The sequence below is a fragment of the Serratia sp. TSA_130.1 genome, from assembly GCF_052691795.1.
The window spans coordinates 1-54,751 of record NZ_JBQZFS010000011.1 but is presented as its reverse complement, the minus strand read 5'-3'; the positions used below and the strand labels follow the sequence as shown (position 1 = coordinate 54,751).

Here is a 54,751-nt window from a genome sequence, read left to right as displayed (position 1 = left end):
AAGATAGTCGTCGACGGATCACAACCTGCTATGTCGCCCTGGACAGCACGGGGGAGATTGTCGGGTTTTATACCCTGGCGGCGGCCAACGTCATGTTGCCCACAATCCCCGAAAAGCAACAAAGGAAACTGCCGCGATATCCCGCCATTCCGGTGATCCGCCTGGGCCGCCTGGCTGTCGATCTGCGTTATTCCGGTCAGGGTATTGGCGGCGCACTGCTGGCAGACGCCCTGATAAGAGCTGCAAACGTCGATATTGGCGCTTACGCGTTAACGGTAGATGCCAAAGATACACAGGCAGCCAATTTTTACCTGCACCATGGGTTCATTCCGCTAATCGACGCTCCTTTACAGTTATTTTATCCCCTTTCCGGGATACCTCAGAGCTGAGAAGCTTCTCGCTGCTTTAATTCTCGGTGCAATTTTCTGAGTAATAACCCACCGTTTACTCAAAGGATAAAAGCTTTTTATTAATTACCACCTGACCGCCCATTAAACCACGCGAAAAAATGTTTTATTAAATTCAGCGATTGCCACACACCGATAAAGCAGAAAATGCTTAACAACAAATCGTAGTAATTTCTCGATTCGCCAATAACTATCGTCGTGGAATGTCGCACAATAAAAACGGTGAGTATCCAGCTGATGGCGGGGAATAGCTGTTTGACATTCATATCTCATTCATCCCTGAAAGCGGCCCTGCCAACCGGGCCGACGTGTATTTACAAGATATTGGCAATCGACTTGGCCAACTGGTCTTCGAGCACCGGTTTAGCTTCCTCGAACTTAAGATTGACCTTGTTGGCGTTGGACACCACCCGGGTCTGGTACTTATGCTGGTTACCCTGCTGCGTGCTGGTCTGTACCTTGGCGCCGGATGTGCCCTGACGCAGTGCCGCGACGCTGTCGGTGCGCACGCTGGCGGTGGTGCGCTCGGCGATTTGCACATCGGTCACCATGGTGTAGTTGGTGTCTTCAACCAGGGCGTCGGCGGCAGCACCGAGCAGGCCGGCGGCCAGACCGACACCCAGGGTGGCACCGGCGGAATTGGAGTTGTAGGCGGTGATCCCCGCGCCGAGCGCCGCGCCGGCCACGCCGCCCTCATAGCCCTGACTCAGGAAGCCCTGCGCCTCGCGCAGATCCATCTTGTCCGCCTTGAGTACGTTCGCCTGTACCCAGTAGTAGGCCGAGGCGGGGTTGCTGACCACAACATAGCCCTTGGCCTTGACGGCATCGGCGATTTTCGCCTGCAGCGCGCTCATGTCCTTGTCAGAGGTGTTCTTGATCTGCAGGTACACGGTCCGCTCGCTGGCCGGTTCGAGCCAGATGGTCTAGCTCATCTGAGTCTTGACCTCGAGGTTACGCTTTTTGATGGCGGTGCTCATGGCGCCGCACCCAGAAAGAGCCAGCGTACTGCTGACCAGAGCTACCATCATTATTTTTTGAGTAGATTTCATCGTTCTTCCTTGTTTACACCATTGAGAAACTCTTGCAACTCTTTGTTTTTTAACTCGTCCTTCGCTGCATCGACTAACCCTGCCAGGCTGGGGAGGTTGAATCGCCCCAGATCAAAGAGGAGAACAAACACGGTTATAAAAAATAACGGTATTTGTACTAATGGAAGTAATGAAGCCATTCCATCCGGTAAGCAATAGGCTGATACGGTTAGCAATATGCCAAAATGGAAATAAGCATAGTGAGAGACTTTTTCTCTTAACATGGCCAACAGACGAGATTTTCTCCTTGTTTCTTCCGGGATCATCAAGTACTGCATATGATACGAATAGATAAGCGAACCAAACCCCAAATTAAATAAAACCGAGAAGAAATACATACTGCAGTAAAAATTACTGTCTATGCGCCTCTCAAAAAGCACCATAGGAATCATTCCAACAAGCATTATCAAATGAACAAGGCAAAAATAAATAAGAGACGGGCGCATGCCTTCTGAAAAAGATGGCACCTCAACATCACTTTCCTTGATCGCCTTGACGATCATCGCGACTTCTTCACGAACCTCACTTTGTTTCATCTTTACCGCCTTTTTGTTTATTCAGCAGTTCTTTCGCTTGCTCCAAATAATCAGCATTTTTATCATCACGGGGATCAGTAAACTTCGCCTGATGTAATTCCGCCGCCTGATGCTTTATAGTATAATCTTTATTCTGTTGGTTAAAGTTTGTTTTATTATTATTCAGACCTTTTTCCACATCGCCTTTATCATAATTAACCAGATCTTCATTATCATTCATGCGTTGCGTGGTGTTTTCCATCATATTACCGACCTGCACCTTCACGTCCTTTTTGATGTGCGCATCGGCAACCCTGGCATCAATATCTCCCATTGCCGCACCGTATGCCCCGCCTTGCGCTTTCGCCGCGTTACCAGGCGCGTGGATACCGTCGCCGACATGGCTGGCCGCCCGGTCATAGTGCGTGTCCAGTCGTCCGCGCAGTTTGTCCTCGACGAACGCCTCCGCCAGGTCTTCCCGGCGCATGCGCACCGCCTCGCTGTTGGTGTTGGTCAGCACCTCGCGCGCCTCATCATCAGACAGCTTGCCGTGCACATACCCCACAAACTCCTGCGTGTAGTTGCTTCGTGCCTGCGCGCTGAGCGTATCTGTGTTCGATGCCATCTGCTGGAACTCGTGCGTGCGGGTCTGGCTGTCGGTGAACTGCTGGTAGTGGCTGTCGCTGGTTGTCAGTCCGGCAGAGATTTGTTGCATCAGGCCGGCTGCAGCATTGTCGACCCGCTGGCCGATGTAGTTGACGCTGTAATTGCGCATCACGTCCAGCCCCTCACTGAAGGTCTTGGCATCACTGGCGGAGATATCGTGACCTGCATCCGTGGTGTTGCGCCCACCCTGCGAGGTTTGGGCCGAGCTACCTGAACTGCCGGTGCCTTCAATACCAGCATGAAGATCTCCCCTGACGGACCCTCCAAACGCTAGTGACGCTACTTTCCCAAGCGCCGCTTTTTCGCTATCAACGACAAACGCCGCTTTGGCCCCCGCATTTACGTTGAGAGACCTGGCCTTGGTTTCAAGTTCGGTGAAGCCCTGATCGAAGGAGATATGATTGCGCTTCGCGTGCGCCTCTACGACCGCAATCGCCTTGTTCATGCGCTGCGCATCGACGGTCGACATGCCGGTCTGCGCCGCCAGCGTGGTGCTGTCGCTGTTGCCGAACTGGTCGTGGAACTGGCGCAGCTTGCCGCCGGTTTCAGTAACCGAGTGATTGTAGCCTTCCAGCGCCGTCTGGGTCTGCACCTCGCTCTCCCGCGTCAGCTTTTGGGCGGCCGAGGCGCGATGGTGGTCGAAGTTGATGTCGACCGGCAGTTTCGACATCGCCTCCCCGGTCTGATACACATGCTGGCCATCTGCAGTACGGGTTTCGGTGGCGCCGTTGCCCAGCTGCGTAGTGGTCTGACCGCTGCGCCAGACGCGGTTCAGGTCGGTCTTGAAGCCGTTGACGTTGTCGACCGACTGGTTATTGATGCTGTAGTTGCCGCTCGCCACATTCCCGGCATCGCCCGCCGTGGCGCTCATCAGCGCGTTGCCCACGTACGAACCGGCGCTGGCCACCCCCTGCCCGATGCGGGTGAACAGGTAGTTAGAGAGGAACGGCACCGTCAGCGTCAGCCAGCCGGCAACGCCCGCCAGGGTGGTGGCATCAGACATCACCTGGTTCTCGTTGGACAGCGTCGGGCCGGCGCCCTTGAGCATATAGGCACTGGTGAAGTTGACGATGAAGTTCAGGATGGAGAACATCAGTGGCCACATCATCAGGCTGGCGAACCACCCGAGGTAGCTTTTCACCACCGGCCAGGTCATCTCGCGCACAAACAGCAACAGCAACATCAACGGGAACAGGCAAACGAACATCACCATGAATACCGTATGCAGCAGCGGCATCACCTGGCTTGCCATCTGGTAGCCGCTGTGGTGGGTGAGTTTGAGCTTCATCAGCGACATTTCCGAGTTCATGTCGACCAGCGACCCCATGTCACCCATCGAGCGACTGTAGCTGTTAAGGCCGCGCTTGATGCCGGCAATCATCACGTTTTGCTTGAGGATGTCGCTCGACGACTTGCCTGCCTCAAAGAAGTAGTTGTATGACCCTTCCAGGTACTGCGGCAGTACCGTGGTATTGTTGCGCAGCCCCGGCAGCATGCGTCGCACCAGTCGCAGGAAGCTGCCGCCGTTTTGTCCGCTTTCCGCCGCTATCTGACTGCGGATGGTAGGGGTGACCTCGATGCACGATTTGTAAACCGTGTCCGTGCCGGTGTTGAACATGATGCCGCGCAGCGGGCTGGGCTTTTTGAATATCAGGGCATCGATGTCCCTGGACTGCATCAGCTGGCTGACCGTGTATTTGTGATTGAGCTGCACATCGGGGATGATGCAGTTCTTCACGTATTCGTTGAAGTTCTCCGCCAGCACCTCATTCTTGAGTCTGACGACGAACGATTCCTGCATCAGGCGCGTGCCGAACATCATGCCGGTTTGCGAGTAGGCCCGCTCTGCCGGCAGGTGCAGGATATCCTCAAACCCGGTCGACAGGGTGATGGAGGTTGTCGTCAACAGCCACATAGGCACCGCCAGCCCCATCGGGACGTTGTCGACCCGCCCTGTCTCCTGCGGCCGGTTAAGGTCGTTGACCACTACCGTGGTGCGCGGCGAGAGCAAGGCAGAGGTGACAATGACGAACGTCAGCCCCCAGCCAAACATCACTTTCGCATCATGCGTGCGCACAAAGGCAATCAGGCAGGTCAGCACGCCCAGCGTCTCGGCCAGCCACAGGATGCTGCGCCAGCCGGCGGTATTGACCATCGTCGCCACAAAGTTCAGGCCCATGGTGATGATGCTGCCGTTGCCCGTCACCCAGATATCCATCCGTCAGCCTCCAAACTCGTAGTTGCTCAGGGTCTTGTCGGTCAGGCTGCTGGAGAGCTGCTGGCGCATGTACGCGAGATTCTGCTCGAGCTCCATCACGCCGTTTTGCTGCACCTGGATGCGCTGCACGCGCTGGCCCAGCTGATTGCGTACCGACAGCAGGTTCTCGCGGAACCGCGCGTTTTCGTCTTCGGTATTGAGGGTGCCCGACGCCGCCGTCTCGGCCACATCCAGCAGGCCGTTGATGTAGGTCATCACCATATCGGCGGCGATATATTCCGAGAGCGAGGTCACCACCGTCGCATCCAGCCCCAGCGATGCCGAGTCAATGGTGTAACGCAGCACCTTGACGCGCGTACTGGCCACCAGAGCCTTTTCTTCATTGGTCAGGCTGGCGTCACTGCGGCTTTTACGAAACACCTCCTGAATGATGTTGCGCACGCGTGACGTCATGCCTTTGTCAGTTGCGAGCGTAAACTCGCTGGCCGAGGGTTTGAGGCACTCGCTGTTGTCGTTGCAGCGATAGATTTTGGCGGTGCCGCCGTTCAGCAGGGTATTGAACAGCGCCTCGCTGCCGCCCCTGGGTGCCAGGAACGTGGGGTTACCCTTTTCGTCGTATATCACCGTGCCCACCATCGACATGACGAGTTCCTTCAGTTCCCTGTCGTCGCTGATGAACTGATTGATTTTCTCGAAGGTGGACCAGGTCAGGTTGCGACTGCGGGGAATGCGTTTTTTCTCTTCCGGCGTCGCCTTGCTGAACACCTTGTCGGTCTCGTCACCCACGCCGCACCCCTGCCGCGAGGCCGCCCAGTCCGAGAACATGTCGTGCTGGCCGCCGATGTCCTGGCAGATTTTCTTCGAGGCTTCCTGGGTTTTCGGCCACAGGCCGCCGACAATCGACTGTGCGGCCTGGCAGGTCGAGATGTTCATGTTGTTGATGGAGGTGAGCATGTTCTGCAGATTGTCCTTGATGGCCTTGCACTGCGGGCACACGGTTTCCAGCCCCAGGTCGAACGCGTACCCCACGGCGTTGCTGAGGATTTGCTTGCCCATCATCTTGAGCTGGTCGGTATTGATGAAAGAGAATGACCCCAGATAGGCATCAATGCCGCCGCAGCCGGATTTGATGTCGGGCAGCGTCACGGAAATCAGCTGGATGTTACGCACCGGCATGCGCATGAATAGGTTGCCCCCGGTCAGGTAACCCGCCGACTGCCCCTGCCAGGCCGCCGCCTGCGTCACGTTGGCGCCGCCGTCGCCCATCTGGTCAAAGAATTTGTTGAGGTCACCCTGAATGCCGGCGTGCGACGGCTGCGCGCTGCAGGCAAGCAAGACACCTGCAGCCAGCAGGCCGTAGAGGTTATTTTTTCTCATTTCTGCGTCTCCCACTCGCCCCGAATTTGTTAAGCAGCCGCCGCGCGCTGCGGAAAATTGCAAGCAACAGCTGCACGTAAAACACCACCGTTGCCAACAGCGCCAGCCCCATGGCCGCCCAGATAAGCACCTTTATCACCCCGTCCCAGCGGAGCACCGGCAGCGCTGTGGCGGCCAGCCATTCCAGCCCCGGCAGGTACAGCGACAGCCGCACCATGTCGGCACACCATCCCCGAAGCCCCATTGCCGCCAGTACCAGCAAGGCCGCATAGCCTATCTGGCGATACGGCTGCGCGATAAATGCCCTCACAGCACCCCCATACGCAGCGCCATGGCAAAGCTCTCGTCAATACGCTGCTTCAGCACCTCGTCGCTGATGGCGCCCTGCGACAGCGGAATGGCAACCAGCGTTTCGCGGTTGACCAGAAAGTCGGTGGGCGTGGTCTTTGGCAGTTCGGCAAAGAAGTCGTTAATCACGGTGTCATTGGCCGGCAACACGTCGGGGAAAGTGGCATCGCCCTTGCCGTCGAAGCTGTAGACAAACACCGGCAGGTTCAGCTGCGCGCTTACCGCCCGGAGCACCGGATTGAACTGGTGGCAGTACGGGCAGTCCGAGCGAATGAAATGCACCACCTGCCACTGCGCGATATTGATGCTGCGACCGTCGCGCAGCCGGTAGTCAACCCGTCCGCGCCTGGGCGCGGCAGCCGTCTTATCTTTCCCCTGCACGCCCGCTGCCGGCGAAACGCGCCCGGCATCACCGAGAGACAAAGCATCCGGCTTTCCCTGCTCCAGCGCCTGCAGTTCGTCGCGCAGCCCGGCGTGCGCGCCGGACGCCACGACCAGCAGCACTGCGGCCAGCACGCTCCAGCGTTTACGTGTCGTCATACGCCCAGCTCCTGCAGCCACGCTGGGGCAGTGGCAAGAAACTCGTTCGGACGACACACGCGCCAACAGGGAATGCCAGCCGTCTTCAAAACATCATCAAAGATGGCATCACGCCGGCGCCGGTCCGGACGATGGTGCGAAAGGTCGTCAAGTTCGATAACGGCCAGCACGGTAAAATCGTCATGACGCACCAACACGAAGTCACAGTGCCACTGCGATATCTGACGAAACAGGGCGTTATACTCCCGGCTCCCGGGCTTGTACCGCGCCGAAACGGTGACGATGTCGCAGAGGCGAACCTGCGGACATACCCGCAAACCCGGCGGCAAAGCATGCACCTCAAGCGCGCGGAGAAACTGTCGCTCACTGTCCGTCATGAATGGCTTGCGCTGCCAGGCATCGCCCTGCGCCTGCAGCCGGGCAGATATCACTTTGCCAGGCGCTGTCTTGGCACCTTTTCCGTCTGCTTTCTTGATGAATGCCAACAGAAAGATAAAAAGCACGAAAAGAAAAAAAGCTGCACCAATAAGGGCACCAGAGGGAGACAAGGACGTCGTCCAGTTCACTTATCACCTCCCCGCCCGGACAGCTTCGGCAAGGCCAATTTCCACACCTCGTGTGCACCTGCCATCGCCGCCGCCGTCAGAGCGGCGATCAGGTCATAGGCTGCAAACACGGCGGCAGCGGTCACCAGGCTCGCGACCAGCAACGCGGCAATCAAAGCGACGGCAATCAGCACCAGCACAAGCTGAGACGCCGGACTCCCCGCGGAAACAGCCTGTGACGCCATGCCATACGCGAACAACGTAGACTCGGACGAGACTGCTTTGATGGCGGCCACGCCGTATTTTTCTGCGTACACCATGACTGACAGCAGCGTTATCAATACAAATGTGAGTTTTCTCATTGGTATTCCTCTATTTATGGATTACAGATCAACCCGCTCAATCCCATCACGCCATCGGGACGCCGTCGGACGCAGCCAGATACACACGGGGCCATCGTCTTGATCGTGCAGCGAGCCCAGGAACCAGCCATCACCGGCCGGCGGTCGCGGCATCCAGCCGCATGCATCCCAATCCTCGTCATCAAAGCCAGCCAGGAACAGCACGGGGTCTTCATCGCGCATCAGCATGACCCACGCTTCCAGATCCTGCTCGCGCAACCAGCCCGAGAAGTCAGCGGCGGTTTCCAGATCAACCGCGCGCATCGCCGGGTGCGTCCAGCACCCCTGCGCATCTCGCTCAACCTCTGCGGCGGTAATATGTCGTTTTGTCATGTCATGCTCCTTTTTTTCGTTCAGTCCCGGGGTTTGAAATCGGTGACGATATTCAGCACGCGCCGTGCCAGGTCATCCTGCGTGATAAAACCGTAGGCCAGCGGCTTGTAGGTCCCCGTCCCCGGCTCCACCAGGTAGATGGCCGGAAAATGCCTGATACCCATTTTTTTGACCTGACCGGTATCCCTTCGGCTGTCCGGCAGATCCGCGCTGATGCGGCCATCGATACTCACCGGCACCAGGTGCAACCCATACTGCGCGGCAAACTCCTTCACCACGCTGCCCAGCTTGTTATCCAGCGGCTCCTGGCCGCGATAGAATAAAAACACCCCGTAGCGCTGGTTGACCTGGTCGATAGCGCGCGCCTGCGCCTGGCGCTCTTTGGCGTATTCGATAGGCGCTGCCCCGTTGTAGAAGGGGTGCTTGAGGTTGTAGTCCAGCTCCGGGTAATCCAGCAGCACCTTCTGCCAGGTGGCGCTGAATGCGCTGGCCTTGTTGACCAGAAAATCCTGCACCACCTTGTAGCGCCGTATGTTTTCCGGCTGCGGATCGAGCACTGCCGTGATAAGCAGCTCCTTGCGTATTTTCTCGATACGCGCCAGCCGTTCGGTGGGTGATGCGGGCGGCGGTGCTGGTGCAGGCGCCGGCGGCGCGTTCTTCGGCGGTTTGTTCTTCTTGTCGTACCAGTACCAGCCCTTGACGGGCTTATCGACATACCCCGCCGGCTCGTCGTCCTGCGCTGCCGCCGCCATAAGCGCAGGCAGCATCAACGCCAGACACAACGTGCGTTCCATCAGCTTCATCACGGGCTCCCCTTCTGGATGTTGCGACTGATTTGCTCACGGATACGCGCAGAGAGCGCATCCTGGTCGGGCAGCTTCACTTTGCCCTGCAGCTCGTCGTAAAAATCGCTGAAATCAATGCGGTCAAACTTGAGCCGTTCGAACTCACCCATCACCATGCCGCGGCAGTCCGGGTTTTTGCTGCTGCCAAAACCGATACCCAGCTGGCCCTGGCGGCCCTGCTCCTGCACGATGCGCGCCAGCAGGCTGTCGTAGACGCAATAGCTGTGTCTTTTCTGCAGGCAGGCGCCCAATACCTTTTTCGAGCAATACTCCCCGACATCGATAACCAGCTTGCGTTCCTTGGCCTTGCCGATGGCCTTTTCCTCATCGTTGCAGTGCGCCAGCCCGACATCGTGCCCCCAACCGCCGCCCTTGCAGCAGTTGCTGAACCCGATGGCGGTTTTGCGGCACGACATGGGCTTGCCGGTAAAGAAGCGAATACGTTCCGGATCAAGCCCGGCCACATCCTTGCCGGCCGCCGCCAGCGCAGCCAGCTGAGACACGGCCGCCTTGAAGTCGTTGTTCTTCTCGTCCTTGATGGACGCGCAGCTGCCGTCATCGCAATAGAATTTGTCGCCGCACAGCCAGCCTTCGCCGCTGACGGTGTGCTGGCACTGGTAGCTCAGCGATTCGCGTACGCAAAAGTCGCCGACTTTCTGCAGGCAGCGGCGGGTGCCGACCGTGCAGTTCCTGTCGCTCTCCCAGCGCCCGCAGCTGTTGTCATCACTCTCATAGAGCTGCCAGTCTTGCGTGGTCTGCCAGCAGTCCTGATAGACCGGATACGCCACGCCGTTATCCCAGACCGTGCGGGTTTCCGCGCCCTGGGAACAATATTCCCGAAGCATGACGGCATTTTCCTTGTCTACGCCGCAGCTGGGCGTCCATTCGACGCGTGTCGTAAACACGCGCGTGTCGACCTCGAGATCAAAGTGGAGGGTGGCCGGGATAGGAGACTGGTGGCGAATACGCGCACCGCCAGAGCCGTGAACATACTGCATGTCGCCATGCGTGGCTTCAAAAGCCTGGCCGGCAACGAGTTCCGTTTGCGCCGGCCAAAAGTCGGCGCCGGCCTGCTCGGTCCATCCGTGGTAATACAATGCCGTTCCCAGCAGGCTGATATCCGTGCGCTGATTGCCGGCCACCCTGGGATATCGGTAGGATGCATGCACAATCCGCCCGCTCATGGGGGGTGTCACGGTGATGTGCACCGCGTCCCCGTAAATCTGGTAAGGCAAATCCGACAAGGTGACTTCAAATGATTTTGTCTCCTTGCCGCCCGTGACGCTGCCGACAATGTTGGCCGTGTTGTGGCATTGCGCGGTCACCGATTGCGCCTTCTCACACGCATGCGAGGTATAGCTGACCTTGTTGATCACCTGCTTGACACATTGGGGCCCGACGCCGGCGGCGATGACGTCTGCGTCTTTGCGGATGTCGTCACTGCGTTTAATCATGTCGGAGCCGTAATCAATCTTGTCGGCGGGGTTGTTGATAAAGGACTTGCGCATCTCCTTGCCGAGCTCGGTCTGTGCCAGCGCCTGTTGACCTTTGGCGCCGATATCGGTATCCGTCTGCGTTCCGCCCTGGTAATAGCCGCTTTCCGGCGGGTTATCGGTGTAACGGTCAAAATACTGCTCCGGCTTCACCTGTCCGGCCCCCTGCTGTGCACCGCTGAGCGCAGCCGAGGCTGCAGCTTCTCCCTCTCTCATGTCGTTGCCGCCGGCAATGGCCGGGGTGGCCGCACAGGCCGCCAGCAGACTGCCGAGCAGTGTGCGAGATAACGCGTTTCGTATTGTCATATCACCTCCGTGCCGCCCTGCCGGTTCTCTGTCGTGGGGTTTCCCTGGTGTTGAAAACCCCGGTATTGGTCCTGCTCTTTTTATTGTGGTTGTTGGGTGCTGCGCGTTTTGGCGCACTCGCCGCGCGCATTGATAAGCTCCAGCCCGTCGCGCACGGCCAGATTGCCGTACACCACGTCAAACTTCTCGCCGCAGCGCCTGACCAATGCCGGCACGCTCGCAATGCCGTAGTGAGCGAACCGCAGCGGGTCGATATTGACGCTGCCCACGTCATACTTGTTCTCCAACCGGTAGACCGCCTGCGCGGTGGCTTTCATGTCGTCATTAACCAGCCCGCGCAGGTAAACCGGCACCTTCTCGCGCTTTGCGCCACGCAGCAGCGCAACCAGGCTTTTCTCAGGGATGGAGAATGAGACGAAATAGGCGACCTCGTCCGGCGTCTGGTCAAGCGGACGGCTGCGTTCCTCCGCCTGCGCCCCCAGGGCAAGCATCAACGCCACCGGCATCAGAGCACGACGCAATTTCGTTTTTTCCATATCAGGTACCCGTAGTTCTTTTTGGTGGTTGGCTTCTCTTTGCCCAGCTGCCAGCGCATCACGCTGCGCCCCAGCGGATGGCACGCATTGGCGTCGGGCACCGTGTTGACCATCTGATAGCGGTAGCGGCTTTTGGGCATAATGACGGTCGGATACTCGTGGCAGACCGCCCGGTTGGCGCCGATGGTGTCCCAGATCATCCCCTGCCGGTGCAGTTTGAAATTCATGCGCTCGGTCAGCAAAATGCCGCTGTTGAGGCCGCTGCTCTCGTTGACCAGGTTGCCGGAAAACGGATACATCGAGCCGTGGCCGCCGGCACACCAGAACAGCGCATCCAGCGGCTTGCGCACCTCGGCGGCGATAGCATCGGCTGCGCAGGCCATTTGCGCCACCGGATTGGCGAACAAGATCGCCTCCGGACTGATAAACAGCGCCAGCGAGTCGTCTTTCCACATCGGATCAAGCTCCGACATGTAGGCGATGTCGTATTCACCGCCTTGCATGCAGCCGACGGAGGTGATGATGTTGAGCCAGCTGATGAGCGGGTACTTGTACCAGTGAACGTGATAGAAGGTGCCGGGATTATTCACGCCCAACTTGGTTCCCGTACCGGTACCCACTTTCGGGATGGGAATGGAAAACCCGCCCATATTGACCATGCAGCCGGGCGCGCGCGTGACGTCACTGATGGCGAACGGCTCCCAGAACCCGATGGCGATGCCGGGTCGCTGAAAAAGCGGCGGCGGCGCCGGACAAAGCTGTATCGGCGAGCTGGGGTTACTGGTATCCGGCAGGTCACCTTTGGACAGTTCGGTCTTGCCGATGGTCATCGGGAACAGGCACTTCCAGCAGATATCCGTGATGGGGTTCATCCAGCGGCCGTCGCAGGTCGGATCTTTCGCCTGTGCAACACCGCTGCCCAGGGCCAGGGCAAGCGCCAGTCCCACACTGGCAACGCCCGCGCGTTTCATTTGTCCGCCTTGCCCGCGGTCTTGCCGCGCGCTTTTGCAATGGCCGCCTGCAGCGTGGGCGCGTCCACCGCGCCGTACATCACCGACGTGTTATCGGCGTTGGCATTTTCCGTTGGCATGACGATAAACGCCGGCGTGCCGCTGATACCCAACTGCGAAGCCAGTGCAATGTTGCTGGCCAAATCGACCGTCGCCGCATTCTTCTGCTTTGACGCCGTCTCGCTAACGATGGCTGCTCCACCTGCAGCCTCACGCGCCAGATTGATGTCCTTTTGCGTCAACTGGCCTTCCGCATGGCCTGTTTTGAACAGGGCGGCGTGGTAGCGCCCGTAGGCATCAGCCCCTTTCTCGCGCCAGATTGCGAGGCCCTGCTGCGCTGCCTCACGCGAAAGCGGCCAGCGTTCACCAAAAATCGGATATTCCCGGAAGGCCACACGCAACGCGGCGTCCTTGTCCATCACCGCTTCCACCACCGGCGCCATGCGCGAACACCAGATGCACTGATAGTCGAAAAACTGGATCAGGGTGACGTCGCCGTCAGGGCGCACGGTCGGCGCTGCATCGCCGTTAAGCAGCATGTGTTTGTTTGCCAGCACCGCATCCAACGCCTGGTGCTGTTCGGCGGCGTTTTCGCGCTGCTGCAGCTTCTCGCTCATCTCGACCAGCAGATCGGGATGGTCACGCAGGTAGTCCGCGGCAATCTGGCCAATCGCCGCTTGCTGCTCCGGGGTAAAGGTTACCGCGCCTGGCGAAGCGTATGCCGGCAACTGCGAATACAGCGCTGCAGCGACGCTGACCACGACAGCCTGTGCAGTCGTCTTGATCTTCATGATTTGGGTCCTTTTTGGATTTCCTGGCCGTCATCGGCCACGGCCACTTCGGTGATGCGCAGCAGTTTTTTCCCCGGCATCTGGTCAACGATGGCCGGCACACGGCGAATGCCGAACTTGTTGACCAGCACGCCGCCCTGGTCAAAATAGACGCGCACGTCCAGCGCGTCGCTGCTGTCCTTGATGTTCCCGCCAACCAGGATGAGCTTGTCCATGACGCCCGGACGCGGACGCTGCCTGAACCAAGAGAGCTGCGCAGCATCGCGTCCGTCGATAAACACCAGCGTCTGGTTGAAGGTCGGCAGCACGTCGAACGGCGACACCCGCTGCCCCTTGCGGGCAAACACGTTCCCCTTGTCGTCGGCAATATCTTTTTGCACGACGAACGCCGGATCGAACGTCCGCACCACCCTGACCTCGGCACGCCGCACCCCCTCGATGGGGGCGGGGTTCAACACGCTATCCGTGACGCGGTCACGCAGTTCCTGCTGGATACGTTCCTGCGTTTTCCCGGCGAAATGCTCACCGAGCCGCTCACGAATAATGCTCAAAAGGTCATGCTCCCGGATGGGCCAGATATCGCCCACCGTGCCGAGGTTGGCCGCCTGAGTCAGCGAAGGCAGCGCCAAACAAAGGGCAACCAGTACGCGGCGCATCACTGTCCTCCTTGCATGGCGGCAGCGAGGTCCTTGCGTATCTGCGGCGTCACATCGGGCAGGCCGGCCACCACGGCGGCGCTGACCACAATCACCTCATGCTGCGATGCGGCCCGCGCCGTCAACACCTGATTGAGCTTCTGGTTATAGCGCTGCAGCAGCGCGGTGCGCTCTTCATCGCTGAGTTTGAGACGCGCGCTTTGCAGCAAGAAGCGATCGGTTGTGCCCTTCATGTCGAAGGTCACCAGTTTGGGCGGCTGCAACAGCAGCAGCCAGAGTGCTGCCGTCACCAGCACGGCGCACACCACCGAGACAAACCCGGTCAGCCAGAATTCGCGGGGGGCGACGTTCATCGCGGACCTCCTAAACAATTACAGTGGTGAGGGCTGAGCGCCCAGCGCAAACGCAGTGTCGCTGTCATAACGGCATCGCCAGCAGCGCCTCCAGCTCACGCCGCTTTTCCGTATCCCGCTCGACCATCTCGAACAGGATGTCCTTGATATCCGCGCCCTCTGCCAGCCGCTTTTCGCGGTAGGTGAAATCCTGCCCCTTGGACGAGAACAGCTTGTCGCTCAGCGGATCGAGCAGCAGGCGATGGAAGCTGCTGGAGCCACCTATTTTGACCAGCAGCGCGCTGTATTTGGCCAGCTTGGCCGCCGGGAACTTCTTCACCAGCTCCCATTCTTGTTCAGAGAAGGCGTTCGGTTCTTCTTTCTCGAACATGCTGAACGACTGGAACTCCTGCATGGCGGTGAATTTGAACGAGCTGTTTTCGTAGGCTGCCAGCGAGGCGGTGCTGAGGTTTTTATCGCGAATGGACTGCGTCACCGTACCGCAGGAGCCGCCATGACGGCGTGCGGTGCGATACCCTTCCTCGATGAACTGACGGATTTTGTCGCTGGAGCCGCCCAGCAGCTTCCAGCCCTCATCAATGATGTTCATCTTGCGCAGGTCGCGCGGCGTGCTGTACATCAGGTTCTCTGACCAGATCATCAGCGTGAACAACACCGCCGACAGCAGATCGCCGCGGTTGCGCAGATCGCCAAGTTCGGTGACCACAAAGCGCATGTCCATCTTCAGCGTGGGTTCGTCGCTGTTGAAGAATTTGCCGTAAATGCCTTTGGTGGTGTATTTGTTGAGCAGCGTCACCATCTCATCGATACGCCCGGCGATCTGCGCACCACTTTTCAGTGCCACGTCCCCCTGGCGCTTTTTGAGGTAGTCCACTACATGGTCGATGCGCATGCCCTGCTCATAGGTCGGCCACTGTTCGGTGATGGCTTCCATCATCAGGGATTCGTGTACCTCATCAAGCAAGCCGCGCGGGCTGGCCAGAATACACAGCTGGTCGCGTATGCGTTCCGCCGCCAGTTTGATATCGGTCACGTTGGCGAACGGATTGAACCGCAGGTTTTCACCGTTGATATAGGCGCCGCCGATACTGCTGCAGAACGCCTTGTACGAGTCGCCGATATCGGTAATGGAGACATAGCCCTCGCGGTCAATAACCTGACGCGCCAGCGCCTGGGCGAATACTGATTTACCGGCTCCGGAGGTGCCGGAGAGAAACCAGTTGAAGTTGGTGTTCGGCAGGTCTTCATCAAACACGTCAAGGAAGGCGACCTGGTTGCGGTAGCTCGGCAGTAAAATGCCGGCGCTGGACAGCTTGTTGTCGCCGATAACCGGCATCAGGTTGGCCGCATGGAAGCTCTCCGCGCGCTGGGTGGCACCGGTACGGTTGAGATCGCGCCACAATTTCGGGTCGGCCATGGTGAACGGCAACATCGCCAGCAGGTTGCGCACCTGCATGTAATCGGCGCGCACCATCTTGATCGCCTGGCGGGCAAAGGCTTTCTTTGTGTTTTCCACATAGCGGGACATGGCCTCGTCATCATCTTCACAAAAGAAGGTCAGCCCGTAAAAGTATCGCGTCAGCGCCGTGCGCCCCGCGTCCAGCTCGGTCACCAGCCCCTTCCATTCAGCATGCTGGCGCACCGTGCCGGGGATAAACTTGGCGTAGGGCGTGTTGACGCGCGAATCCAGCCCAAGGAAACGGTTCTTGGCTTCCCCCTGGCTTTTCATTTGCTCGTCGGTGACCAGCACCATGCTGAACAGGAACGGACACGCGATGCTGCTGGTCGGTGATGCCAGGTCGGCGATGATGTTGCCGTTCTGCCACAGGTAGTGCTCATGCGGATTGCGGTCGAGGTTCATGCTGACCATGCGGCTGGAGAAGTCCCGTGCCTTTGCATCACTGCCCGATATCCGGATATAGCCGGGCTTCACCAGCCACGAGGTGCTGTTATCGACCATCTGCGCCGTCAGGTCAGACTGTGGGTCGTAGAGCTTTTCATAGCTCGCCAGGCGCGACACGTCATGGTTACAGAGTTCGCGTATGACGCCGATGATGTCATCCGCACTGGCGTGGCGGGTAAAAATATCCGCGGCGGTAAGCGCATTGCTGATGGCCCGCCGGACGTCGCGCACATGAATGAGATCGGTTTCTGTCACGCGGCGTGTTTTGTGCGCCCAGGTGAAAAACAACCGATAGTCGCGCAGCGTCAGCGGATGTCCGAGCCCATTGGGGAAACCGTGGCGGGCGCCATGCAGCGCGAAACGCCGGTTGATGTCGTTGCACTCGTCCGCGCGGTAGCCCGTCCAGCCAAAGTCCTTGAGGCCATAGTCAATCTGCTCCTGCAGCGCCCCACTGCTGACCATCAGCACCTGCAGGGGCGTGCCGCGCGGTACGGACTCCTGCAGCAGGGCTTCCAGGCTGTTGACCACCTGTTCGTTGCCACCGATAAGGGGTTGCGACTCCAGAACGAACCCGACGGAATCTTTGTTGATAAAAAGCTTTTCTTCGCTCATGTAGTCGGCGAACGGCAGCAGGTCACGAATATGGGGATAATCCATATCGTCCAGCATCCTTTGGGTCTGCCGCACGGTCTCCTTGTCGCCGAGAATGCTGGCGACATCGTCGATAATATTAAGCGGGTTGAACTTCAATCCGGAAAGGTCGAACTTCATGCCTCAGACCTCACAACACGCCGTGCCAGTTGGCAGGCTTGGCGACGGTATAAACGACCTCGCCCATATGGACGTTGTCATCGGGGGAAACGTAGGGGGCTATCCAGATGCGGGCCACGCCATCGGGCCGGCGAAACGCCGACACGGGTTCGGGATAGCAGCGCGGGCTGTTGCATGAGACGCCGGTGGCGGCGGGAACAGCCACACCGGAACGGGCCTGCGACGTTGACGTAAACACCGATGAACCCGCGCCTGCGCGCGCAGGCGCGGCAACGCCCCCTGCCAGTGCCGGCTGAACATCCAGCCGCACATGCCCGGTATCTATCAGCCGATAGCCGCCGAGGTTGAGGCCCTTGCCACCGACGTTACCGGGCTTGCCAGCGGATGCAGAGGTCATTTCGTCAGCCTGAGACATCCAGACGCCGGTATCCCGCGCCGGCTTGTCGAACTCGAACTCGGAATTCATGCCGGCGCAGCCGGTCAGGAGCAAGGGAAGAAACACCAGAGACTTACGCATCGTTCCGGCCCTCCTGCGCCGCCTGCTGACGTGCGCGCAATACGCGAAGACGCGCAGTGGGTTTGCGGCTAAGGTCGTAGTCGAACACGCTGTCGTAGCCAAGTTCGGCGGCGAAGTAATAGTCGTGGGAGAACTTCACCATCAGGCAGTAAATGCCAAAGCACAACGCCGCCAGGGTGAAGGTTCGAAACCCTGACGCCAGCGCTTCAGGAGGCAAGTGGTCAGCAAAGAGCGTATCGGCACCATGGAGAACCGGTTGAGCGACCATTAACACGCCCATCAGCGCCATGACGATTAGAAAAGTGATCAATATCGCCAGCGATACCTGCTCAATAATGCGCAGCGCCAGAGCGCCACGATGATGCGTCCAGTCGCTCGCAAACAGCAGGCGAGATTTGGGACTGGTTGTAATACCGAGAATATTCATGGTGTAACTCCCGTTGATGGCGTCCGGGCCTAGAGGCCCGATAAATAGAGAATATTGAGTCTGCGCCAACCTACAGCGCGGAATTTTCAGCAGCAGCGTCAGCGACACGCAGCGATTGGCCAGGCTGGATCACCCATCGGCGCTGCATATCACAATCGACGTTCAATGCACCCGTCAGAGTGGTCTGACCGTCTCCGCATTCGCTAAAGATTGCCGTATTGCGACCGCCATCCGAATCAGGAAGCAGGAAATGGCCATCGCGGCTTGGGGTATCTGACTTACTCATGTTTCTCGCCTCCTGCGGGCTTAACTGATGCCGCTGTTTCACAGGTTGCGGACATCACCTGCAGCCGGCTCAGCATGACCTTGGTCTCTGCCCAGCTGCTCACGCATGACGTCCAGTTGCTCCTGCAAAATTGACTGTGTTTCTGAGTTGGAAACGGTCTGCACCTTACGCACTATTTCGCTGGACGCCGGCACGGCGCTCATTCAGTAGGGTTTCCGTTTGTTGCGTAGCCTTGGCAGCGTCATTTGCTGCTTTGCTTACGCCAGCGGTATAGCCAACCCAGACCAGACAGACCGCAACAATGACGGCCGTGAAGATACCGGTTGCAATATTCATCGGTGAACGCATCAACTCCCTCCTGATGACGGCTTGGTGCCTTGCGGCCCCGTCGGTGTGATAAAATCATTGATTTGCAGAGACTCGGCGTCACCGAGTTTGCCGATAAGCTCCGGCGGCAAGTCGCTGTTCCCCTGCGCAGCGGTGGTCGTATCTGCAGTGTGGGTTGCCGCGCCTTTTTGCGCCGCCTGTTCGCTCGCTTCCAGGTCTTCGATAAACGACGCCCTGAAACCTTCGGTAAACACGATTTCCACGCGGTTGGCGGCGCCAATCGGGATAATCGGGTGGTACTGCTCGGCACGCTGGATGTAGTAGTCGGCCAGCTTGGTGGCCGCCGTACTGGCGCCGCCCCCCAGACCGGCGCGAGCCACGTCGCCGCCGGATATGGTTGAGGTTGCCCCCACGCCGGCAACGGTTTGCCCCACCTGCTGAACGCTCTGGCCAATGCCTGACAATGCGCCGGCCCCAAAGGCCAAGCCGAGGATTTTGCCGTTGCGCATCACGGGCACTCCCTTGATGCCAGCCTTGCCGTAGAACACTGCGTGCCCCTTCACCTCCATATCGATATGCTTGTCACCGACCACGCAGGAGAGCGATTTGACACGCACCTCTGCACGTTCACTGGAGACGTCACCGAAAGCGCCGGCGGTCACAAAGCAGTTGTCGAGCTTGCCCAGGCGCTTGTTGTTGGGCAGGTGCGCCATGCCGGTCAGCTTGAACTGCATCGGCTTAAGGTGATCTTCCCCGGAAACGGACGCGTTGACGTCGGCGCCTTCGAGAATGATGGCGTTGGAGAAGGTGCCTGACGGCACATAGAAACTATCGGGCCTGGGCTTTTTTGCCGCGTCGACCTTGCTGTAATCAAAAGTGAAGTTATCGAGCTGTCCGCGCGCAACGGGCGGGGGCTGAAGACGGTACTGGGCAGCAGGCTGGCCCTGCCCGGCCGCTGCCGCCGGCGCGGTGGTTTGTTCTTTCGACTTGAGCGCCTGCATCTGCGTAAGCATGTCGTCGATACGGCCTTTCAGCTCGGCATTCTCGCTGTTGACGTCACTGAGTTTTTTGTTGAAGTCAGCCACCATGTCTTTGAGGTCGGCGACGGCCTTGTTGGCTTCCCTTTCTCGCTGCTGCGAGTCCAAAAGCACGCCACCCTGTGCGCCTTCAAACGTGTTCACCACCTGACCGGTCAGGTCGGGTTCGGCGGGCGCTTCACCATCGGTAACATCATCGGCGCCAGCTGCGCCGCCCCCGGTTGATTTGTTGAGATACCAGAGCAGCGCAACGAAAACGACGACGCCGGCGATGATGAGGGTAAACAGTTTCTGCTGCTTTCCCTTGACCCAACGGTTAATGTTCATCTACGCCGCCCTCCTTCAACACCACAATGGCCGAGACGGTCACGCTGGGTGAAATGACATCAAGCTGCGGCCAGAAAGAAACGGCCATGACCCCCTTGCTCCAAAGATACCGTTCGTTGAGTTCGATGCGCCCTGCGCTGCGATTGGTGATATCCAGCCGGACGATACGTAGCCGGTCTCCCTGCCAGGCTGATACAGGGCGCACCCCGAATGCCTGCAGAACCGATGCGGACAAAGGCACCTCACGGTTCTTGGTGTAGACAAACCCTGTCGGCATGTCGTTATTGACAAAACGCGAGACAAGCTGAGAAATCAGCTCACTGTATCCGGGCTTATCGGCTTCCCACGCACTGGCCTGCGCCGTGCCGCGAATGGCCTTGTTGTTGACGATAAGCGACAACCCGGCCTGCCGGCGTGGCGTGACGTAAAGCGAAAAAGTGAAGCCGCTTTCGGTCGTGACATAAAGCGTGAAGGGCTTGTCGTGAACCGTCGCGAACACCAGTCCGCCGGCATCGTTGACGGCCTGCTGCGTGATGACACCGCGGGTGGCCAGAATGCCTTTTACCCGGTCATCGTTCACGGTGATGTAGTTGGGGTCGGTGGTGCTGACGGTGACCGCAACGCGTGCATTGGGGTTGATATCCACTTCCTGAGCATGCGCGGCAAAGGCAAACAGCGCAGCGGAAATCACCAGGGATTTACTGTTCAACGGGCACCTCCACAAAGGCGTTGAAGCACATGCCGTCATTGCGTGTGTCCAGGCGAATGCGATATTTTTTCTCAACGGGCCGGACATCGTTCATGCCGTAGGTGAACTGCAGATTGCCGGCGACATCAACGATGCCCTTGTCTGCATTGACCTGAATTTTGTTGGGATAGAAGACCGAGCTGCCTTCATTCATGGCAATACTCTTTCTCTCCGCACTGAGGGCCGGTTCGAGCACTTTCTTTTGCCCTTCGCAGGCGTAAGCTATTAGCAGCTTGTGTGCGGCATCGGCCGTCTCGCTGGAGATGTTGAGGCGTAAATTGACCAGGCTGAGCGCCATCAACCGCAGATAGCGCGCATCACCGCGCTCACCCACAAACCCGAATTCGCTGTTGGCGCTCATCGGTAAAATAATCAGTTGTCGGTTGTTGAGCAGCGCGTTGGTGAGCGCACGGTTATCGGAATAAAGCCGATGCGCCAGCAGTCCGCTGATAGCGGCGATAATAAGCATAATCACCAACGCCAGTGCCAGATTGCGGTCACGGCGGGACTTCAGGTTATATTCCATGGGGTGACCTCAGGGTATCCAGTGACGTTTGTAGCTTTCTGGCAATACATCAACAAAAAGTCGAAGCCAGCTGGTAGGCAGGAACCAATAGGCAAGGCTAAGCATATAGCTGGAACCCTTCCCTCTCTTTAAGGCACGCATTCCGAAAAAAGCCGCAAAAACCGTTGGACCGAAAATCCACATATTGACGAAGATGGTCAGCGCGCACAGCGGTATATAGAGAACAAATTCGTCGCGGGGCAATCCAAACCAACGCTTTGCTTCGGAAAGCGTAGCCGGAAAGACATACCGGTTACGCTGTTCCATAGTTCACCCGTTAAAACAAGCCAGTTACGACGTTAACGAACAGCAGCACGGCAACGATACCGATGAATACCGCCGGGCTTTTCGATTTAATAAACATCCACAACGCCGCCAGCATTTCGACGAAATAAATAACGTAAACAACCGCACTCCCGGCGCCGAATGTCGCTTTCACATCTCCTTTAGCCTTGGCAAAATAATCCTTGGCATAAGCTTCAGTTGCCGGCATTAACATCAGCGCCAGCATGAGTACAGTCATAGCTACCGCACCCAAAAAGAGCGGGTTCTTCAGGTACAAAGCCACTTTTCCTTGCATGGCAAAATCCTCAAGGTTAAAGAAATAAAAAATGAATATGCGTATAACTGATTAAAGACTCTGGGTAATGGACCTCCTTTTATTTACAACTAAAATAGTCACCTGCTAAATATTTTCCCGGTGGCAGCAATATCAACAAACTCATTGAGGTGGTCTTCAAGTCTCAACAAGGCTTCCTGACGCTTGGTGCGCCCTGATCTAGCCGCAGTGCGAGAAAGAAGCTCATTAGTCTTGGCGCCGAGGTTGAGTGTTAGAGTTACAGCATTAAATTCTTGATCTTCTTCAATTTTCATCGAGACCCGCCAAAAGAATCTTTATGAATCTATTGGTGATTTATAGTTACCTTAAGTGAATCTAGCAGCGTGAAATTTCCCTGTAAAGTTATTTTTAGTTCTTATGTTAAGTGTATGATTTCTTTTTATATATACACTGGAAGCAGAAGATGCCTAACACCATACAAGATCGATTAAATGAGGCACTTTTAGCAAGGGGGATGACTCCTGCAGAATTAGCACGCGCCATAGGTGTTGGAAATGGGTATGTTTCAAAACTTTTGGCTGGATACATATCGCAACCCAAAAAGAATCTTTCAGCCATTTGCCAAGCCTTACGAATTACAGAAACTTGGCTGATTACGGGAAAGGGTCATGCTGAACTAGAACCGGATCAAACCCTGGAAGAGCGCAATTGCATCCAGCTAAAGTTTGAGAACAGGGAAGATGAAGATACCAAAGACAACTATATAACATGCTTATATAGTAATGAGACTGAAAAGCTGGCAGCTTACATAGTAAGCCCATCAGCTAACTTTGATAGTGAAGTAGCTGTTATTATTGATAAAAGTAGAAAAGGCTCCGGTTTATTTCTTATAGAGTTTGAAAGCGAGCTTTTTATATCCACAAGAATAGATAATCTTGTTAATATTTTATGGATTCACAACACCGGAAAAGACATCCCAGATGGAAAATTTAAGGTATTAGGGAAAATAGTTCAGTTACTTGAAATGAAAGAGGATGATCTATGGCCGTGAGATTTATTTTGGTTGACATCAGCAATAATCGAGTTTCTTATCGGATAAGAGAAGATGGCGCTATTTTTTCCGACGATACCCATGCTGTTCTACATAAGAACCTTGTAGACTTCTTCAACGAGAAGGATAAGGGTAAGATCTTGGCTGCTTATGGGATAGATAATGAATCCCCCTTCCTCTCTCGCGGAGATACAGCGCAAACAATAATATTTGGTTTGTTTATAACATGTTTGTTAATTGCTATTCCATTATCTCAAACCAAGGTATTGATAGGAAGCTACATCCAGCCTGGTGGCATCCTCATATTTCCACTAACGTTTATTTTCCTAGATACTATAAATGAAATATTCGGAAGAAGAAAAGGCAGAATTTCTGTGGTAACCGCCGCACTATGCCTAATGACTTCAGCTTTATTTGTGAGCTTCAGTCTTTTACTTCCAGGGATGGAAAAATCATCACATGATAAATTCATAGGGGTTTATCAAAACCTACCGTATCTACTTATGACAAACGCAATTTGCGTATTAATTGCGGATAGTGCAAACAACAGCATATATAATTTTTTAAAAGGGTATTTTAGAGGAGGATTTCTGTGGCTTAGATGTGCAATAACCACAGTGGTGGGGCAGTTGATTTATTCCGCAATATGGATTTCAATTTTCTTTTACGGTAAGACTAGTTTTGAAGAACAACTACATTTCATAATATCGAACTATGAGTTCAAAGTTATATATTCCTTCATTGTATGCACCCCAATGACTGTTTTCCTCGTATGGGTAGCTAAGAAGTTCATCTATTCAAAACCCGCTAAATTATAACGTTTTCTGCCATGACTCAGTATTGGAGTCATGGCTTACCGTTAAACACATAAATTCAAAAGTTGAATTTATTTAAAGAATTCAGCTAACTTTCCATTGATTCGTTCTGTTACCATACTCAAAAACTCTGGATCTAAGTAATGTTCAGACTTATTAACTTTACTCAAATCTGCAGTTTCTTTATTTACATGATAAATAGCCTCACTCAAATATGATGATATCAAAACGTTACGAGCTATCATTTTCAATTTGTCATCAAGTGAAAGTTGACCTTCATCCTTAGCCTTTTTGTTTTCATAAACTCTTAATCCAAGTTTAAACATTTCCATTACAAAAGCTGACCTATTTGCTGTCTCTCGTGTTTCGCCATCATCAAGTCTAACCTGGACATGGCGGTCGATAACATCAAGAAACGAATAAGGGATAGTAAGATTGACACGGTTAGGTCTTCTAGATATTTGTTCCATAGTTGGTTTCTCTTCATGATATCTTAGAGCGCGTTTCCCGCGCTTGTTAGTCGGGTAGAAGTAACTTATAACAAACCATAAAGTAACTGGCAAGTTACCCAGTCGAGTCAGTCAAGTAATTTTACAATCGATCGATTAGCATTTTGAAGTAACTTAGTAGTAACTTGGCGGTACATAATTTAACTATACAACTGATTCAAAACTAATTACTGCATGGTTCCTTTAAAGTACCTAATTAGTGCCCGCTTGGTTACAGTTACGTTACGCACTAATATGCCATAGACCATCACCACCAAAACAAAACACACTGTTTTATATACATAAAATCAAAAATAATCATTTTGCATGTGGTGTGAAAAATCTAGTTTTACATATACGCCTGTGTTAATATTAACCAACGTTGAGTTAATACCTTACGGGCCTCTTGCGATGATGTGTAGAATAGCGGCAGCATTGCTGGCAATTATGGTTTTCTTTAGTGGTAACGTTCGCGCTGATTGTTTCAATCGGGCGGGTGCTTACTATCGTATAGATCCGGATTATCTCCGTGCCATCGCATTTAGAGAATCAGGCTTCAATAACTCGGCGGTCAATCACAACAGAGACAAGACGGGAAAAATCATCAGTTCAGATTATTGCGTCATGCAAATCAACACCAACACTGTCAATCGCTTCAAACGAGAGTACCCCTGGCTATCGATAAAACAACTCAAAGATAACCCCTGTCTTTGCATACATGTTGGCGCCCTGGTATTAAGACGTAACTTTAATCAATACGGACTGAGTTGGTTAGCAGTAGGCATGTATAATGCCGGCGTAAAAAATCGGCAGGAAACCATCTCTAACAGGTATAACTACGCAATGAAGATTGACCGAATTTATAAAGATATAAAAAGCGGAAAACTAATACCGCCAGCTATCAACTGACTCCGCCCTTATGCACATATCCACACGCAATTAAGCCAGTGAGTAACCGGCCTACCCTGACCGGTTATGAACGGGAGCGGTTATTTCACCGGGGCAAGGTGAAATAACTTTGCCTGTGGGGATGTGTATAAGGGCTGCCGCATATTACCATACCACACACCTGACGTGTTTCTCGTCAGGTGTGTGGTATGGGCGCCCCTTTGGGGCAGCGGGAGCGGGAAATGTGTTTCCCGCTGGGCGGGCGGGGAGAATAAGAGCTGCCCCCTCGATGGGGACGGCTCTTATCAGCGCGCTACCATGCAAAAACTTCATGGCCGGGAAGAATGGGCGCATCACAATCAAAATGGATGTAGCCTGTGCGGTGATATTTTATCTGGTGAATTAAAAACCGCCTCAGCGCCTTTGATGCCCCTTGCGACTTTAATACCCGCAGCCGCCAGCGATAATCCGTCAGCACCAGAATATAACCGTACTGGATGTTAACGACCCAGGAACTAAAAGCCGCCTGCCCTGCCATTGTCGCTAACAGCTCGTTATCTTCCGATGTAAAATGTGCCGTACTGCATACCCGTAAATTTTCCGTTTGCATCTTTCACCTCGTTATTTCATACTGTCCGCGCTGTATTAACTGTACGTTCTGTAGCAATGTTCGGCCCCGGTATTGATGGGCGTCATTACCGGGGCACCCTGTTACTTCATTCGGTTCTTGAATTCATCCGCAATCAGCCATAACGCACGGTTCAGTTTTATATCGCCGTCGATACCGTTGACCGCCCGAGTCCGGGTATTTTTCCCGGTCGCGCTTTTACCGGGTAATCCGCCCTTAATCATGTTTTCCTGAACGCGCTGGAATGTCGTCCACAAATCATTGCCGTAATCTTCACGCCGACGCGGACGCAAAACTTGCGACGGCGTGATCGGGGATTTATCTTCATACTCGTAGCGATAACTTAACGCCGCCCGCGCAAATAATTCCTGGTCGCGCTCGGTCAGTGAAATGCATTTCATGGTGTCGAGGTCATTATCGACGCGGTCAAATATGCCGAGCACTTCATACGCGCCCTCAATCACCTGCCCGACCACATCCCCTTTATGCGGAACACGAACATCACCGAACGATTGGCCAAAGACCATTCCATTGGCACAGACATAGCGGAACATGCCGGGGATCATTTGGTAACTGCTGCTCCCGTCGTGGCTGTTCAATAATACGATTTCGGGCACTTCCTTATTGCCGGAGACAATCATATTTTCCCGACGCAGCCGCAGCATGTGTTTGGTATGCCCGCGTTTGCTTTCATCACGAACGCGGGTCTGGCAGGCATAAAACGGCTGAAAACCTTCCTCGCGTAATTTATCGAGCAGCGTAATGGTGGGAATGTAGGTATAGCGGTCACTGCGCGAATCGTGTTTATCTTCTGAAAACACGCTCGGCACCACGTTCATTAATTCGTCGTTGGTTAACGGGCGATCTTTACGAATGGCGTTATAATGGCCAAAACGGGAAGTCAGACGCATGATATTCTCCTTTCTCTTTGAGTAATGCCGGGCAAATGGTTTTTAGACCGGCGATGAATTAACGGTATGAGTGATTGATAGCCAGCTGAAGGTGCAGCCGATAACGCGCATGTTCCCAGGCAGTGACGCCGGTCTTGCCAAAATATGCACCGGCCAAACGCTGCGCCTTAATCCAATGTTGCGCGACGGCATACGCAATTTTCGGTTTATCGTACGGCGAGTTATCGACGCCGTTAAACACCACCCGATCCGTCATCGTGTTAAAAATTTCATACAGCGATTGCGCCAGTTCGTCAGGGGACAAATACACGCCGTGTAATTCCTCCATCAATTCCAGTTGACGGATCATGATGTTTTCTGCGTCGGGGTATTTTCCCGCCCATCGTTTGGAAGATTCTTTGGTGGCGGTGTTGACGTTTTGCGTGTTCATCCTGCTCTTGCTCCTCTCTGGTGGTTATTCCATCGTTCGGTGAGTTCCCTGGCGGCAAAGGGCGACGGAGCAACGGCGTAAGGAGACACGCAAGGGGCGAGACGAAAAGTTTTTACCTGGAAAAAGTTTTCGGTGAAGTGCACTTCCCCCCTTGCGGGGCGACGCGACGGTGCTACGAACAGCCCTCCGCCGGGGAACGGCCGTCCGATGGCGCACCGGAAACGCAGCGAGGAGGAACACGGCCGACACGGCGACAAGCCGGGGCGACCTTAGCGTTCCTCGCCAGGGCGAGGAACAGTGAGAAGCGGCGCCGGCCCCGCCGGCTGCAAGCGTGCCTTTCGCGTCAGCGATGGACGCCCGCAGGGGGGCGACGGCTTGCCGGCGCCATGCGCAGCACGACAGCGCGCCCGGACGCCCGGCGCCGCATCGTTTCGCCAGGCCAGTCGTTCAGAAGCAGCACATCCCTGCCCGACCGTCACCACGGCTCTATCAACAGAAACTGTCTCCCCTGCTGAAAGAAGAGACAGGCCTGGCACAGGAATCAGAGAGCAACAAGCCGCAGTGGCGAAGCCACTGCAGCCTGTTGTCCGGGGTTAGCGGCGTACCAGGCGATTCGGCAGCCGCGCCGCGTTATCGCTATGCGCTTCAGCGGATAATTCAGCACTGATCAGACTGACCTGAAGACGCGCCTCCCAGAATGGCATGGCCGACCAGAGGTAACTATCCAGTTCGGCCAGACAGGGAAACCGCGCCGTCCACGCCATCACCAGCCCGCTCAGGTCATCCTCGGCCAGTCCCTGCTGCTGCGCACGCCGCACCCAGCGGTCAAGCTCGCCCGGCGTGATGAACGCCAGCTCGATTTCCGCCTGCGCCAGCCGCACCTGGTAACGCCGCCGCTTGTGCCGCCGGAGTGTGGCATCGATGCGCGCCTGACGGGTGTGTTTCATCGTCAGCCGGTGTTCGAAGCGCTGACGGCGGCGGCGGTTCACTTCCGGGAACAGCGTGTCACGGGTGTCGCCCGGCAACGGGGAATAACAGTGCTCCCCCCGGCTGGCAATCAGTGTGTCAAGCGCGTCGATATAGTCTTCCTTGCGCGTGGCGCGGCGACGATCGCCGGGCCGGTAGGTCACGTCTATCATGCGGATGTCCCTGGCTGAAATTGTGAGCCGCCCGGTTAACTGGTGGAAAAACGCCGTGGCATACGGGTAGGCTGACAACCGTCTGCCTGCCTCACGCCGGGCTTCGACCTGTGCGATGGCTTGCCAGACGGCCTGCCGATAAGGGTGCCACGGCACCAGAGCGAGATGGTTAGGGATCACAGGCAATGCCCTCCCATCCGCAGCGCGACCGCCAGCTTTTCCGGCCGCCAGAACCCCAGCCGGTAATAGCCCGCCACGGTATGCAGCACCCGGTTGACCGTGGCCGGGGTATAATGCTCATCCAGGTACAGCCACGCCAGCGACTGACCGCCGTCAAACGGCAGCGTCATTGACCAGTTCGGCACCTCCGCGCCCGCACTGCACAAGTAGAGCGCCGTCGCCTCATCCCCTGCCGGGCTTATCCGGCATACCACCGGCACGCGCCCGCAGAACTCGCAGCCCTCTTCCGCAACCACGCGCCAGCCTTCCGGCAGCGCCAGTTGACCCAGCACCGCGCAGTTGAGCATCACCCGGTACTCCCTGCCCCGGTCGCGGTACTGCTCCAGTTCATCGGCGCTCATCGCCGTCAGTGTTTCCAGATTGAATGCATTTTTCATCGCTGTTTTCTGCCGCCCGATGGGCGGCAGCTCCCTGTCTGTTAGGCGGCGGCGCTGTTGTCAGCGTCCTGTAAGGTGGTGGTGTCCTCGGCCACCGGCAGCAGGCACTCCGGCACCCAGCCGCTGGCGGTCAGCTCGTCCTCGGCCAGCTGCGCGGCGTCGCCCTTCTTCATCTTGAGCACCGAGGCCGCCTGCGCCACCTTCCCGGCGTCAACCAACGCATCGCTCATCAGCTCCTTGCTGATCCGCCCGAAGTAATTGGCCTTGCTCGGTTGCCACCAGTCGCGCAGCGTGAAATCCAGCGCGTGCTCGAGCGGCGTCAGGGCATCGCCGACTTTGCCATCCTTTGCAGGCCACAGCTGCACGGCATCGAGCGACAGGCCGACGCAGTACGCCAGCAGCGCCACGACCTCGGCCTGCTCCCACGTCAGCAACCATGAGAAATCGGTATTCCACTCCGGTGGCAATTTGGCTTCCCACTGCGCGTGCAGCTCACCCAGCTGGCGATCGGCGCGGCTCCCTTCTGCCGTCGGGGCTTTGGTCAGCAGCTCCGCCCGTTTTGGGGTCAGGCTGGTTTGGAGCAGCGATCCAGCGTAACGCGAACCGAACACCTTCACGGCCAGCGAGTGGGTGTGCAGCGCCAGCGCGACGGGCGGGTTCTCGACCAGCGCCCCCATCACCGCCAGTGTGCGTTCCGCCGACAAACTGGTGATCAGCGCCGCCGACAGCCCTTTCTCCTTGGTTTTCGGTGCTGCCGTCTCGGTGGTCGCCGTGCCCTCGTCGTTGTCATCATCACCATTCCCGGTCGTTGCTTCACTAGCCCGCAGCACGATCCCACGCTGGTAAACCACCTCCCCGTCACGCAGGGACGCCACTACCCCGCCGCTGCTGCGCATCACCTGCGGCCATGAACGGACGATCGCCTGCGCGGTCAACCGCTCAATATCGGCCTGTACCGCGTCGCTTTCGACGTTCAGCGCGTGGGTATCGATATCGGCATCCGCCGCCTCGAATGCCGCTTCCAGCTCACTGAACCGCGCTTTCAGCCGTTTGATCTCGGCCTGTTCGTCAGCGGTAAATTCCGGCTGCGGTTCGGCCAGCTCGCGGTACAGCTCCGCATCCTCACCCCATGTTTTAATGGCCGAAATGCGCCCTGCCGCCCAGCTCCAGCCCTCATCCTCGGCCACCTGCTGCGCCAACGCGTGCAATTTTTCACGGGCAAGACGCTCCAGCATCGCCGGTTCGGTCAAAAAGCCCTCGTCGGTAAACAGGTCGAATTTGAAGGTGCCGCCCGCCGCCTCGTAGACTTCGCGCCCGACGAATGCCAGCTGGCTGTTGTCTTTGGCCGAGACATCGCCTTTCAGCACCGCCTCGCGCAGGTGCTGCGGCGCAGCCGCCCAACCGTGCGCGTTGTCCCACACGTCACACTGACGTTGATGATCGTCGGTGGCCGACAACGCCTGCAGCTGGTCGAGGGTGATCTGGTCGTCGGCAAGCGCATCGAGCAGCACCGGCGCCATCGTTGCCAGACGCAAACAGCGCTGAACATGGCGCGTGCTGAACCCCAGCAGATCGCCAATCTGTGCCGGAGTTTGTCCGTCCGTCGACAGGTCGCGGAACGCCGTGACTTGATCGGCCGGGTGCATCTGCTCGCGCTGGCTGTTCTCCATCATCGACACCACGCGCGCCATCGCCCGGCTGACGACCAGCACCTCGACCGGGTAATCGTCGGTCACGACGCCGTCCGGGGTGGTCTTGTCGGCGTCGTTCTCCTGTTCCATCAACCAGCGCAGCGCCAGCGTGCGCCGCTCACCGGCGGCGACGCCGTAGCGGCCATCGTCCATTTCGAACACGACCAGATTCATCAGCAGACCGGCTGAACGGATGGCGGCGGCCAGCCCCTCGATCGATGCCTGCGAGGATTTTTTCTTGCGCACGTTCAAATCGGTCAGCACCAGCTGGCCGAGCGTGGCGGTTTTGCGCACGGCCTTGGCCAGCGCCGCCTCGATTTTTTCCGCGAGGGCGTTTTTCGTGGTGGTTTTGGCCGGACGGGTTGTCTTGCCCTTGGTTGGTGCTTTAGACTCAGTCATAGACATGGTGTATCTCCGTTGATAATTGCCTGTTGAGCCAGCGTCAGAAGTGGGTGCTTCCGCGCTGGCGGTGAGAAAGCGGCAGGATGCCGCTTTTTTATTGCCCTGAATTCATGCGCCAGTGGGTCATCGTCATCTGATCGCTGGCAGCCACCGGCCAGCCCCCGACGATCCACACCGAAATGGTGTCGAAATCCCCAAAGTCCGCGAACACCTCTTCCGCCCCTGCCGGTACGACCGGGGGTTCGATGGTGCCGGTTGAACGACCGCACACCGCCTTCACATAGCAAAACAGGTCATACACCTGCGGGATGGTCAGAGCACTGTTGGTCTGTGCGGATGCTGCTGTAGGCTTCGATGTCGCGCCTTTGACGTTTTGTTGAGCCATGTTGAAATCCTCCGTGGGGTAATAACTGATGCCGCTGTGAGTATTCGCCGTCGCAATAAACTGATTCAGCACGGCGAAGAGCGGCACCAAGGGGCGGAGACAAAAAGTTTTTTTGACCGAAGGGAGGAAAAAGTTTTTGGCGGAGTGCATTTCACCCCTTGGTGTTCAAGCGAGGCGTTGTGCTGTTATCAGTTGCGGCGGGAAGACTGACTGCGGATAAAGCACCCTGGAAGGTTGAATATGGATCAACCCGACACGGCGGCGCGACAGCGGCCGGCGGGGCGTCAACAGCGTCCTGCAGCCTGGCTGCAGGACAGTGAGTGCGGCGCCGGCATCGCCGGCTGCAAGCGGGGTTGCGTCAGCGATGGACGCCCGAAGGGTGGCGACGGCTCGACGGCGCCATGCGCAGCACGACAGCGCGCCCGGACGCCCAAATTACGCCAAATATGCAAAGTACAAGTAGAATTAAGCGTTATCACCAACGACGCAGTTCTGCACAACGCCTCACCTGCAGAAGGCACGCCAAAAACTCGAATTATCCAACCTGGTTGCCGTCACCAGCGCCTTCCAGGTGATGCTCACTATGGCCATAATGGGCCTGCACATTGATTTGCGCGAGGAGCGCCCACGAGTGGCATAGTCGTTACTGATTTCTGTATTTAATGAAATGTTATTTTCATTAAATACAGATAATCGTAATGATAGCGTTTCAAACGGTACGCAGGGAGCTACGGCTCGACAGCAATGATGAGTCGTAACCTGCCTACCCTACCGTCTCATCCTAAACGCAAAAGCGTCTAATCTTAAAATCGCATAATCGTAAAACATTAAATACAGAATTACTCTTTTCCGTATTTATCATATAACAGCTCGCGCACCTCATCGGCGATCTTGGTGCCCCTCAGGGCACAGGCAGACTTGATGGCCTTATGCAGGCTCTCCGGGATATCTATCGTGAGTCGCTTCATTTTCTCGATCGGCGGCGGCGCTTCTTCGACAGCGCGACTTTCCACCCAGGCATCCGCACTGGGTGCAGGTTTGGTTGGCTTGGCACCGAAAGTCACTTTTTTCCCACTCATACTTATTGCTCCAAAATCTCGTTAACCAGGGCGCCGATCTCTTTTGACGCCGCCGAATCTGGTTCCAGCTCGAACACGGCTTTACCGACAGCCGCCGCTTCAGCGAAGATCACCCGCTGCGACACCGTGGCTTGCAACACCGGTGTTTCATACGTCGACAGGGCCTCGCCGACATCACGGCCAATCGCAGTATTTACGATTTTACGATTAACCGCAAATACAGATTTAAGGTTTTCTTTATAAATCTTGGCTTCCTGGATCAATGTGACCACTTCCTGTGCCGCCCACACGTCATACGGACTGGGCTGAACAGGGATCACCACCAGGTCTGCCGCCATAATGGCGGAACGGGCCAGATCCGTGACGCGGGGTGGGCCATCAATGATGATGTGGTCATAATCCTGGGTGAATTTGCCGATATCCTTGTGCAGCGTGGCACGCGGCAACCCCAGCACCGGGAAAGCGGACTCATCTTCCCGTGCTGCCGCCCAATCCAGGGCGCTACCCTGAGGATCGGCATCAAGCAGCAATACGCGGGCACCATCCGCCGCCAGACGGGCAGCAATATTGACGCTGAGAGTGGTTTTGCCAACTCCCCCTTTCTGGTTCAGTACAGAGATAATCATCAGGTACTCCTGGTATGAGTTATTACGATTTTCAGTAAAACCGTATTTCTGCAAACTAACAATTACGATTCAATTGCAGTGTATGCATAAGCGCGGGCAAGGTCAATACTGAAATCATCAAATACGCTTTTCCGTAAAATCGTATTTGCGATTAATTGTAAAACCAGAGAGTTATCTTAGAGAAGGGAGCGCCAGCAGCCCCCGCGCTTCATCAACGGGCAGGGAGAAAGCCAGATCCGGCGTGACATCCAGGGCGAAGATCCGGGTATAAATTTCGGTATTTTCCAGGCGCTTGTGGCCCATCAGCGCCTGGACCTGTTTGACGTGCACATCGTTCATCAGCAGATGCATCGCATAGCTGTGGCGGAACGTGTGCGGGGTGATGGGGCGCACCGAAAAAGTTACGCCATCCTGGGCGGCACGGCGAACCGCCGCCCGCAACCAGTTACGCGGCGTCTCCTGGCTGGCCACATCCCACATCGGCGTCGCCCGGCGTGTCAGCAACTTGAATGTCGCAAAATAGCCCTGCAGCCGGCGAACATATCCCGCATCCGGCAGCGGCACCGCCCGGAACGGCGGCTCCCGCCGCTGCTGCTCTTCCTTGGTCGGCCGGCGCCGTGGCCGGGGCGCGCGTTGCTTCAGCGTGCGCAGCCGGACAAAAGGCAGGTCGCCGTTGAAGAACACATCCCCCGGCGTCAGCGCCAAGGCTTCATTGATGCGGGCGCCGGTGTTCCACAGGGTTTCAATCAGCATGCGCTGGCGCAGATCGGGCAGGTAATCGAGCAGGACCGCAATTTCCGGCGCCAGCAGGTAGCGGGGCACATCCAGTGAAGCGGCCAGGGCCATTTCGCGCAGCCGCACGGCGCGCGCGAAGCCGCCAGGCAGACTGATCGCGCTACGTGAAATCTGTCCCATCTCGAGGGGGATGATACTCAATTTTTCATTCTCCGCAATCTGTGCACTTTTCGGCCTTCAAAGGCCGCGATCGCGCTTTGACACCCTCGGCGATCGCCGGGTTGGCGCTCAATGCACTATTGTGCCGTGTCAGCCCCGGCGCCGTGAAGCCGAATAAATCGGTGATCGGTCAGGACAGCATCGCATAAAAATTGGGGAAAAAACGAAATGTACGTAAAAAACATAATCATCATGGACGCCGGTTGGCGCCGACGAGACAGGCGTTAAGCGAACGCTGTCCCTAATCCGCTGTGATACAAGGGAAAATAGGCCGTGAGCTGGCCGGGCAGGGCGGTTGGGGAGTCTACCGGTAATGCCCAATTTCCCGGTGACGACGTCACAGTCAGTTTGTAATGAAAGTGTAATTCCCAATAAAACAAGCTTTTTACCAAATGACAACATCAGCAGTATAATCATCCCATCATGGATAAATACAGGGCAGGGTAATGTTTCACTTATTAGTCAGTTATGCAGGGTGGAATGATGAGCACGGTTGGCAGGACAACTCAGGATCGCTCGATTTAGGGCGTTCCATCACCAACGCGCATACAGATCCACAACTGGTTGAACGGTTTCGCCCCAATGGGGAGTTTTCTATGGCGGAAATCACACAATATCCGGCTCTAATTATGACAGAACTGGAAGGAAGGGGAGCTCCTTTTGCTAGAGTGGGTAATATTACGAACGTTAAAAAAGCAGGCCGCGACGCGATAATAACATACCGTCTCGACCCAGCGATCCCACCTATATCAACCCAGTCAATAAAAAACTTCGCACGCGAGCTCGGACTGACTGATTTCCAATTAATCCATACCCATTGGTCTGTAAATAATGGGGATTTATTCGAAGTTTTATTCAGAAATAGTATAGGAGCCATCCCTAAACCAGACGTTTTTAATATTGACCATATTCATCATGTTGAACAACAACAATTGTCCGTCATGATGCCATTTGCTGGAAACTTCACTCCTGTGTATCAGGCCATACAGACGATGGCCGCGGATATGGGCATGGTATGTAACCGCGCCGATGATATATGGGACCATCAACACATTATGCAGGATGTGGTTTCGCTCATTTGTAAATCTTCAGTGGTGATTTGTGACCTGTCGGGAAAGAATCCCAACGTGTTTTATGAAGCAGGCATCGCACATGCACTAGGTAAGCAGGTGATCCTTATTACTCAGCATATGGATGATATTCCTTTTGATCTCCGGTCCGTACGTGCAATTCAATACTTCCCCAACGGAGAAGGTATTGATGCGATGATAAAAAAATTACGTCCCCGAGTAAGCCAATTAAGCGGTGGTCATTTTCACTAGCTAGCGTACCGTGGCATGGAAGCGCACGGATAATGACAGGATAGTAATAGAAGAAAATTAGTGATTAAAGGATTTTGGATGAGAAAAATATGAACAGTATCGACCTATCTCACCTGTCAGCCCTACAAATCAAGGCTGCACGCGAGTTCGCTGCTTTGAAGTTCGATATCGACATGAAAGCCAGGGATTGCCCAGAAAACATACCTGATGACCTCCATGGCCCAATGAGAGGGGGAGAGTATGGCCCTTATTTTGGAATGTGTTTCTTTAACAGTATCATGCCTTTCATGCCTCGGGATTCCGAAACACAAACACCAGAAACATTATTGATCCCGGTTGCTCAAACCCTTGGTTGTAGTTGGCGGTGGTGGCCAGACCGTTATCTATCAAAAAAAGATGAAGAAAAAATAAAATCACATATTTTTTCGGAATATGGAATAAGCAGTACCAGTTATACCTGCATACCTGAACTCGGTCTATTCCTACCTCATGAGGGAAAGAATCGCGTCAACTTTTGTCGACACCACAATATCGATGATATCCCTGCCAGGGTATACACACATCATTATCCAAAAGCCGAAAGAATGGCGATTTATATCGTAAACATTGCCGGCGGAAAGGATTTTTGGTCCATACTGGATGGTCGATACATCCAGAAAATCAGTCACTTCTCCTTTGCATGGCCTTTACTTCGTGCTTATGGCGTAACAATCAAGCACCAGTGGCCAACTGAGTTACCTCCTTTAAAGGATATATTGGCTCACTCCGAAACCTCTAAGGAAACAGAAATTTTTTACGAGCATGTTATTGATGTTGAAAAAATCAGGATAAGGCTTGAAAATAATTACATCCGTGCCGGCATGATCGATTTCCCAATCCGCAACAAATATGTTTATCCGGCGCTATTTACAGTTATTTTTATGATAGCAATGACTGCTTTCGATTATTCAAGTGGTGGCCTAGTTGAAAGTATTTTTCTAGCCATAGGCGCTTTTTCTGCAGGCAGCTTGTTTACCCTAATAGCCCCCGTTTTTTGGACTAAAAAAAGGCATTTAGTAAACGAAAACCGCCCCTAAATCTCTAGAGCTAGGAGATTGAACAGAAAACTCTACGTGCTACGATGTCATCATGAAAACGACACCCACGCCTCACGACGCCTTGTTCAAGCAGTTTCTGACTCACCCGGAAACTGCCCGCGACTTTCTGCAGCAGCACCTGCCACCGGCACTGCTGAAAACCTGTGATCTAAGCACGTTGTGGCTAGAATCAGGCAACTTTGTCGAAGAAGACCTTCGCGCCTATTATTCCGACGTCCTGTATTCGCTCAAGACAGGGAAAGGAGACGGATACGTTTATTGTTTGATTGAACACCAGAGTTCACCAGACAAACACATGGCCTTCCGATTGATACGCTACGCTATCGCCGCCATGCAACGCCACCTTGACGCCGGTAATGAGCAATTGCCTCTGGTCGTCCCGTTGTTGTTCTACCATGGTCAGGTCACACCTTACCCGTATTCAATGTGCTGGCTGGATGAGTTTGGTGATCCCGAGTTGGCCCAACAACTTTACACTGGTGATTTTCCGTTGGTCGACGTTACCGTTATTCCAGATGATGAAATCATGCAGCACCGTCGTATGGCCATCTTGGAACTATTGCAAAAGCATGTCCGACAACGCGACCTGGCCGAATTACTGGAACAACTGGTCACCTTACTGTTGGCCGGATACACTACTAAAGAGCAGCTGGTATCATTGATGAATTACATGCTGCAGGTTGGCGATACTGCCTCTCCGGAAACCTTTATCCGCGAGCTGGCACGCCGGGCACCACAGCACGAGGAGGTTCTTATGACCATTGCACAAAAACTCGAACAAAAAGGCCTGGAACGCGGGCTGGAGAAAGGCCGTTTGGAAGGACGCCAGGAAGGACGCCAAGAAGGGGTTCTCGAGGGCAAACTTGCCGTTGCCCGTACTATGCTGGCGAATGGCATCGACCGCGATTCAGTAATGAAAATGACCGGTCTGACTGCCGCCGACCTCGCGCAAATTCGCCATTAATCCATCGTGACAACCGGCAGGGTAGACGTTGTTAGATAAGACCAAATCCGTTTCTACGGATAACACCACCGCCGCACTCAGCCACCTGGCGTTCTGCGCCCTGGCAGCATTTGGGCTGGCCCGCCAGGACGGCATCGTTGGCACACCCTACGCCGAAAATCTGTTCCTGATCCGCTGGCTGGCCACCGCCCAAAAACAGAAGCGGTTCCCTAAAAGGGTTGCAGTGGATCTCACCTGGCTGCTCGAACGCGGCCGCAAACACGGCACGGCCGGCAAACTGCGCCAGCATCTGGAATACCTGTGGCGCTCCTGCAGCGGCAATCTCGCCGCGCAGTCCGATTTATTCCGGCTCACTTACGCGACTGAAACCCTGAAAGATCGGGGCTGGGACAATTATGTGATGGATGCCCGTGAGTGGCGATCGGAAACCACACCCACGCCGTCCCAGCAAAACGGTTTCTACGTCGAAAAAACGGCGCTCAATGCCGCCTTCTCTCAGGATGGCCATCACCTGCAGCCGGTCTCTTTTCGCATTGTCGGCGATGCCTATACGTTCATTCAGGTCATGGCAGAGTATGGACTGCAGACCCGCCTTGCAGACAGCAGGCCGACATATCAAACGGTAACACTGGAGCCAGGCGAGCACAGCAACGCGCCAACCTGACATCCCCTACGGTAAAGGATAACCTATGGATACGGTTGAGGAATTAAACGGTACGTATTTCTACAAGGGATATACCCAGTTGAAGCCCCAGCAGCTGTGGTGGCTTATCACCGTCGATGCGCTCCGTGAGCATCTGGGGATCAGCGTTGCCGATGCCGTCTTGATCGCATTAGGTCAACCCTGGCTTCCCACGCGCCAAAGCCGGGGACCGCTACACCAGGCACGTCAATCGCCTCGCGACTGTCGCGGAAAGCCTTTGCCGAAAGGTATCCGTTTACCGACACTGGTGGGTGAAACCCCACAGCGCCTGCACATCAGCGACGTGAATAACTGGGGAAAATTTATCGGCCGCAATGTTCCCTGGCTGGGGTATGCCCTGTCGGCCTGGACCATTTACGCGATCGGCCGCGATGTGAAAGACCGTTTCAACCTCATTGCCCGTCCGGCAGACAGAATTCAGTGGACCTATTTTTGATGATGAAGACGCCCGCGCAAATAGAGCAAGAGATCATTGATTATTACTATGAAAATTTCAGCCCGCGGAAGTATGTCTTCTGGGGCTCGAAAGTGCCGGTAACCCTGGACACACGCTTGCGGGAAGATCTCAAGATTGGTTGGGATGACGGTGACGATGCGATCAACACCTACCTGTCCATATGGCATGTCGATCCGGCCGGCATGGAATTCACCCATTATTTTTCCCCAGAGTTTTTCGGTTCAAAGGTGCCCGAACAGCCCCTAAAACCGCTCACCATCAGAATGCTGGTCGAGTCGGCCAAAGTCGGACGCTGGTTGTATTAGCCGGATTGGATGTCAACCGCCAGCGTTCTTACACGCTGCCGTAACGTATCTGCCGACAGTGCGTCGATATCCGGCAACATCGCGGCCAGAGACAGGGCCTGGATGGCCAACTCAATCGCCCTCGGCGGATCAGCATGCTCATAGCGGATGTAGGTACGCATCGAAATCCCAAACTCCTTTGACGCCCGTTCCTGTGTCCATCCCAGTCCCGTTCGCCATAGTTTCAGCTCAAATCCCGTCATCACCGCTCACTAAAACATGTCATTTTGTCATATTATTGCAATGCAGTTTGGCAAACAATGACGCCAGTAGCAAGTGACGATCACGCCTGGAAACACAACATTTAGTACCTTATTAAGCTGTTTTAGACACAACATCTTGTGCCTTCCGGATAAGCACATGGCAGATAACGATCCAGCCCCTCTGAGATCGTGCTAAATCGCAACTGTTGAGAAACAGAAAAAAATCCACTTCAAAATGAGCGAGTTGTTCCCCTATAGCTGAAAGTCGCGCCTTATCGCTTGTCATTCCCCCTCAGATTTATATTATGCTGGTTATGCATACAGCATAATTATAATAACGCATTCGGTTGCCGACCAGAGGAGAACACAAGATGAGCAACGCATCACGAACCCGCACACCACAGGACACGGCCGGCACGCAGGGAAATCGCGCCAAAGCCCTGCAAAGCGCCATTACCGCCATCGAGAAGGCGTTCGGCAAGGGCGCCATCATGCGCCTGGGCGACAACCATGGCATGGCAGTCGAACGTATCCCGACCGGCTCGCTCGGCCTCGACATCGCGCTCGGCGGTGGCCTGCCGGTCGGCCGCATCACCGAAATCTACGGCCCCGAGTCGTCCGGCAAGACCACCGTCGCCCTGTCGGTCATGCTGCCTGCGCCCAGCGCGCCGGCTTGCAATGCGTCTTTATCGATGCCGAGCACGCGCTCGATCCGCGTTACGCGCAGCAGTTGGGCGTCGATATCGGTGAACTAAAAACGGCGATCGGCTGATGCAGCTGCTCGACAGCCTTAATCAGGACGGCCGGGCGCCGGTGTGGTTTGCCGGGCAGGGTATTCCCGATCGCGCCGACGGCTGGAAGATGAGACGGCAGCGGCTGTCGCCGGCCTAGACCACGCGACTGAACGACGTGCCTGTCGCGCGCCTGAAATAATTGCCCACTTCACACGAAACACATCAAGCCTCGTTATCATGTAACATACTCAGAACGGGTGACCAAAGGACATCTGAGGCCGTTAAAAGCGGCGTCAAACGTGGAAAATTTCTTAACGTGAGTTTTCGTTCCACTGAGCGTCCCCCCTAATACGGTGCATGACCTTACCGGACGCGGGGTAGGCCTGAAGGTACTGACTGGTTACAGTGCGACCATTAATACCATGACCGCTGCCGGTAAGCTTGTTTTTGGCATTTTTGCTGCACTGGCCAAGTTTAGGCATGAGCAGATTGCCGAGCGTACGACTGCAGGCTAGGCTTCAGCAAGAGTGCGCGGGAGTAACGGCGAACGGCCTTACAGAATGACGCCAATAAAACTGCGACTGGCAATGGCGTCAATGGGACGGCCAGAGACGAAAGTCGTACCGGCATATCTCCCGGATGGTCAACTGCAAGCAGACGGTGTAAAGCTGCTGAAACGAGGGTAATTTATGTCGCCAGAAAATCTGGGTCCCTGCTAGCTCCATCATGAAGGTTTAAGTGAAAAAGCACATTTTATTGACATGATACATAAATTAATCTAACAATTATTTTAACTCTACGACTTTAATGGAATATGGCTATTAACCCATTATGGTTAATTCAGTGCAAATCAAGGAGGTAAGAAATGAGAGAGCTTAGCGAGAAAGATGTTCAGCAAGTCAGTGGTGCTGGTGTGGTAACCGACCTAATCAATGGGGTACTTGATGCCCCAGCCAGACAAGTCGGCTCGTCGATCGGCGCTTTTGCAGGGGATCTTGCTGTACAGGGGTTCCACACGGCCACAAATGCTGTTAATGAGTTATACAAAGGCGTGTCGTCCTTTGTCAGCGGTATCTTTGGCCGATAATTTCTAAATGGAATTTCAAGGAGAACAGATATGCGTGAATTGACGATTCATGAAGTTGAGGATGTCAGCGGCGCGGGCATCATTCAGGATGTTCTGACATGGGGCGGCGCAGCCATTGGTGGAACAGTAGGTACCGCTGTAGGCTCGACCGCCGCAGGGCTGGCTGGTGCTGCCGTAGGTACTATTGTACCCGTTGTCGGAAATATTATCGGCGGTGGTGCCGGAGCGGGTATCGGCGGAACGATCGGAGGCGTCGTCGGAGCGGGTATTGGAAGCGTGACTGGCCATACTGCCGGTGCAGTCATTGAAGGTGCCATCGGTGGATTCTTTGGCAGTATTTCTCATTCGCAAGCTGCCTGAACTCGTAAAACAAGCCCTGCACCCAAGTGCAGGGCTTGTTTTATATTGTACCGGCTGGATTTAGGGTAATGACCCTGTCTGCTGAAGCAACTGTTGATTCCCTGTGTGCAATAATGATCCGCGTAATATGAAGCCCTTTGATGGCCTGATTGACGGCGCTTTCACTTTCCTTATCCAATGCACTGGTGGCTTCATCCAGAAATAACAGCGCCGGTTTCTTGTAAATAGCCCTGGCAATAAACAACCGCTGTTTTTGGCCGCCAGACAACCCTTCTCCCAATTCACCGATTAAGGTTTCGTAACCCATCGGCATCTTCATAATGACGTCATGCAGATAGCTGGCGCGGGCGCATGTCTGCATCCATTCATCATCGATATTGTCTGAGAACCCGCAGATATTTTCACGAATGGAGCCGGAGAACAGCTTGTCATCCTGCATCACGCAGGCAATCATCTTATGGTAATTGTTAATTCCCAACTGTTGTATATCAACGCCGTTGACTTCGACGCGTCCACTGTCAGGAGGAAACAAACCGCACAGTACTTTCATCAATGTCGTTTTCCCCGCTCCCGATGCTCCCACTATAGCAATGCTCTCTCCAGGCTGAATAACGAGATTCAGCTTGCTGAAAACAGGGGGGGATTGGCTGTCATAGCGGTAGCTGAGAGCCTGTGTGGTCAGCGCAGCCGGTTGCATTTTCGCTTCGTAGGGAAGGTCAGGCTTACGGTTCTCCCGTGGATGCAGAGCTATATCAGCAATACGCTCGTTATGCAGGCTCATCATGCGAAGCTGAAGTAAAAACTCGGTCAATGAACCGATCCTGTCTGAAAACTGTCCACGAAACACACCGAAAGCCACAAACATACCAATGGTCATCTGATTATCGATAACCAGACTGGTGCCCAACCACAGAATAACTATCTGGTCACAGGCTGCCACGAAGGTGTTGATCCCGCCAAACAGCATATCCATTTTGGTAACCCGTATGCCGGTGTTAATGGCATCTATTTCCAGATTAAGCCAGTTTGCGCTGCGCCTTTCCGCCATTCCTTGCATTTTGACCGTAGCGATCCCGTACAAGGTTTCCATGAAGTACGAACCTGCCCGTGCCTTCCTCACCAGTGACTCTTCAGACAGTTGCCGATAGTAACCATATGTCAGCAGACGAAGCAGTACATACAGGGCTGTGAATGCGATCACCACCCAGGTCAGCCAGCCGCCGTATAACACCATCATCACCAGTACGCCAATGACCATGATACTGTCCATAATGGCGCCGACGATACTGGTCGTAAACGTGTTTCGCAACGTGTCCAGAGAACCGAAACGTGACTGGATATCTCCCAATTTTCGCCGCTCAAAATAGTTAAGCGGTAGCCGCATCAGGTGGTTAAACAGCCCGGACTGCCATTGAACGTTGATGAGCGTACTCATTACCAATGATGACCACGCACGCACCATACTGACCGCGGCTCGTAGCAAGATAAACAGCATTAATCCTGCACAAATGAGAGTAAGCAAGCCATGATCGCCTGCGGGGATCGCGTGATCCATCACCAGTTGCGTACCGACCGGCATCACCAGGTTAATCGTTTCTATCACCAGTGAAAGACTAAATATTTTGCCGAGCGTCCATTTAAGGCCGTGCACACTGCCTGTCAGCGTGCCAAGACTGAACGTGTTGCGAACAGTATTTGCGTTAAACGCACTACCTGGCCAGACTTCAAGTGCCACACCGGTAAAGCTGGCCGACAATTCTGACAGGCTGACAGTACGCCGCCCACGAGCAGGGTCATGCAATACGACACGATTTTGTCCAACGCTTACCAATACGACAAAATGATTGAACTCCCAGTGGAGGACGCACGGCATCTTCAGCGCACCGAGTTCATTGATGTCCAGGGATAAAGGGCGAGTGGATAGCCCAAGTTGGTCGGCCATACCAATCAACCCGGCTAGAGTGGTGCCGCGCGCTGACAAATTGAATTGTTGTCGCAATGCAATCAGATCGACATTCTTGCCATAGTGCCCGCAGATCATCGCCAGGCAAGCTAGACCGCATTCCGATGCTTCGGTTTGATGTACCAAAGGCATTCGTTTGAAAAGATGTATATCCAGCTGATTAACCAGGCGTTTAAAAGAAAAATTAGTCATTGACCGGTCCCGTAGCGCTTTGTTTCATGTCGTAGAAAGGTGACAGCATCCATTGATAAACTTTTCTCTTTTCCAGAAACAGGGTGCTTTGCGCCTTCATACCGTTTTCCAGACTGAGGCGTTTACCATGGTAGGAAATAGCCTGCTTTTCTGGTCGTACAATCACTTTGTAATACGGTATGGCGGCAGTCAGCGCAGCTTTCGGTGCGCCCTGGTAAGTCTGCATTTCCTGCGGCGAAGCCGGAGCTTTGGAGATGACGGATACCGTTCCGGCGAACTGACCGAATTTCTCCGCCGGGAAAGCGTCATAGCGCACATTGACCCTATCGCCAGTGGAAATATAGGGGATGGCATCGTTAGGCACCCAGAGCACCAGTGCATAGTGGTCTACCTTGTCAGGAAGCATTTGCAACAGGCTGTCGCCGACGTTCACCATCTGACCAACGGTGACGCTCATTGAATCAACGCGTCCTTCGGATAATGCGCGTACAATGATCACCCCGCTTGCATCAATATTCAGCAGTTCCTTTTGCAGCTCGTAACGTTGCAGTTCCATCTGGTAAATCTGATTATCAAATTCTGCAGCCTGAGTGTGGATCTGACTTTCCAATGCAGTGATCTGCAGCGCATTCTGCTCGTTCTGTCCGCTCAGACCCAGCAGGTTATTTTGTTGCTGGTAATACAGCGCAATCTGATTGGTTAGCTGATCCTTGTTGATCAGTCCCTTGGCCTGATAATGGCGGTAGTTCTGCATGTTCTCTTTCATGATACGTATCCCTTCCTGAGCCCTGCGAAGGATATCGGTGGAGCGTTCAAACGCTGCCGTATATTGCGCTTTCTGTTTTTCCAGCATCGCGAGGGTGGCCCGTTTATTGTCCTCCAGGCGACTGATGATCTGCGCAATACGGGCTTGTTGACTATTTATATCCCGGCGCTGATTGTCACTGACCACACCGCTGCGGGTACTCTTGCTGACGTCAATTTGATAGATAGGGGTGCCTGCAGTGATGATCTGGCCTTCAGTGACTAATTGTTTTACCACCACCCCCTGGACGGTAGAGTAAACGTTGGCAGCACGCGGGTAGGAGGTGATCTCGCCGGTTACGTTGGTTCGACGAGTATAGGTACCGGCGATAATGAAAGTAAGAAATGCAACGATAAAAAACAGGCAGAGTCCTGTCGTGAGCCAAAAGGGAATGCCGGGCAACAACAATGCCCGTCCCCGCCATTTCATTTTCTGATGGCTAATCGCTTCCTGGCGAAACACTGTCTGCCTTCCTTATCATATTGATTGAAATAAGATTACAAGCTTAATTCATAGAGGCTTTTCATGCAAAATATGAGACTGTACTAGATAACCAAGCTCATCTAAAACGGCTAAAAATATTAATTATTGTTATTAGGATATTTGAAGGGGGTTAAACGGCCACAAACGGAAAGCATTGAGACTCTGGCCCGGATATCGCCGGCGGCCTGGCAGCACATTTTGCTGAACAAGCATTATATCGTCGAGATCAGTGATGAAATTATTGACCTAGATGCGCTGGTAGCCGGGCTGAAACTGGGATAAGGGAAAAATCTGGGGTTCCGACGTAAAACTCCATTTCCTGACGCAGGGCGGTAAACTGCTTGTTGATTTCAGCCTGCGCGGTCTGAGTCCGGGTGATGGCATGCTGCTGCACGTGATCGTCGAAGGTATTGTCGACCACCTCGAGGGAGGTTCGACAGGATGCTGTGTCTCCAGCTCCGCATCCTGCGAGAAATAATACCTGCCGCCGATGGCCGCGGCGACTACCTAAGCGACCGCGCCCAGCCAGAGATATCGTTTGCGCTTTACCAGCACAGTGATTCAATACAGGTCATGCAATAACGCCAACAACTGTGCATTACTGGACACCCCCAGTTTTTTCATGGCGCTGCACTTGTGCGAACTGATTGTCTTCAGCGAGTTGTGATACCGCGCGGCAATCTGCCGCAAACTCTTCCCTTCCATCATCTCGCTCAGTACCAGACTTTCCCGCAGAGTCAATGTTTTTAAAGCCGCCCCATCATCCTCAGTCGGGCATTGACACACATCATTTCTAGGCAAATCCCCCGCAGCTACCTGTGACACGGCCTGGCAAAAAACCGGTATCGATACTCCCTTTTTCAAAAATAGGGTCTTGCCCACACGTTCAGCAGGTGTGAACAATCGCACGAAATTTTTCGGCAGATTCGTCCACATCAGGCAGATGAGGCTAGGGTGATAACATTTAAGCTGACACCCGAAAACTTCCCAGTCAAGTAGCGTCTCTCCAACACCGTAGGGCACACCAATCAGAAGATCCGCGTGTTCATGAATCAGTATTTTCCGCACATCCGCCAGTGTCTTCGCCTCCCCCAAAATTTTTACGGTATGTCCCAAATAAGCTTTCAACACGCGTATCAGGCAATCGCGATACAGAGAAACCGGGTCATGTACAATAACTCGCAAGCTAAGCGACGAACGTACTGTCACGTTTTGCCCGGATAGACGAGGTTTTTTGCTTCCTTCGGCTGCAATCATCTCATTCTCCTTCAATGCCTCTCACTACTCAGACCGCCCTTAATACCGGCGATGAACGCCAGCCCGACGTATTGGCCGCGCTCTCCGAAGTCCGGATATTGACCTGCGACGATGTATTCAACAATGCAGATAGAGGCTTATGAGACTTACTGTCAATAGACAAAATCAATCAAAAACATACACATACAATTTTACCGCACGATGCGCTAAAAACCGTATCTACTCGTAAACAAACGTCACCCCGATAATAGACTGGACATTACCGGCCACAACCTGACCCGTCGTTCGTGCATAGGAAGCCGTCAGGCCCAAACTTACAGGACTGCTGCCTACCTTTCCGAGAGACACGTTTTTATTAGTAGCAATCACGCCATTGCGGTTAGACAGTTGTACGCCAACGCCAGTAGCCGGGTTTGAAGATGACGTATTGGTAAATATGGTGCTCGCCGTATCAGCCGTAGTACCGGTCAGGTAATATGCCAGCTGTTGGTTTTGCGCACAATGGACGGTTAGCGGCACAGCAGCCGTGCCAGGGTAATCGGGTAGGGTCACTGTCACATTGCGCGATGATACGTCGCAACCACCTGTAGGAATTATAACATTGTTGTTGGCATAAATATTCCAGGTAAAATTTCTTGGATACCCACCACCAAAAGTAGCTATCTTATACATCCTCATTACCGCTATCAGCTCACCTGATTTCACTGCTTTTCCGCCTGCAGCGCCCAAAGCCGTTAAATATAGTTTAAAAGGTAGCCCTTGATAATAGGTTTGGCGTATTACAACGTTATCTGTATTTGTATTTAAAGGCATGGGATAAGTCTTACCATTCCAGTATACAGTTCCGTTAAAGTTGTCAAGCACACCGCCATATGCGGAGCCACCCGTGAGTTTTACATAATCCGTATCAATATTTGGCGGTGTAGAGTCGTTCTTACATTGTATCTGGCTGGATAAATCAACAATCAGGTTTTGCCCTACTCCAATGGATGGCGTAAGGTTTACATAAACGTTAGCTGAACCCGATCCAACTGTTTGACCGGTTGCATTAACCTTACAAGTAAAAGCATTAGCGCCGGATGAGTATGCCATTAGGCATACAGAAGCCACGAGGGCAGCAACTTCTTTTTTCTTCAACACTTTCTTTAGTTTTGAAACCAGTGTCATGACGTGACTCCTCAATTTAGGCGTAGGTGTACGTGACATTAATCACGGCCTGAATGCTGCCTTGTTTCGGGTTACCTTTAACTGATAACGCACGAACCTGTAATGGCAGACTCGCTGACTGTGTGGAATCATCAACCTGAACCGCCTTGGTTTTGCCGTTGTTCAGGTTATTGCCACTGGTGTCCTGCAGCTCCAATTGAAGATTGGTTGCCCCACCTTGATTTTTGTAATATCCCGTGCTGTCCGTTGTCCCCGTGAATGTTGCCGTGACTCTCGAAGTGCCTATTGGACAATTGGTCAAATTCAGCGTTACCGGATGCCAGGCCGAGCCCGAACCGGGCTGTGTAAAATTGAAAGAAAAAAGGTCACCCAAGTCTACCATCGCCGAAGGCGTTGATACGGTGCAGGGCTTGGCCACTACGCGTCCGTTGACCGTAATGGTCACGTCAGCTGCATGCGCGGCGAATGTTGTAGTAAAAAGCAACGCCCCCGCCAGCATCATGTTCTTGATAATGATCATCTTCAGACTTCCTTACTGAAACTCTAAGGTGAAATTGGCCGTCGCTGTCACTGTTCCTGCCGTCACGGGCGCGCGCGTTGCCATTAAGCGTGCATAAAAGCCCAATGTATTGGACTGGCCCGCCGTCAATGTCGTCCACTTCAGGGAGTCCTGAGCCGCATTTAAAGGGATCGGAGTCTTGTCGCGATCCAGTATTTGCACTCCAATACCGCTTGCGGCGTTTGTTCCAGCATCAATCTTTAACAGGGTTGTGTTGTCGCTGTCAGAGGTTCCGACATACCCCACGCGAACTGCCGTCGCGGAACTGCCGCACTTGTCGAAGACAATCTTGAAAGGTATGGATGGCGTGACGGCCCCAACCCGGTTGAATTGCTTGGCCGCATTGCTCAACAAATCCACCGTAAAATCCTGAGAGTCAACAGAGACCGAGCAGGCATTGTCTTTTAGATAACCTGTGATGGTGATAGTACTGTCCGCCGCATGGGCATATCCCGCAACCAACGGCAACAAACACAGGATTGGAAGGTATTTTCTCATTGCGTCATCATCTCCTGCTTATCACCGGCAAATGGCAGAGGCATAGCTCAAAGCCTGGTTTTGACTGTCAGCCGGCAAACTGTACGTCGCCGTGCAGCGCTCATTTTCGCTATTGCCCCACCTCACGTTGACGGTACCTTTTGGCGCAAGGCCGGTAAGGTAAACTTGCCCGCCATCTGCCACGATGCTGCCTGACTGACCATCTCCGTAAGAGGCTACAGAGCCAAACGGGACTGGCTTTCCGTTGTTTGTCAATGTCATAAGAACCTTCAGTCCGACTTTGGCCTTGAAGTCCGCACGCACGACGGCTCCCCGTGTAGGAACGACGCTTAATACCGGTTCTTCCAGTTCGACGTTGTTCGCCAGTGTATTCGTGTTCAAGGATATCCGATTCTCGCGGTAGTCCATCGCATAAGGGAGCACGGCATAACCACGCCAATCTGTACGCACCCCTGTTTGATTCTCGACAGAAACGTGTTTCGCTCCCGGCGCCTTGATAAGCACCATGGTGTCATTGAGTGGCTGGCTGAAGGTGATGCCATTTTCGTGGGCAAGTACGCCACCACTGACGCCATAGTAAACCTGCTTATAGTCACCGCTGTGGCTATAACCGACGTTGGCGTTGCCGTAAGCGCCGCGGTAATTCAGCGCGGCGTTACCCGTTGCGCCGCTGTTACCATTACCGCCGCTGTTATAGCCCGATTGCACGCTATAACTCAGGTTGTTATCTTCCAGCAGCGTCCCGTAAAGGCCGGCAGTATTTGTCGTACGTCCCTTGAAGTCTGTCGACGTGTTGTAACTGGCATTGGCATTTCGGAATACTGACCGGGTATCCGAGCGCATCCAGTGGCTGAACGGAATATTAATGTTGAAAGCAATCAGTTGGTCTTTATCGTCGGACCAGGCATTTTTGGACAGACTATAACTCAGGCTCCAGCTGATATCCTGAATGGTACTGTTATAACCAATCTGCAGCTGTTCATCTGAACGGCTGGTATTCCAGTAGCTTTGATGACTGCCAGTCAGGTATATCGTCGATGTCCGTCCAACCTGTTGCGTCACCGTCGCCTGCAAACGACCGCGCTTGCTGTAGTTCAGATTGTAATAATCCGTCAGCTTTGGTTTGATATTCACGATCCCGTCTTCACTAACCACGGAGTAACCGCTCATGCGTCGCCACGCGGTGTCGGCCAGAGAATAGAAGCCCCGGGTAGAATAACGGTATCCGACCAGTTGGAAATTGGTCCCTAACTCATTGAGCGATTTGTTATAGAGAAAACGCAGAGATTGTCCCTGATGCTTGCTGCCGTCAGGCAAGGTGGCATTCGCCTGCGTAATATCTGAAGATACCGCCCCGAGGTAGCCCAGGTTTTTCCCCACCCCGAGGTTAAAGGCACGATAGTCGTTTGAGGCACGTGTGCCGCCATAGACCGTCCAGCCATCGGGTAATCCCCAAAGCGCCGTTCCCTGGAAAAACTTCGGCTTGTCTTGTTGTTCATTACCACTGCGGAACTGCCCTGCAGTCACCGCGTACTTCACCTGTCCTTCACGCTGCAACATCGGAACGGATGAGAAGGGAACGGTAAAGACCTGAACGGAGCCATCCGCCTCTTTCACCGTCACCTGCAGATCGCCACTGTTTCCTGCCGCATACAGATCACCGATAGTGAAGGCGCCGGCGGGTACCGTGGTCTGATATATTTCATATCCGTTCTGCTTGACCGATACGCGTGCGGTACCACGTGCTATTCCATGTATAACGGGCGCAAAGCCGCGTTGACTGTCGGGCAGCATATTATCGTCTGTGGCAACCTGAAGGCCGCGGAAGTTGATACCTTCAAAGATATCACCCGCAGTATAGCCATCACCCATCGTCAGCCGGCTGCGCCAGGGCACAATGTCACGTTCAAGCCAGGTATTGACATGTTGCCAGCGATTTTCGTTATATCCCGTGCCGCTGCTGTAACTCCAGGTTGAGTTATCCCGCAGGCGCCATGCCCCCAGGTTGAGACCCGTTTGCAGATTGAGATAGGCGTAATTGCGGGTGCCGCCATTGTGACTGCGCACTTCACTGCCGGTATAGTTGTAATTGAGCAAACCGGCCGTAATACCATTATCCCAAAGCTCGGGAGCTATGTACCCTCTCGCCTGATTTCCCATGAAAGCCTGAGGAATGCTGATGGAAAGACGCTGGCGACCGACATCGAATGAGCTTGCAGCATCAGCAATAAGCCGTGTGAAAGGCACACAGGCCGTGCTCTTCATTACGGCAATATCTGGAATAGTCAGGGTATTGACGCCAAGTGAAGCCAGCTGAGAGCGAGTGAGGCACGGTTCCAGCTTGGTACCGTCATCACTTTTATCAAAGGTGATGTCTCGCGTCGTCACGTAACCCTCGTTCATGTAAATGTCGACACGATAGGTACCCGGTGGCGCATCAAGCCCCTTTTCGAAACTGGAGAGATCGGCAACCGATGCCGGGTCGTCAGCCAGGAACCGGGGATTGAAGTAGTTGTCTGCGCGCGCGGAAAATGTCGAAGCCACCAAGAGCAATGCCAGCGGCGTAAGCATTGCTTTGTTTAGCGCCCGTTCCCGGATGTGGTATTTTTTCATGTTATCCGTGCCTGCTCCATAAACCAGGTGACTTGTCGCTACCGCACGCCGTCATCAATGCCGGTGCTGCGTTACCTGCGTTGTTGAATCCATTGTTTTAGTGAATGACTCAGATCGTTACTGCAAGGTGCCTTTCATCACGGACGTGAGCGCACCGTAATCATTAATCGTGCGATATGTAATTGCACTGCCGGCATCGCCCGGCAGTTTCACCGTTGCCGCCCCCATAGGCGGGACCATGACATTGGCTAAAGAACGTGTGCCGGCATTCAATTCCGTGACGGTCAGAAAATAGGGCGTTGGATTATTCAGTACCAGTGTGTTCGCATCGCGTTTAAACGTCAGTTTTCCAGGGGCCTGATCAGGCGCCATACTGAGATTTTGTGGGCGATACAACAATTTGATTCGGCTCGTTATCGCCAGTTGAAGCGTATTTTCTTTCTGTTTTGCCTTGTCCAGAGAGGGAATGGCTTTGACGTTGACCCAGAAAAGACTTTCGCGGTCTTTAGGCAAGGCGTTATTGGTTGCATCAATAATACGCAGCGTATTTTCTTTTTTCCCCTGCATGAGGAACAGCGGCGGAGTTATAACGAACCGGCCTTCTTTTTGACCATCATCATTCTCGACCCAGGATTGAATAAGAAAGGTGTCTTTATCGTTATTGTTGCTCACACCCAGAGTGACCTGTTTCTGTTCTGCCGGATAAATAACGCGTGTTGCCCCAAGAGCCACGCCCGCTTCAGCATGCGGAGTGCAAAATACGACTGCCAAAGCCAGCAGTGAACCCATGACGTTTCCGGTCGCTTTCATTTTAATCACGTTAACCTCTTGGGCGGATAACCGCCGTTTTAACCTTTTGCGCGCGCTTATCTCATCCGAGATAAAAGTTTCATACGCGAAAACGAATGTTTTATTGGTATGTCAAAGAGAACCAAGCCTGGGCATTTGCAGCACCACCGATAACCGTATTGCCGGTTGCCCGATATTTGGCAACAAATTGCAAGATACGCGTTCCTTTAGTCAGCGGTTTCCAAGACTGAGGTTCTGAATTAATGGGTATGAGTTGCCCCTGTTCATCGAACAGGGCGATGCCGACGCCAGACGCAATCCCCTCGCCTTCGCCAACCGACAGAACATCAGGGTTTTTGCCATCGGCTACGCCGTGAAAGACGATACCGACGCGATCGCTGACATTGGGATTACAATCCTGGAGATGCAAACTGAACGGCACCGGATCGGCGTCATCCCCTGCATCCTTGAAACGGTTACTGCTAACCTGTCCCATGCGAACAACCAGTTGCCTGTCACCCGCCTCAACCGTACAGGCTTCAGCGATGAGCTCCCCCTGAAAGCGCATCTGTCCTCCAGGAAGCGTGACGTTCCACTTGTTGCCGGCGATAGACAGAGGAGCAATGAAAAGCAGGCAGAGTCCCAGTCTGGTTTTGAGCATCGCTTATTCCCTCTTCGATAGCTGAAAACAGGCCGTCCTGGCCTGATTAAGCATCCTTGCAGACCGGTATTACTGGTACTGAACTTTAAAGTTGGCGTTCGCGTTGGCAGTACCAGGAGTGGCAGCACCGGTGGCGATGTAACGCGCCTGGAATGGCAGAGTGTTGGTACCGTCAGTCAGAGTGGCAGCAGTACTGAAGGTTGCACCGTCGAATGCCAGCGCTTTGCCTGCACTGTCCAGCACCTGCACACCCACGTTGGTAGCACCACCCGCAGAGGAGCTTTCCAGTGCCAGAGCAGTTGGGTTCTCAGCATTGACAGCAACACCAGAGAATGCAATGGCCGCTTTGGTAGCAACGGTGGTATCGCAATCGTTCAGCTGAATGTTGAAGCCTACAGCAGAGCTGGTTTTACCCGCTTCACTCAGCGTGGCTGTTTTAACCTGGCCCAGCTGTACGGTTTGGTCTACAGAACCGGCGTCAACGGCACAAGCGGCGTTAACCACTTCACCTTTAAAGTGAACGGTACCACCGTTAACGGTAGTAGTTGCTGCGTGAGCCAGACCCGCAGTCAGTAGAGATGCTGCGATCAGGGTTTTGAATAATTTGGTGCTATGCATTTTTACTACTCCTTTTTTGGTAAAAGATATAAACGGCATACTGGAATGTTTTCTTACCACATTCATTATTCCTAATTCGCTTCTAAGACGTACTTAATGATTCCTCCTTACTGAGGGAATATTGATAAGTACCCAGTGTTAAGCTGTCCAATGAGGTTACCTGAATCTTGTCGTGCCCATTAATAATTGCTCGTGGGGGTATGCTTTTCTTTGAACTCTCATGCGCTCCTGATGAATAACGACACAGACCCTTTCAAGAACAGGTGCCACATACACCCCACCAATATAGATCAATATACTAACATAGCAATGTTTTACAAAATATTAGATCGCATTTTTTATAAAAAAAGCATAAAAAACCAAAGCATCAACAATAAGAGCACATAAGATCGTTAAATAAAAAAAGTCCTATACTTTACAGTGAATAATTTGCAATTGTGTCTTTGGTTTCTTTTTCTCGGAATTGAAAAATAATAACTAGACTAATTAATTGCATGCTTTTCTTATATTATGGATAGTCGGCTATATGTTAAATTAAATTAATACTTTGTTGATTGGGGGGCTGCTTGGTTTAATTGGCTCTTTATAGATAAGTTAATACATCATCAATATTCATAAGTACTGTAAGTTCTTCTTTACTGCCCCTACAGGAATAAAACATATCCAGATTATTGATTTCTGAGGTTACCATTAAAGGACAGGCGTTCCTGCTATCCGGCAACCGTACTCACATTAGATGTGCTAGGTTTCCCCTATTTTTTCTCAGTAATTTCATAGCAAATGGGGGCCTACGCCGGAACCGCCGAAATTTCCGTTACCCTAGCTTAAGCCCGGCAACCAGCGCATCCAGGTCAATAATCTTATGGCTCATCTGAAGGGTCGCCGAGTTGTAATACACGATCGCGCAGGAAATCAGTCGCCCGCACTAGTTACTGATGTCTGTTTCGATGTCATTTTTTCCAGTTAACTCCTTCTTTCCGCCGACCTTGTTCACTGCGGCACGCAGCTGGTGATAAGATTCAATCCGGTTCTGGAAACGCCAGATGTTGTGTACCAACTGCGGATCGCTCAGATACTTCAACGTGTAGATGCTGCGTACCAATCGGTCATACCTTTGTGAGAGCTAGGGTGATTTGTTCAAAAAAAGTATCACATAACTTGATTTAGTAAATTTGATACGCAAAAATCTCATCATCTAATGTCTAGTGAGATTAAATCGTATGGCGCTCGTCGGTTATGCTCGTGTATCCACGACAGATCAGGATCTGACACATCAGATAGCGGTGCTGACTTCAGCCGGCTGCCGTAAAATCTTCTCGGAGAAAATGACCGGCGCCAGGAAAGAGGGCCGTCAGGCACTCGATGACTGCCTTGATTACTTGCGAGAAGGGGATACGTTGGTGATCACCCGTATCGATCGCCTGTCACGCAGTCTGCGCGACTTACAGAATCTGGTTCATGAGCTTGAAGGGCAAAACATCAAGCTCAGGGCGACAGAGCAGGCCATCGATACCTCTTCGGCGTCCGGCAAGGCTTTCCTTGATATGTTGGGCGTATTCGCCGAATTCGAGACACGCCTGCGTCAGGAACGGCAACGGGAAGGCATTGCCCGCGCGAAAGCCAGAGGGGCATATAAAGGAAGAAAACCCACCGCTCAGGCGAAAGCGCAGCAGGTGATTGAATTGACGCTGGCCGGACTCACCCGCGAAGCGGTTGCCGACCAACTGGGCATTGGCAGAGCCAGCGTCTACCGAATATTAAAAACCTGGCGGCAGCAACATCCCGACGCTATTCTGCCCGGAGAACGGGTGAAGCCTTCGCTCAGCCATAGTGAGCCGGCGACCGAACATGTTACGATAGTCCCATGAAAAAAAAT

At 54.0% G+C, this 54,751-nt stretch carries 62 protein-coding genes and 4 pseudogenes (1 of these 66 cut by a window edge); 15 read left to right on the top strand and 51 right to left on the bottom strand.

Features of this window, described 5'->3' with window-relative positions:
* A protein-coding gene (locus ACUTQY_RS24180; RefSeq protein WP_260048765.1) for a GNAT family N-acetyltransferase crosses the window boundary here: on the top strand, nucleotides 1-389 show its 3' portion. It extends 109 nt beyond the left edge of the window; 389 of the gene's 498 nt are visible here — the last part of the coding sequence; its start codon lies off the left edge, out of view; its stop codon occupies nucleotides 387-389.
* 332 nt (nucleotides 390-721) lie between these two features.
* Here ACUTQY_RS24180 and traT read toward each other — a convergent pair.
* The 27 genes and pseudogenes from traT to ACUTQY_RS24045 all read right to left on the bottom strand — a co-directional run bounded on the left by traT (nucleotide 722) and on the right by ACUTQY_RS24045 (nucleotide 22,209).
* Nucleotides 722-1,456: pseudogene (gene traT / locus ACUTQY_RS24175) on the bottom strand (conjugal transfer complement resistance protein TraT).
* The gene (locus ACUTQY_RS24170) at nucleotides 1,453-2,031 is read right to left on the bottom strand and encodes a hypothetical protein (protein ID WP_260048766.1); all 579 of its coding nucleotides are present in this window, start codon (nucleotides 2,029-2,031) and stop codon (nucleotides 1,453-1,455) included. Before ACUTQY_RS24170 ends, traT begins: the two are co-directional and overlap by 4 nt.
* Nucleotides 2,018-4,894 (bottom strand): conjugal transfer mating-pair stabilization protein TraG, encoded by a 2,877-nt coding sequence (gene traG, locus ACUTQY_RS24165; protein ID WP_260048767.1) that lies wholly within the window; start codon nucleotides 4,892-4,894, stop codon nucleotides 2,018-2,020. The genes ACUTQY_RS24170 and traG overlap by 14 nt, the downstream gene beginning before the upstream one ends.
* A 3-nt stretch (nucleotides 4,895-4,897) precedes the next feature.
* A complete protein-coding gene (locus ACUTQY_RS24160; protein WP_260048768.1) occupies nucleotides 4,898-6,271 on the bottom strand; it encodes a conjugal transfer protein TraH in 1,374 nt (457 codons plus the stop codon).
* Nucleotides 6,258-6,581, bottom strand: coding sequence for a hypothetical protein (locus ACUTQY_RS24155; protein ID WP_260048769.1), 324 nt, complete (start codon nucleotides 6,579-6,581; stop codon nucleotides 6,258-6,260). Before ACUTQY_RS24155 ends, ACUTQY_RS24160 begins: the two co-directional genes overlap by 14 nt.
* On the bottom strand, nucleotides 6,578-7,159 hold the full coding sequence (trbB, locus tag ACUTQY_RS24150; protein ID WP_260048771.1) for a type-F conjugative transfer system pilin assembly thiol-disulfide isomerase TrbB: 582 nt from the start codon (nucleotides 7,157-7,159) through the stop codon (nucleotides 6,578-6,580). The genes ACUTQY_RS24155 and trbB overlap by 4 nt, the downstream gene beginning before the upstream one ends.
* On the bottom strand, nucleotides 7,156-7,725 hold the full coding sequence (locus ACUTQY_RS24145; RefSeq protein WP_260048772.1) for a DUF2726 domain-containing protein: 570 nt from the start codon (nucleotides 7,723-7,725) through the stop codon (nucleotides 7,156-7,158). Before ACUTQY_RS24145 ends, trbB begins: the two co-directional genes overlap by 4 nt.
* A complete protein-coding gene (locus tag ACUTQY_RS24140) occupies nucleotides 7,722-8,066 on the bottom strand; it encodes a hypothetical protein (protein WP_164120197.1) in 345 nt (114 codons plus the stop codon). The genes ACUTQY_RS24145 and ACUTQY_RS24140 overlap by 4 nt, the downstream gene beginning before the upstream one ends.
* A 21-nt stretch (nucleotides 8,067-8,087) precedes the next feature.
* Nucleotides 8,088-8,438, bottom strand: a complete 351-nt coding sequence (locus ACUTQY_RS24135; protein WP_260048775.1) for a hypothetical protein — start codon at nucleotides 8,436-8,438, stop codon at nucleotides 8,088-8,090.
* Nucleotides 8,439-8,458: 20 nt separating this feature from the next.
* Nucleotides 8,459-9,241 (bottom strand): type-F conjugative transfer system pilin assembly protein TraF, encoded by a 783-nt coding sequence (gene traF / locus ACUTQY_RS24130; RefSeq protein ID WP_260048776.1) that lies wholly within the window; start codon nucleotides 9,239-9,241, stop codon nucleotides 8,459-8,461.
* Nucleotides 9,241-11,082 carry a conjugal transfer protein TraN gene (locus ACUTQY_RS24125; protein WP_260048777.1) on the bottom strand — a complete coding sequence of 614 codons (1,842 nt, stop codon included), beginning with the start codon at nucleotides 11,080-11,082 and terminating at the stop codon, nucleotides 9,241-9,243. Before ACUTQY_RS24125 ends, traF begins: the two co-directional genes overlap by 1 nt.
* A gap of 80 nt (nucleotides 11,083-11,162) precedes the next feature.
* Nucleotides 11,163-11,618: a type-F conjugative transfer system pilin assembly protein TrbC gene (gene trbC, locus ACUTQY_RS24120; protein WP_260048778.1), complete on the bottom strand. Its 456-nt coding sequence runs from the start codon at nucleotides 11,616-11,618 to the stop codon at nucleotides 11,163-11,165.
* Nucleotides 11,588-12,589, bottom strand: a complete 1,002-nt coding sequence (gene traU, locus ACUTQY_RS24115) for a conjugal transfer pilus assembly protein TraU (protein ID WP_260048779.1) — start codon at nucleotides 12,587-12,589, stop codon at nucleotides 11,588-11,590. The genes trbC and traU overlap by 31 nt, the downstream gene beginning before the upstream one ends.
* Nucleotides 12,586-13,419 carry a DsbA family protein gene (locus tag ACUTQY_RS24110; protein ID WP_260048780.1) on the bottom strand — a complete coding sequence of 278 codons (834 nt, stop codon included), beginning with the start codon at nucleotides 13,417-13,419 and terminating at the stop codon, nucleotides 12,586-12,588. Before ACUTQY_RS24110 ends, traU begins: the two co-directional genes overlap by 4 nt.
* Nucleotides 13,416-14,075, bottom strand: coding sequence for a type-F conjugative transfer system protein TraW (gene traW, locus ACUTQY_RS24105; protein WP_260048781.1), 660 nt, complete (start codon nucleotides 14,073-14,075; stop codon nucleotides 13,416-13,418). Before traW ends, ACUTQY_RS24110 begins: the two co-directional genes overlap by 4 nt.
* Nucleotides 14,075-14,428, bottom strand: coding sequence for a TrbI F-type domain-containing protein (locus ACUTQY_RS24100; protein WP_445583335.1), 354 nt, complete (start codon nucleotides 14,426-14,428; stop codon nucleotides 14,075-14,077). Before ACUTQY_RS24100 ends, traW begins: the two co-directional genes overlap by 1 nt.
* Nucleotides 14,429-14,492: 64 nt before the next feature.
* Entirely contained in the window at nucleotides 14,493-17,102 is a 2,610-nt protein-coding gene (traC, locus tag ACUTQY_RS24095; protein ID WP_260048783.1) for a type IV secretion system protein TraC, read from the bottom strand.
* Between the two features lie 10 nt (nucleotides 17,103-17,112).
* The gene (traV, locus tag ACUTQY_RS24090; RefSeq protein WP_260048784.1) at nucleotides 17,113-17,619 is read right to left on the bottom strand and encodes a type IV conjugative transfer system lipoprotein TraV; all 507 of its coding nucleotides are present in this window, start codon (nucleotides 17,617-17,619) and stop codon (nucleotides 17,113-17,115) included.
* Nucleotides 17,612-18,046, bottom strand: coding sequence for a hypothetical protein (locus tag ACUTQY_RS24085; protein ID WP_260048785.1), 435 nt, complete (start codon nucleotides 18,044-18,046; stop codon nucleotides 17,612-17,614). Before ACUTQY_RS24085 ends, traV begins: the two co-directional genes overlap by 8 nt.
* Before the next feature lie 70 nt (nucleotides 18,047-18,116).
* The gene (locus tag ACUTQY_RS24080; protein WP_260048787.1) at nucleotides 18,117-18,332 is read right to left on the bottom strand and encodes a hypothetical protein; all 216 of its coding nucleotides are present in this window, start codon (nucleotides 18,330-18,332) and stop codon (nucleotides 18,117-18,119) included.
* Between the two features lie 165 nt (nucleotides 18,333-18,497).
* Complete coding sequence (locus tag ACUTQY_RS24075) at nucleotides 18,498-18,680, bottom strand: hypothetical protein (RefSeq protein ID WP_260048788.1); 183 nt, start codon at nucleotides 18,678-18,680, stop codon at nucleotides 18,498-18,500.
* Nucleotides 18,680-20,023, bottom strand: coding sequence for a TrbI/VirB10 family protein (locus ACUTQY_RS24070; RefSeq protein ID WP_260048789.1), 1,344 nt, complete (start codon nucleotides 20,021-20,023; stop codon nucleotides 18,680-18,682). Before ACUTQY_RS24070 ends, ACUTQY_RS24075 begins: the two co-directional genes overlap by 1 nt.
* Nucleotides 20,013-20,732: a TraK domain-containing protein gene (locus tag ACUTQY_RS24065; RefSeq protein WP_260048790.1), complete on the bottom strand. Its 720-nt coding sequence runs from the start codon at nucleotides 20,730-20,732 to the stop codon at nucleotides 20,013-20,015. The genes ACUTQY_RS24070 and ACUTQY_RS24065 overlap by 11 nt, the downstream gene beginning before the upstream one ends.
* Nucleotides 20,722-21,297 carry a TraE/TraK family type IV conjugative transfer system protein gene (locus ACUTQY_RS24060; RefSeq protein ID WP_170853457.1) on the bottom strand — a complete coding sequence of 192 codons (576 nt, stop codon included), beginning with the start codon at nucleotides 21,295-21,297 and terminating at the stop codon, nucleotides 20,722-20,724. Before ACUTQY_RS24060 ends, ACUTQY_RS24065 begins: the two co-directional genes overlap by 11 nt.
* 9 nt (nucleotides 21,298-21,306) lie before the next feature.
* Complete coding sequence (traL, locus tag ACUTQY_RS24055) at nucleotides 21,307-21,603, bottom strand: type IV conjugative transfer system protein TraL (RefSeq protein WP_164120214.1); 297 nt, start codon at nucleotides 21,601-21,603, stop codon at nucleotides 21,307-21,309.
* A gap of 10 nt (nucleotides 21,604-21,613) precedes the next feature.
* Nucleotides 21,614-21,916, bottom strand: coding sequence for a hypothetical protein (locus tag ACUTQY_RS24050; protein WP_149543229.1), 303 nt, complete (start codon nucleotides 21,914-21,916; stop codon nucleotides 21,614-21,616).
* Nucleotides 21,917-22,014: 98 nt separating this feature from the next.
* A complete protein-coding gene (locus tag ACUTQY_RS24045; protein ID WP_260048791.1) occupies nucleotides 22,015-22,209 on the bottom strand; it encodes a TraY domain-containing protein in 195 nt (64 codons plus the stop codon).
* A gap of 149 nt (nucleotides 22,210-22,358) precedes the next feature.
* On the opposite strand from ACUTQY_RS24045, the gene ACUTQY_RS24040 reads away from it, so the two are divergent.
* Entirely contained in the window at nucleotides 22,359-22,946 is a 588-nt protein-coding gene (locus ACUTQY_RS24040; protein ID WP_260048792.1) for a helix-turn-helix domain-containing protein, read from the top strand.
* On the top strand, nucleotides 22,937-23,764 hold the full coding sequence (locus ACUTQY_RS24035; protein ID WP_260048793.1) for a queuosine precursor transporter: 828 nt from the start codon (nucleotides 22,937-22,939) through the stop codon (nucleotides 23,762-23,764). Before ACUTQY_RS24040 ends, ACUTQY_RS24035 begins: the two co-directional genes overlap by 10 nt.
* A gap of 68 nt (nucleotides 23,765-23,832) precedes the next feature.
* On the opposite strand, the gene ACUTQY_RS24030 is transcribed toward ACUTQY_RS24035, so the two are convergent.
* Complete coding sequence (locus ACUTQY_RS24030) at nucleotides 23,833-24,231, bottom strand: relaxosome protein TraM (protein WP_170853460.1); 399 nt, start codon at nucleotides 24,229-24,231, stop codon at nucleotides 23,833-23,835.
* Nucleotides 24,232-24,576: 345 nt separating this feature from the next.
* On the opposite strand from ACUTQY_RS24030, the gene ACUTQY_RS24025 reads away from it, so the two are divergent.
* Entirely contained in the window at nucleotides 24,577-25,158 is a 582-nt protein-coding gene (locus ACUTQY_RS24025) for a lytic transglycosylase domain-containing protein (protein WP_170853461.1), read from the top strand.
* 292 nt (nucleotides 25,159-25,450) lie between these two features.
* Here the strand turns inward: ACUTQY_RS24025 and ACUTQY_RS24020 are convergent, their stop codons facing one another.
* The 10 genes from ACUTQY_RS24020 to ACUTQY_RS23975 all read right to left on the bottom strand — a co-directional run bounded on the left by ACUTQY_RS24020 (nucleotide 25,451) and on the right by ACUTQY_RS23975 (nucleotide 33,981).
* Nucleotides 25,451-25,747 carry a DUF5983 family protein gene (locus ACUTQY_RS24020; RefSeq protein WP_260048795.1) on the bottom strand — a complete coding sequence of 99 codons (297 nt, stop codon included), beginning with the start codon at nucleotides 25,745-25,747 and terminating at the stop codon, nucleotides 25,451-25,453.
* Between the two features lie 101 nt (nucleotides 25,748-25,848).
* Nucleotides 25,849-26,676 (bottom strand): DUF932 domain-containing protein, encoded by an 828-nt coding sequence (locus tag ACUTQY_RS24015; protein WP_260048797.1) that lies wholly within the window; start codon nucleotides 26,674-26,676, stop codon nucleotides 25,849-25,851.
* A gap of 58 nt (nucleotides 26,677-26,734) precedes the next feature.
* Nucleotides 26,735-27,106, bottom strand: a complete 372-nt coding sequence (locus tag ACUTQY_RS24010; protein WP_164120353.1) for a dehydrogenase — start codon at nucleotides 27,104-27,106, stop codon at nucleotides 26,735-26,737.
* A gap of 593 nt (nucleotides 27,107-27,699) precedes the next feature.
* Nucleotides 27,700-28,401: a plasmid SOS inhibition protein A gene (locus tag ACUTQY_RS24005; protein WP_445653002.1), complete on the bottom strand. Its 702-nt coding sequence runs from the start codon at nucleotides 28,399-28,401 to the stop codon at nucleotides 27,700-27,702.
* Between the two features lie 20 nt (nucleotides 28,402-28,421).
* On the bottom strand, nucleotides 28,422-28,862 hold the full coding sequence (psiB, locus tag ACUTQY_RS24000) for a conjugation system SOS inhibitor PsiB (RefSeq protein ID WP_260048799.1): 441 nt from the start codon (nucleotides 28,860-28,862) through the stop codon (nucleotides 28,422-28,424).
* A 41-nt stretch (nucleotides 28,863-28,903) separates the two neighbouring features.
* On the bottom strand, nucleotides 28,904-30,958 hold the full coding sequence (locus tag ACUTQY_RS23995) for a ParB/RepB/Spo0J family partition protein (RefSeq protein WP_260048800.1): 2,055 nt from the start codon (nucleotides 30,956-30,958) through the stop codon (nucleotides 28,904-28,906).
* A 91-nt stretch (nucleotides 30,959-31,049) separates the two neighbouring features.
* Nucleotides 31,050-31,490 (bottom strand): hypothetical protein, encoded by a 441-nt coding sequence (locus ACUTQY_RS23990; RefSeq protein WP_239511729.1) that lies wholly within the window; start codon nucleotides 31,488-31,490, stop codon nucleotides 31,050-31,052.
* Nucleotides 31,491-32,179: 689 nt separating this feature from the next.
* Nucleotides 32,180-32,419, bottom strand: coding sequence for a plasmid partition protein ParG (locus ACUTQY_RS23985; protein WP_260048801.1), 240 nt, complete (start codon nucleotides 32,417-32,419; stop codon nucleotides 32,180-32,182).
* Between the two features lie 2 nt (nucleotides 32,420-32,421).
* A complete protein-coding gene (gene parA / locus ACUTQY_RS23980; RefSeq protein ID WP_060441996.1) occupies nucleotides 32,422-33,045 on the bottom strand; it encodes a ParA family partition ATPase in 624 nt (207 codons plus the stop codon).
* A 171-nt stretch (nucleotides 33,046-33,216) separates the two neighbouring features.
* On the bottom strand, nucleotides 33,217-33,981 hold the full coding sequence (locus tag ACUTQY_RS23975) for a tyrosine-type recombinase/integrase (RefSeq protein WP_260048802.1): 765 nt from the start codon (nucleotides 33,979-33,981) through the stop codon (nucleotides 33,217-33,219).
* 464 nt (nucleotides 33,982-34,445) lie between these two features.
* Between ACUTQY_RS23975 and ACUTQY_RS23970 the strand changes: the two genes are divergently transcribed.
* The 6 genes and pseudogenes from ACUTQY_RS23970 (at nucleotide 34,446) to ACUTQY_RS23945 (ending at nucleotide 38,847) form a co-directional block, all read left to right on the top strand.
* Nucleotides 34,446-35,321 (top strand): hypothetical protein, encoded by an 876-nt coding sequence (locus ACUTQY_RS23970; protein WP_074181131.1) that lies wholly within the window; start codon nucleotides 34,446-34,448, stop codon nucleotides 35,319-35,321.
* 89 nt (nucleotides 35,322-35,410) lie between these two features.
* Nucleotides 35,411-36,397 carry a hypothetical protein gene (locus tag ACUTQY_RS23965; protein ID WP_260048804.1) on the top strand — a complete coding sequence of 329 codons (987 nt, stop codon included), beginning with the start codon at nucleotides 35,411-35,413 and terminating at the stop codon, nucleotides 36,395-36,397.
* 52 nt (nucleotides 36,398-36,449) lie between these two features.
* On the top strand, nucleotides 36,450-37,382 hold the full coding sequence (locus ACUTQY_RS23960) for an Rpn family recombination-promoting nuclease/putative transposase (protein ID WP_260048807.1): 933 nt from the start codon (nucleotides 36,450-36,452) through the stop codon (nucleotides 37,380-37,382).
* Between the two features lie 28 nt (nucleotides 37,383-37,410).
* Nucleotides 37,411-38,046, top strand: a complete 636-nt coding sequence (locus ACUTQY_RS23955; protein ID WP_260048808.1) for a DUF2913 family protein — start codon at nucleotides 37,411-37,413, stop codon at nucleotides 38,044-38,046.
* A gap of 25 nt (nucleotides 38,047-38,071) precedes the next feature.
* A pseudogene (locus ACUTQY_RS23950) lies at nucleotides 38,072-38,521 on the top strand (STM2901 family protein).
* Entirely contained in the window at nucleotides 38,521-38,847 is a 327-nt protein-coding gene (locus tag ACUTQY_RS23945) for a DUF1493 family protein (RefSeq protein ID WP_260048810.1), read from the top strand. The pseudogene ACUTQY_RS23950 and the gene ACUTQY_RS23945 overlap by 1 nt, the downstream one beginning before the upstream one ends.
* Here ACUTQY_RS23945 and ACUTQY_RS23940 read toward each other — a convergent pair.
* Nucleotides 38,844-39,008, bottom strand: coding sequence for a hypothetical protein (locus ACUTQY_RS23940; protein ID WP_228287516.1), 165 nt, complete (start codon nucleotides 39,006-39,008; stop codon nucleotides 38,844-38,846). The two genes, ACUTQY_RS23945 and ACUTQY_RS23940, sit on opposite strands and share 4 nt — an antisense overlap.
* Nucleotides 39,009-39,460: 452 nt before the next feature.
* Between ACUTQY_RS23940 and ACUTQY_RS23935 the strand changes: the two are divergent.
* The 4 genes and pseudogenes from ACUTQY_RS23935 to ACUTQY_RS23920 form a co-directional block, all read left to right on the top strand.
* Nucleotides 39,461-39,843 (top strand): annotated as a pseudogene (locus tag ACUTQY_RS23935) (ATPase domain-containing protein); the annotation flags it as partial.
* A gap of 17 nt (nucleotides 39,844-39,860) precedes the next feature.
* Complete coding sequence (locus ACUTQY_RS23930; protein WP_195880730.1) at nucleotides 39,861-39,980, top strand: DUF4113 domain-containing protein; 120 nt, start codon at nucleotides 39,861-39,863, stop codon at nucleotides 39,978-39,980.
* Between the two features lie 196 nt (nucleotides 39,981-40,176).
* Complete coding sequence (locus tag ACUTQY_RS23925) at nucleotides 40,177-40,338, top strand: recombinase family protein (RefSeq protein ID WP_438272060.1); 162 nt, start codon at nucleotides 40,177-40,179, stop codon at nucleotides 40,336-40,338.
* A gap of 350 nt (nucleotides 40,339-40,688) precedes the next feature.
* The gene (locus ACUTQY_RS23920; RefSeq protein ID WP_195880729.1) at nucleotides 40,689-40,910 is read left to right on the top strand and encodes a hypothetical protein; all 222 of its coding nucleotides are present in this window, start codon (nucleotides 40,689-40,691) and stop codon (nucleotides 40,908-40,910) included.
* 15 nt (nucleotides 40,911-40,925) lie between these two features.
* On the opposite strand, the gene ACUTQY_RS23915 is transcribed toward ACUTQY_RS23920, so the two are convergent.
* The 12 genes and pseudogenes from ACUTQY_RS23915 to ACUTQY_RS23860 all read right to left on the bottom strand — a co-directional run.
* Nucleotides 40,926-41,255, bottom strand: a complete 330-nt coding sequence (locus ACUTQY_RS23915; protein ID WP_195880728.1) for a hypothetical protein — start codon at nucleotides 41,253-41,255, stop codon at nucleotides 40,926-40,928.
* A 55-nt stretch (nucleotides 41,256-41,310) separates the two neighbouring features.
* Nucleotides 41,311-43,425 (bottom strand): peptidase domain-containing ABC transporter, encoded by a 2,115-nt coding sequence (locus ACUTQY_RS23910; protein WP_260048813.1) that lies wholly within the window; start codon nucleotides 43,423-43,425, stop codon nucleotides 41,311-41,313.
* Nucleotides 43,418-44,692: an HlyD family secretion protein gene (locus tag ACUTQY_RS23905; RefSeq protein ID WP_195880726.1), complete on the bottom strand. Its 1,275-nt coding sequence runs from the start codon at nucleotides 44,690-44,692 to the stop codon at nucleotides 43,418-43,420. The genes ACUTQY_RS23910 and ACUTQY_RS23905 overlap by 8 nt, the downstream gene beginning before the upstream one ends.
* Before the next feature lie 582 nt (nucleotides 44,693-45,274).
* Entirely contained in the window at nucleotides 45,275-45,970 is a 696-nt protein-coding gene (locus ACUTQY_RS23900) for a helix-turn-helix domain-containing protein (RefSeq protein ID WP_260048814.1), read from the bottom strand.
* A 219-nt stretch (nucleotides 45,971-46,189) separates the two neighbouring features.
* Nucleotides 46,190-47,137: a fimbrial protein gene (locus tag ACUTQY_RS23895; protein ID WP_445583336.1), complete on the bottom strand. Its 948-nt coding sequence runs from the start codon at nucleotides 47,135-47,137 to the stop codon at nucleotides 46,190-46,192.
* Nucleotides 47,138-47,153: 16 nt separating this feature from the next.
* On the bottom strand, nucleotides 47,154-47,639 hold the full coding sequence (locus tag ACUTQY_RS23890; protein ID WP_233502785.1) for a fimbrial protein: 486 nt from the start codon (nucleotides 47,637-47,639) through the stop codon (nucleotides 47,154-47,156).
* A gap of 30 nt (nucleotides 47,640-47,669) precedes the next feature.
* Nucleotides 47,670-48,194, bottom strand: a complete 525-nt coding sequence (locus ACUTQY_RS23885) for a fimbrial protein (RefSeq protein WP_089186761.1) — start codon at nucleotides 48,192-48,194, stop codon at nucleotides 47,670-47,672.
* 21 nt (nucleotides 48,195-48,215) lie between these two features.
* On the bottom strand, nucleotides 48,216-50,807 hold the full coding sequence (locus tag ACUTQY_RS23880; RefSeq protein WP_089186760.1) for a fimbrial biogenesis usher protein: 2,592 nt from the start codon (nucleotides 50,805-50,807) through the stop codon (nucleotides 48,216-48,218).
* Nucleotides 50,808-50,924: 117 nt separating this feature from the next.
* On the bottom strand, nucleotides 50,925-51,596 hold the full coding sequence (locus ACUTQY_RS23875; protein WP_226773051.1) for a fimbria/pilus periplasmic chaperone: 672 nt from the start codon (nucleotides 51,594-51,596) through the stop codon (nucleotides 50,925-50,927).
* Nucleotides 51,597-51,717: 121 nt separating this feature from the next.
* A complete protein-coding gene (locus tag ACUTQY_RS23870) occupies nucleotides 51,718-52,257 on the bottom strand; it encodes a fimbrial protein (protein ID WP_060441103.1) in 540 nt (179 codons plus the stop codon).
* A 69-nt stretch (nucleotides 52,258-52,326) separates the two neighbouring features.
* Complete coding sequence (gene fimA / locus ACUTQY_RS23865) at nucleotides 52,327-52,875, bottom strand: type 1 fimbrial major subunit FimA (protein ID WP_260048816.1); 549 nt, start codon at nucleotides 52,873-52,875, stop codon at nucleotides 52,327-52,329.
* An 814-nt stretch (nucleotides 52,876-53,689) separates the two neighbouring features.
* A pseudogene (locus tag ACUTQY_RS23860) lies at nucleotides 53,690-53,986 on the bottom strand (Tn3 family transposase); the annotation flags it as partial.
* A gap of 109 nt (nucleotides 53,987-54,095) precedes the next feature.
* Here ACUTQY_RS23860 and ACUTQY_RS23855 point away from each other — a divergent pair.
* Complete coding sequence (locus tag ACUTQY_RS23855; protein ID WP_368443562.1) at nucleotides 54,096-54,743, top strand: recombinase family protein; 648 nt, start codon at nucleotides 54,096-54,098, stop codon at nucleotides 54,741-54,743.
* Nucleotides 54,744-54,751: the final 8 nt, after the last annotated feature.

Excerpts from the sequence above, each read along its gene's own strand:
- ACUTQY_RS23890 (WP_233502785.1), bottom strand. The coding sequence starts at position 47,639 with ATGATGCTGGCGGGGGCGTTGCTTTTTACTACAACATTCGCCGCGCAT.
- ACUTQY_RS24135 (WP_260048775.1), bottom strand. The coding sequence starts at position 8,438 with ATGACAAAACGACATATTACCGCCGCAGAGGTTGAGCGAGATGCGCAG.
- ACUTQY_RS24075 (WP_260048788.1), bottom strand. The coding sequence starts at position 18,680 with ATGCGTTCACCGATGAATATTGCAACCGGTATCTTCACGGCCGTCATT.
- traU (WP_260048779.1), bottom strand. The coding sequence starts at position 12,589 with ATGAAACGCGCGGGCGTTGCCAGTGTGGGACTGGCGCTTGCCCTGGCC.
- ACUTQY_RS24080 (WP_260048787.1), bottom strand. The coding sequence starts at position 18,332 with ATGAGTAAGTCAGATACCCCAAGCCGCGATGGCCATTTCCTGCTTCCT.
- traV (WP_260048784.1), bottom strand. The coding sequence starts at position 17,619 with ATGCGTAAGTCTCTGGTGTTTCTTCCCTTGCTCCTGACCGGCTGCGCC.
- ACUTQY_RS24170 (WP_260048766.1), bottom strand. The coding sequence starts at position 2,031 with ATGAAACAAAGTGAGGTTCGTGAAGAAGTCGCGATGATCGTCAAGGCG.
- ACUTQY_RS23920 (WP_195880729.1), top strand. The coding sequence starts at position 40,689 with ATGAGAGAGCTTAGCGAGAAAGATGTTCAGCAAGTCAGTGGTGCTGGT.
- ACUTQY_RS24020 (WP_260048795.1), bottom strand. The coding sequence starts at position 25,747 with ATGCAAACGGAAAATTTACGGGTATGCAGTACGGCACATTTTACATCG.
- ACUTQY_RS23960 (WP_260048807.1), top strand. The coding sequence starts at position 36,450 with ATGAAAACGACACCCACGCCTCACGACGCCTTGTTCAAGCAGTTTCTG.
- ACUTQY_RS23915 (WP_195880728.1), bottom strand. The coding sequence starts at position 41,255 with ATGAGAAATACTGCCAAAGAATCCACCGATGGCACCTTCAATGACTGC.
- parA (WP_060441996.1), bottom strand. The coding sequence starts at position 33,045 with ATGATTATCTCTGTACTGAACCAGAAAGGGGGAGTTGGCAAAACCACT.
- ACUTQY_RS24030 (WP_170853460.1), bottom strand. The coding sequence starts at position 24,231 with ATGGAACAAATATCTAGAAGACCTAACCGTGTCAATCTTACTATCCCT.
- ACUTQY_RS24100 (WP_445583335.1), bottom strand. The coding sequence starts at position 14,428 with ATGAACGTCGCCCCCCGCGAATTCTGGCTGACCGGGTTTGTCTCGGTG.
- traW (WP_260048781.1), bottom strand. The coding sequence starts at position 14,075 with ATGCGCCGCGTACTGGTTGCCCTTTGTTTGGCGCTGCCTTCGCTGACT.
- traF (WP_260048776.1), bottom strand. The coding sequence starts at position 9,241 with ATGAAGCTGATGGAACGCACGTTGTGTCTGGCGTTGATGCTGCCTGCG.
- ACUTQY_RS23985 (WP_260048801.1), bottom strand. The coding sequence starts at position 32,419 with ATGAGTGGGAAAAAAGTGACTTTCGGTGCCAAGCCAACCAAACCTGCA.
- ACUTQY_RS23895 (WP_445583336.1), bottom strand. The coding sequence starts at position 47,137 with ATGACACTGGTTTCAAAACTAAAGAAAGTGTTGAAGAAAAAAGAAGTT.
- ACUTQY_RS24045 (WP_260048791.1), bottom strand. The coding sequence starts at position 22,209 with ATGAAAATTGAAGAAGATCAAGAATTTAATGCTGTAACTCTAACACTC.
- trbC (WP_260048778.1), bottom strand. The coding sequence starts at position 11,618 with ATGGAAAAAACGAAATTGCGTCGTGCTCTGATGCCGGTGGCGTTGATG.
- ACUTQY_RS23885 (WP_089186761.1), bottom strand. The coding sequence starts at position 48,194 with ATGAGAAAATACCTTCCAATCCTGTGTTTGTTGCCGTTGGTTGCGGGA.
- psiB (WP_260048799.1), bottom strand. The coding sequence starts at position 28,862 with ATGAAAAATGCATTCAATCTGGAAACACTGACGGCGATGAGCGCCGAT.
- trbB (WP_260048771.1), bottom strand. The coding sequence starts at position 7,159 with ATGACGACACGTAAACGCTGGAGCGTGCTGGCCGCAGTGCTGCTGGTC.
- ACUTQY_RS24160 (WP_260048768.1), bottom strand. The coding sequence starts at position 6,271 with ATGAGAAAAAATAACCTCTACGGCCTGCTGGCTGCAGGTGTCTTGCTT.
- ACUTQY_RS23870 (WP_060441103.1), bottom strand. The coding sequence starts at position 52,257 with ATGCTCAAAACCAGACTGGGACTCTGCCTGCTTTTCATTGCTCCTCTG.
- ACUTQY_RS24010 (WP_164120353.1), bottom strand. The coding sequence starts at position 27,106 with ATGAACACGCAAAACGTCAACACCGCCACCAAAGAATCTTCCAAACGA.
- ACUTQY_RS24015 (WP_260048797.1), bottom strand. The coding sequence starts at position 26,676 with ATGCGTCTGACTTCCCGTTTTGGCCATTATAACGCCATTCGTAAAGAT.
- ACUTQY_RS24050 (WP_149543229.1), bottom strand. The coding sequence starts at position 21,916 with ATGCAAGGAAAAGTGGCTTTGTACCTGAAGAACCCGCTCTTTTTGGGT.
- ACUTQY_RS23940 (WP_228287516.1), bottom strand. The coding sequence starts at position 39,008 with ATGCGTACCTACATCCGCTATGAGCATGCTGATCCGCCGAGGGCGATT.
- traC (WP_260048783.1), bottom strand. The coding sequence starts at position 17,102 with ATGAAGTTCGACCTTTCCGGATTGAAGTTCAACCCGCTTAATATTATC.
- ACUTQY_RS24040 (WP_260048792.1), top strand. The coding sequence starts at position 22,359 with ATGCCTAACACCATACAAGATCGATTAAATGAGGCACTTTTAGCAAGG.
- ACUTQY_RS23880 (WP_089186760.1), bottom strand. The coding sequence starts at position 50,807 with ATGAAAAAATACCACATCCGGGAACGGGCGCTAAACAAAGCAATGCTT.
- ACUTQY_RS23970 (WP_074181131.1), top strand. The coding sequence starts at position 34,446 with ATGTTTCACTTATTAGTCAGTTATGCAGGGTGGAATGATGAGCACGGT.
- ACUTQY_RS23995 (WP_260048800.1), bottom strand. The coding sequence starts at position 30,958 with ATGTCTATGACTGAGTCTAAAGCACCAACCAAGGGCAAGACAACCCGT.
- ACUTQY_RS23875 (WP_226773051.1), bottom strand. The coding sequence starts at position 51,596 with ATGGGTTCACTGCTGGCTTTGGCAGTCGTATTTTGCACTCCGCATGCT.
- ACUTQY_RS24060 (WP_170853457.1), bottom strand. The coding sequence starts at position 21,297 with ATGGAATATAACCTGAAGTCCCGCCGTGACCGCAATCTGGCACTGGCG.
- ACUTQY_RS24025 (WP_170853461.1), top strand. The coding sequence starts at position 24,577 with ATGTGGTGTGAAAAATCTAGTTTTACATATACGCCTGTGTTAATATTA.
- ACUTQY_RS23945 (WP_260048810.1), top strand. The coding sequence starts at position 38,521 with ATGATGAAGACGCCCGCGCAAATAGAGCAAGAGATCATTGATTATTAC.
- ACUTQY_RS23910 (WP_260048813.1), bottom strand. The coding sequence starts at position 43,425 with ATGACTAATTTTTCTTTTAAACGCCTGGTTAATCAGCTGGATATACAT.
- ACUTQY_RS24110 (WP_260048780.1), bottom strand. The coding sequence starts at position 13,419 with ATGAAGATCAAGACGACTGCACAGGCTGTCGTGGTCAGCGTCGCTGCA.
- ACUTQY_RS23900 (WP_260048814.1), bottom strand. The coding sequence starts at position 45,970 with ATGATTGCAGCCGAAGGAAGCAAAAAACCTCGTCTATCCGGGCAAAAC.
- ACUTQY_RS23930 (WP_195880730.1), top strand. The coding sequence starts at position 39,861 with ATGCAGCTGCTCGACAGCCTTAATCAGGACGGCCGGGCGCCGGTGTGG.
- traG (WP_260048767.1), bottom strand. The coding sequence starts at position 4,894 with ATGGATATCTGGGTGACGGGCAACGGCAGCATCATCACCATGGGCCTG.
- ACUTQY_RS23855 (WP_368443562.1), top strand. The coding sequence starts at position 54,096 with ATGGCGCTCGTCGGTTATGCTCGTGTATCCACGACAGATCAGGATCTG.
- ACUTQY_RS24085 (WP_260048785.1), bottom strand. The coding sequence starts at position 18,046 with ATGAATATTCTCGGTATTACAACCAGTCCCAAATCTCGCCTGCTGTTT.
- fimA (WP_260048816.1), bottom strand. The coding sequence starts at position 52,875 with ATGCATAGCACCAAATTATTCAAAACCCTGATCGCAGCATCTCTACTG.
- ACUTQY_RS23990 (WP_239511729.1), bottom strand. The coding sequence starts at position 31,490 with ATGCACTCCGCCAAAAACTTTTTCCTCCCTTCGGTCAAAAAAACTTTT.
- traL (WP_164120214.1), bottom strand. The coding sequence starts at position 21,603 with ATGGAACAGCGTAACCGGTATGTCTTTCCGGCTACGCTTTCCGAAGCA.
- ACUTQY_RS24140 (WP_164120197.1), bottom strand. The coding sequence starts at position 8,066 with ATGAGAAAACTCACATTTGTATTGATAACGCTGCTGTCAGTCATGGTG.
- ACUTQY_RS24035 (WP_260048793.1), top strand. The coding sequence starts at position 22,937 with ATGGCCGTGAGATTTATTTTGGTTGACATCAGCAATAATCGAGTTTCT.
- ACUTQY_RS24125 (WP_260048777.1), bottom strand. The coding sequence starts at position 11,082 with ATGACAATACGAAACGCGTTATCTCGCACACTGCTCGGCAGTCTGCTG.
- ACUTQY_RS23965 (WP_260048804.1), top strand. The coding sequence starts at position 35,411 with ATGAACAGTATCGACCTATCTCACCTGTCAGCCCTACAAATCAAGGCT.
- ACUTQY_RS24070 (WP_260048789.1), bottom strand. The coding sequence starts at position 20,023 with ATGAACATTAACCGTTGGGTCAAGGGAAAGCAGCAGAAACTGTTTACC.